A 57,671-nucleotide genomic window follows, 5' to 3' on the forward strand; every position below is an offset into this window, starting at 1 on the left:
CTGGCTGCAACTGCTCGTCCAGCACATACACGCGAGTGTTGGTGATCGGACCACCGATATGCAACGGGCCGCCCGGCTGCACGGCACCAGAGGTCGCCACCACAGTGGTTTCAGTCGGGCCGTAATTGTTGATCACGGCGAAGCCAGGGTCGCTGTCGAACTGGCGCAAGCGGTCGCCGCCGATCAGCAACGTGCGCAGCGTCGGGTGCTGGCGCGGGCGTCTGAAGGCCTGCTCGGCCACCGGGGTGGGCAGGAAACCGACCTGAAGTGGCTGTTCCAGCCACCAGTCGAGCAGTTCATCGACGTGCTCGTTGCCGACTTCGGCCGGTGGCAGATGCAGCACTGCACCGGCACACAGCGCCGGCCACACTTCCCAGGCCATGGCGTCGAAGCCGAAACCGGCCACGCTCGCCGTATGACTGCCAGCCTGCAGAGCGAACGCCTGACAGTGCCAGTGCACCAGATTGACCAGCGTGCAGTGCTCGACCATGACGCCCTTGGGCTGACCGGTGGAGCCGGAGGTGTAGATGACGTACGCCAGTTTTTGCGCATCAAGGTCCGCAACGCAGGGGTTATTGCCGGAAGAACCAGGCCAGTCAGCCTGCTCGATGTTCACCCGGGCAGTATCGCCGGCCAGATCATGAGTCAAGTTTTCAGTCAGAACCACGCGGGGCGCGCTGTCCTGCAGCAGGTAGGCAATACGCTCAGCCGGATAGACCGGGTCGACCGGCACGTAGGCCGCACCGGCCTTGAGCACCGCCAACATGGCAACCAGGCGTTCGGGACCACGGTGCAGGCACAGGGCAACGCGTTCATCGGTTTTGACGCCCAGACCCATCAGATGGTGGGCCAGGCGATTGGCGCGCTGGTTGAGCTGAGCGTAGGTCAGGACATGGCCGCCCTGAATCACCGCTGGGCTGTCTGGCTGGCTGGCAGCCTGCGCTTCGATCAACGCATTCACGGTGCAGTCCTGCGGGAACGGCTGCTCGCTGCCATTGAAATCGAGCAACAAATGGTTGCGCTCTGCCGCGTCGAGAATCGCTACATTCTCCAGCCGCAGCGGCAGCGCCTGTTCCAGGGTGTCCAGCAGATGCTCCAGCGTGTTGAGCACCCAGCCAACGATACGCTCGGCTCCCATACCCTGCTGCGCCAGCATATGCAGGTCGAAACCTTCGCCCAGATCGTCCACGCAGAGGGTCAGCGGGTAGTTGCTGCGTACATCGCCACCGAGCACCCGCACGCCTTGCCAGAGCCCTTCGCCGTCCTGCGGTTTTACCTCCCCGCTGTGGCGATAATTGAGCAAGGCACTGAACAGCGGGGAACCCGATGCCACCGCACTGCAGCCCTGGGCGAGTACCAGTGAAGCCTGCTCGTGAGCGATCAGCGCAGACAGCTTCGTGTGAACCGCTTTGACGGCTGAACGAGTGTCCTGCGCCGTATCCACGCGCAGCGGCAAGGTATTGATAAACACACCGAGTGCCCGATCAGCGCCCTCACCGCCCATGCGTCCCAGCAACACAGTGCCGAACACCACGTCGCGACGATTGGCGAGCACGCCCAGAACCCGCGCCCATACGACGTGCATCAGACTTGCAGCGCTCACCCCGAGCTGGCGTGCCTGTTCGCGCAGCCGCAGCGCCAGCTCAGGGTCGAGGGCCCGTCGCATCCTCCTCGATGCCACTGCCATCGGCGTGTACGTCCTGTATGCCAAAAGGCAGGGTTGGCTCATCGACGTCACCGAGCATTTCAGTGAAAAACGCTGTGTGGCTTGCCTCATCATTGGCCAGGCGTACTTGCGCGACGTAGTTGCGATACGGCACTGGCGTTTTCAAGTCATAGCGGTGGCCGAACAGCAACGCTTGCATCTCGCGGCTGACGATCTCCATCGCCGTGTTATCCAGCACCAAGTGGTGAAAGAGCAGAATGGCGACGGTTTCGCCGCTCGACGATTGCTGGGCATGCACCAGACGCATCAAGGGGGCCTGGGTCAGATCCAGTCGATGATGACGAGCGTCGAACTGGCATTGCAGACGGTCGATGACAGCCGTTTCGGGGTCTTCGGCCTCGAACTCGATGGCTTGTACCGTCAGCTCGGCATTGCGCCAGACCACCTGTTGCGGGCTTTCCAGGCCTTGCCATACCACTGAGGTGCGCAGGATATCGTGGCGGTCGATAACCTCCTGCAAGGCCGCGGCCCAACTGTACAGGCGCTCCGGCGTGTCGAACGCCAGGCGCCATTGCAGCAGATAGGTATCGCCGTGCTCTGCGATCAGGTGGTGATAGAGAATGCCTTCCTGCAGCGGTGCCAGCGGGTAGATATCCTGCACATTGGCAGCACCGCCCGGTACGCTGGCGACGATGCGGTCAATGGCTGACTGTTCGAGCGCCACCAGACTCAACATGCCCGGAGTGATCTGCTTGCAGCCTGCCGGAATAAGGTTTGCCGGCACTTTGAAGGTGTTGACGTCCGTCTGAGATGCCGCCAGAGCGGCCAGTGTCGGCTGGCTGAGCAGCACATGCACATCCGCCTTGAGTCCGGCCTTGCGCAGTTGCTCTACCAGACTGACGGCCAGCAGTGAATGGCCGCCCAGTTCGAAAAAGTTGTCGTGCCGCCCTACGCGCTCGATGCCCAGCACTTGTGCCCAGATGGCCGCCATGGCGATTTCCACTTCGCCCTGTGGTGCTTCATAAGCGTTGCCGAGCAGGTACGCCGGGTCGGGATCGGGCAGCGCACGACGGTCAAGTTTGCCGTTGGCCGTCAATGGCAGCGACGCCAGCCGGGTAAAGGCGCGCGGCACCATGTAGCCCGGCAGACGTACGCGCATTGCCGCTGACAGCGTGTCGGTGTCGACCGTGGCGGTTTCGGTGAACCAGGCAAGCAGATGGAGATCGCGAACCAGCACGACTGCGTCTTTCACACCGTCCAGACTGGCCAGCACCGACTCGATTTCGCCCAGCTCGATGCGCATGCCTCGAATCTTCACCTGGTCGTCGTTACGGCCCAGGTAATCCAGAGTCCCGTCGCCGTTCCAGCGTACAAGATCGCCACTACGGTACATGCGTGCCTGCGCGACATCGCTGAACGGGTCGGCAACAAAGCGCTCGTCGGTGAGTTGCGGCTGGTTCAGATAGCCCCGCGCAACACCCTCACCGCCAATGTAAAGCTCACCGGGTACTCCGACGGGCATCGCTTGCAAGTGCTTGTCGAGTACGTAAACACGGGTGTTGGCGATGGGGCCGCCAATGTGCAGCGCGCCATTGGCCTGCACCTGACCGGAGGTGGCGACAACGGTGGTTTCGGTCGGACCATAGTTGTTGACCACGGCATAACGGCGGTTGTGAGTGAACTGGCGCAGACGATCGCCGCCGATCAGCAGCGTACGCAAGGTCGGATGGTCCTGATTCTGGCTGAAGGCGTACTCGGCCACCGGGGTGGGAAGAAAGCTCACGTCCAGCGGTTGCGCGCGCCACCAGTCGAGCATGGCTTCAATGTCCTCACCACCGTCCTGGACCGGCGCCAGATGCAGGGTTGCACCAGCACACAGGGTCGGCCAGACCTCCCAGGCCATCGCGTCAAAACCGAAGCCGGCCAGGCAAGAAGTATGACTGCCCGCCTTCACATCGAAAGCCTGACAGTGCCAGTCAACCAGATTGGCCAGGGTTCGATGCTCTACCATCACGCCTTTGGGCTGGCCTGTGGAGCCGGATGTGTAAATGACGTAGATCAGATTGTCGCTGCCCAGCCCCGCTACCTGCGGATTATTCTCGGCACCCTGGCCGCCGGTGCAATGGTCCAGCTCAATCAGCGGCATTGCCAGCGGCGGCAGACGCTCGATCAGCGAAGACAGGGTCAGCACCACCACCGGCGCGCTGTCACTGAGCAGATAATGCAGGCGTTCACGCGGGTGCGACGGGTCGATGGGCACATAAGCCGCCCCCGCCTTGAGGATGGCCAAAAGCCCTACCAGGGTTTCCAGGCCACGGCGCGAAACGATTGCCACGCGATCGTCAGGGCGTACGCCCTGGTAGATCAGACGCTGAGCCAGGGCATTGGCCTGCCGGTTGAGTTGCGCGTAGGTCAGGTGTTACCCCTGGAATATCGCCGCCACGGCATAGGGGCGAGTACGGGCCTGCTGTTCGATGCGTCGATGAATCAGTTGCTCGTCGCCCACAGCCGTTTCAGTCTGATTCCAGGTCTGCAGTTGCAATTGCTCGGCAGGTGCAGACAGGTGGAAGTCCTGAATCTTCAGAGCCGGGTTTTCCAGCCCCTGTTCCAGAACGTGCAGCAAGCGTCCGGCAATCGCCGAGGCCTCGTCGTCATCGATCCAGGCACGGTGGTGAACCAGGTGCAGCGAGGCACCGTCGTTGCAACTGTTGCTGCGCAAGTGGATGGCCAGCGGCGTCGCCTCGTAACCATTGGACACTTTTACCGTCCGCGCCTGCGCATCGGTGTAGCAGTAACCGTGGTCCTCCAGCTCGTAGGACACCGAAACTTCGAACAGTTGCGCCCGTCCCTCACGCGACAATTCGAGGCTGCGATTGAGCTCGCTCAAGGGGAAGCGCTGATGACGGAAGTCACGTTTCAGTGCGTCACGCACCTCGACCACCAAGGCAGCGAAGTCCAGCCCGTCGTCGAAAGCCATGCGCACGGCACTGACCTGAGCGAAGTGACCCAGCGTCGCCTTGAAGCGCGCGCCGCTGCGGTTGAGCAGCGGCAGCCCGACAATCCACTCGTCGCGTTGCGCAGTGCGCGTGAAATAGACATGCAGAACCGCCAGCAGTACATGAAACGCAGAGGCGTTGTGGTGCTCGGCAAATTGTTTCATGCGCGCATGTAAGGTGCCGGGAAGCGGCTGCACCCAGGCATGGGACGGCGCCGGGTCAGTCGCCCGGCGGTTGTGATAGCGCGACACCAGCAACGGCTCCGGCAAATCGCGGTATTTCTCCAGCCAATAGGCCCTGTCCAGCGAATAGCGTTCTGATGCCTGATACCGGGCATCGTCTGCAATGAAGTCGCTGTACCCCGGTGCAACCAGTTCGAGGTCTTTACCTGCCATCAATGCGCTGTAAAGCTCGCCCAGGGACTTGAACAACTGTGCGAAACCCCAGCCATCGAGAATCAGGTGGTGGGCCTGGCCTGCCAGCCAGTGGCGATCATCCGCCAGACGGATGAGGCAAAAGTCGAGTAGCGGGCTGCCGTCGAGCACGTACGGGCGGCGCATGCTGTCGTTGATCAGTGCTCGCGCTGCCTGCTCCGGCTCGGGGTGGCTGCCGAGGTCGTAAAATGGCAGTGACACCGGCATGGAGGCCGCATAAGTCTGAAGCGGCACGCCATCCGCTCCGGCACCCGGCATCAGCACCGTGCGCAGCGCCTCATGTGCACCAACCAGTTGCTCCAGCGCCTTGTGCAGGGTTGTCGGGTCAACCGCTCCGGACAGTTGCAGATAGCCGCCAATGTTATAAAGCGGAGAGTCACCGCGGCTGATCTGATCAAGCCAGACGTCGCGCTGAGCAGCGGTCAATGGGAATGTTGCGGCGCTGGAGGCGAGCATGACTCAAGGTCCTTCTTGGCAGGTAGGCAGCGGATTAAGCACTGCCGTCCCAGCTGTGTATGGCCCCTTAAACCCGGACAGTGCCGTACGGCCAAATGCCAGCGCAGATACACTTTCGGCGGATTGCAATCCTGTCCCTGTTTTTTGTTACAGACGCAGGATGAAAGCTTAGGCTGAATACCCAAAGACCAAGTGCCATCATCAGGCTTATCAGTAAGTGCAATCAGTAGTTGCCGCGCAGCAGTCGACATGGTCCGTCTTTGCGCGGTCGGAATCAGGAAAGCTCAAGATGAACACGGCGCAACATTTCGAGTACAACGACGACCCACGCTTTTATCTGCAACTGGCCAAGCTGGTATCCAGTACAGGCGACGACACTTTTGCCGGGCACATGCTGCAATTGGTGGATTCGCTGGTGCCCATTCACGGGCTTGGCCTCAGTGAATGGACGCTGGACCTGCGCGAGAGCAGTATCAGTCGTATCAATCTGCTGGGCAGCGCGGGCCTGCAGCATGATCCTCCCCACAGCGAGGACACCGGCCATCCTCTGCTCTCGAGCATTCTGAACATGCAGGACCCGCTGCTTGTCCAGCTCAGGACCCCGCTGAGCGCGCAACACCCTCAGCACAACACCCACCAGTGCAATCTGGTGTCCAGCCACGGTGAACGTCGACTGATCATCTGCTTTTATCGGCTGACCGCGCTGCGGGCGTTTTCCCTGACTGAGCTGTCCTTGCTCAAGAGTCTCTCCGACACGCTGCTGCCACTGGTCGAGCATCACGCACAGAGTCTTGCTCAGTCCAGCAGCAACGCCGCGCGGCTCGAGCCGGAACCTGGTTCGCTGGATCAGGCCTTCAGTGGCAGGCTGGCACAGGACTCGGTCACACTTTCAGCACGCGAGCAGGAAGTCTGCCTGGGCTTGCTGACCGGCGGCACCGTGGCTGAAATGGCACAGCGCCTCAAGGTCAAGAACAGTTCGGTGGAGACCTACCTCAAGCGCGCTACCGCCAAACTGGGCGTCAGCGGACGACATGGTCTGGCACGCTGGATGGCGGGTGATTGAAGCTCGCATGTTCTGGTGCCTGACCGGCAGCGATACGCCCCACGAAAAAAGGGCCATTAGAGGCCCTTCTCGCGCATACGCCTCTGCCTTCAATCAATCCGAAAGGCAATCACGCTGTCGCCCAATGTCGTACCGAGCGATCCGTGACCGCCGGCAGCAATGACCACGTACTGCTTGCCGTCGTTGCCGGTATACGTCGAAGGAATGGATTGTCCGCCTGCGGGCAACTCATGCTCCCAGAGCACTTCGCCATTATTGACGTCATAGGCGCGGAAAAAGTTATCCGCCGTTGCACCGTGAAAGGCCAATCCGCCTGCTGTCACCATCGGACCGCCATGGGCGACCATGCCCATTGGAAAGCCAACCGGGAAACGCTCCTGCATGAAGCTGGTCTTGAGGTTTTTGGTCGTGCCGACCCGGCGCATCCATTGGGTCTTGCCGGTTGTGAGATCGACCCCGGCCATGGTTCCCCACGGTGGCGCTGTGCACGGGATGCCAAGGCTCGAGGCGAATCTGGAAATACGGATGGCATAGTCACCGTCGAAGTTCTCGTTCCAGTAGGGTTTGCCTTCCTGAGTGAACAGACGTTTTTCCTGGGCCTGCTCGGGGCGCTTGATTAGGTTGTAGACATACGCCAGACGCACCGGTGCGGCGATCAGCACTTGGCGGTCAGGATCGACGGCCACCGAGCCCCAGTTGAACACGCCTATGTTGCCGGGATGGATCAATGATCCCGACTCGGTGGCCGGTGTCCACGGATTGCCGTCATAACGAAGTGTGTTGTAGGCGATCCGGCAAGCCATCTGGTCAAAAGGCGTAACCCCCCACATGGACTTCTCGGTCAGTACGGGAGGAATGAAGTTAAGTCGCGAGACCGGCTGGGTGGGTGCAAAGCGCTCGCCGTCGACACCACCCTCGGTGCGCACACTGACCTGATCGACAGGCACGATCGGCTCGCCAGTCAGTCGGTCAAGCACGAAAATATTGCCGACTTTGGTCGGCAATACCACCGCGGGCTGGCGGTTGCCGTCCTTTCCCAGGTCCAGCAGTGAGGGCTGTGATGGGTTATCGCGATCCCAGAGGTCGTTGTTCGAAGTCTGGAATCTCCAGCGCAGCGCACCGGTTTTCAGGTCAAGAGCCACCAGCGCATCGCGAAACTGCTCGGTATTGCTGTCAGGGTTACGCCGAGTGCCGGTTTCGTCGGGCGAAGCGTTGCCGAACGGGACGTACACCAGACCGTTTTTGACATCGGCGCTCAGGGTTGCCCAGGCGACCGGCGTGTCCTGCGGATAGCTCTGGTCAGCCGCTATGGGTTGGGTGTTTTTCGGATTTTGCGGATCGAAATTCCACACCAGCCTGCCAGTGATGACGTCGTAGGCGCGAATCACCCCGGACGGGTTGCCGTCGTTATAACCGTTATCCATGATCGAACTGCCGATCACGATCAGTTCGCCCGCAATCAGTGGCGCGGAGGTCTGCATGAGCGCGTGCGGGCGGACGGTGCCCATGTTGACGCTCAAGTCGATCACACCGCCGCTGCCGAAGTCGCTGCACAGGTTGCCGGTGTCGGCATCAAGCGCTACCAGTCTGGCGTCTGCGGTGGCGGTAATGATGCGTTTGGCGCATTGAGCAGGCTGTTGTGGCTGGCCAATCGGGCTGGAGGCCGCAGAATAGTAGCTGACGCCGCGGCAGGTCTGGTGCTGCTGCAGGTACGAGCGTTTTTTCTCGGGGGTGTATTTCCAGGCCAGTTGCCCGGTCTGCGGGTTCAGTGCATGCACTTCGTTATGAGGCGTGCACACGTACACCCGATCGTTGATCTTGAGCGGCGTGGCTTCAAAGGTGTACTCACCGGCGTCCTTGTCCTCGTCACGCAGGTCGCCGGTGTGGTATTCCCAGGCCACCGACAGCTTGCCGACGTTGTCCGGGGTGATCTGATCGAGGCTGGAGAAACGCTGGCCCGCGTTGCTTCCGCCATACGCGGCCCAATCACTGCCTGCCGAGTCGGCGCTGCGGGTGGTCGCCACGTTGTCGATCCTCCCCTGCTGCGGGTACGGATCGTGAAACATCAGCGCAATCACGATCAGCAGCATTGCGCCAAGCGTTCCGCCAAGCAACGGGTGAAAACGACGGTTATCGGTACTTGAGCGCGCCTGATAGAGCGGCCGCACTACCCAAGGCATGGCCAGCCAAAGGCCGATCAGTGCAAACAGATCGCCGCGAGGAATCCACTGCCATTTGTCGAGGCCGACTTCGTAGATGATCCAGATCAGAATCCCCCACATCATCACGGCATACAGGGTAAGCGCCGATTTTCTTTTCAGGAATACCAGGGTTGCTGTGGCCAGCAAACCCAGGGCAATCACCGAGTAGGCCGGTGAACCGCCAGCAGCCACCAATTGCGCGCCCATGAACAGCAGAATGAGGCTGAGTATCTCGATCACGATACCGGTCACTTTGAGAATCATCTTCCTTGCCCTTTATTGTTATTCAATCTTGCGCCGCGACACTTTCGACCACGGATTTCGTCCGTAGTGTCAGTTTTTGCGTGTCGCGTCATCCAGGGCAAGGATGGTGTGGGCGTTGGTGACGGTGGTTGCCAGGGTGTTGATCACGCCTGAACGCAAGGCGCCCAGCGTGGCGGCGGCCTTGGTGTTTTCGCTGGCAATGGCCACTACATCGGGGATACGAAACAATTCCTGCACGGTAAGGCCGATTACCCTGCCCTGTATGGCATTGACCGCAGGCTGGCCGTGAATGTCGATGAAGTCATAGCCCATCATGTCGCCCACCGTGCCGGACAGCCTGGCCTGAGCGATTTCCTGCGGAGAGAACCAGCCCATGCGCACCATGTTGCTGTTTTCGCTCATGTCACCAATGCCGATCAGCGCCATGTCGGCACGCCGTGCACGGTCAAGCGTCGAGCGCACAGTGTCGTTGCTGATCAGAATACTGCGCAACTCAGGGTTGGCGACCAGCGCCGGAGCGTACAGGCTTTCGCTTTCGCCACCGAACCGCAGCGCCAGACGGCGGCAAATGTGGTCGGGGTTCATGTACTCGCCCGCCTTGAGCGAGCCGCCAATAGCACAGACAAATGTGCAGTTGCGCGTCACCGGCAGGAACACGTTGTCCGCGACCGCACCCACATTGCGGCCCATGCCCACAGCGACGATCATGCCGTCACCAAGGGTCTTGTTGAGGTAGTTGGCAACCAGACTGGCGACCGCCGAGCGCTGAGTATCCGGGTCACTGTGGTCGACTGCAATCAACGCCCTGTCCAGCTGAAACCGTTCGACCAGCGCCAGTTCCAGCTCATTGTTCATCGCCGGGTGCTGCAGCACCCGTACTTCGACAATCCCTTCATCGCGTGCGCGTTTGAGCAGTCGGCTGACTTTTGCGCGCGACAGGTCAAAGCGTTTGGCGATGGCTTCCTGAGTGATGTTCTCAAGGTAATAGAGCATCGCGACTTCAGTCATCAGATCGATGTCGCTGGCCATGCGCTGGGTACTGTCACTCATGTGGACGGGCTTCCGTTTCGGCGTCAAAGGCACATTCTCCCTACTCCCGCCCTGTCCCGTCCACTGACTATTGATGCCCGTCACGCTCTATCGCGTTGATGCGCTCGACCTTGGCGCCGGAGCGCGCGGCTTCGAACTCCGACTCCAGGAACGATTTGACGATGCTTTTCGCCAGTTCCGCGCCGATCACCCGTGCACCGATGGAAAGAATTTGCGCATCGTTGCTCTTGCGCGCCCGCTCAGCCGAATAGGTGTCGTGGGCCTGGGCCGCACGAATGCCGAAGACCTTGTTGGCGGAGATGGCCATGCCTATTCCGGTCCCGCAGACCAGCACGCCAAGCCGCTGCTGCCCGGCATTAATGGCTGTGGCCACGGCCAGGGCGATGTCCGGGTAAAGCACCGGTGCCGTGGAATGAGTACCGAAATCGGTCACCGGATAACCCAGCGACTCGATATGGCGCTTCAACAATTCCTTGAGTTCATAACCCGCTTCATCACATCCGATAGCCACCGGGAAAGGTGTGTTCATGGCATCAGGCTCCGCTGCCGAGGTCTTATTATCTGACCAAATGTTCAATCGGTGAAATTCTGATCAGTCATTTCTGAAACATTAGCCTGGTTCTGTCAAGCAAGTTTTCCAACGAATCCTGAACAAAAGCTCAGAACTGCCGCAGGATTACCTTTAAGCGGACACTTGAAAACTTTTACAGGAAACAGATTGACTGATCAGAATTTCATTTGGTACACATATGCTCACTGAGCAACGCATCAGCACCTAATAAGAATTCACAGCACGAGGACACGCCAATGGCCAAGCCATTACTGCTCCAGGCTGAACACGTCACCAAGGCTTACGCTGGCATCCCCGCCCTGCGTGACGGGCGTCTCTCATTGCGAGCCGGAAGCGTGCACGCCCTGTGCGGCGGCAATGGCGCGGGCAAGTCCACTTTTCTGAGCATTCTGATGGGCATCACCCAACGTGATGCCGGGATCATCCTGCTCAACGGCGAGCCAGTGCAGTTCAGTCGCCCCGGCGATGCCCTGGCAGCCGGGATTGCGATGATCACCCAAGAGCTGGAACCCATCCCCTTCATGACCGTCGCCGAGAACATCTGGCTGGGCCGCGAGCCGCGTCGGGCCGGGTGCATTGTCGACAGCAAGGAACTGAACCGACGCACCCGTGCACTGCTGGACGAACTGGAATTCGACGTCGACGCCACCAGCCCCATGCATTTGCTGAGTGTGGCGCAGATACAACTGGTGGAAATCGCCAAGGCCTTCAGCCATGACTGTTCGGTAATGATCATGGACGAGCCCACTTCGGCCATCGGCGAGCGTGAGGCGCAAACACTGTTCAAGGCCATCCGTCGGCTTGCCGCCCGGGGCGCGGGCATCATCTATGTTTCCCACCGCCTCAGCGAACTGGCACAGATTGCCGACGATTACAGCATCTTTCGCGACGGCGCCTTTGTCGAAAGTGGACGCATGGCCGATATCGACCGGGCACACCTGGTGCGCGGCATCGTCGGCCAGGAATTGCAGCGTATAGATCACAAGGTCGGCCGCGAATGCGCGGTCGAATGCTGCCTGAAGGTCGAGGGCCTGAGCCGCAACGGCGAGTTCGAAGACATCAGCCTGCAGGTGCGTCACGGCGAAATTCTCGGTATTTACGGGCTGATGGGCTCGGGTCGCAGCGAGTTCCTCAACTGCCTGTACGGCCTGACCACCCCTGACGCCGGCAGCGTCACCCTGCAAGGCAAGCCAATGCCGGTCGGACTGCCCAAGGCGACCATTCGCGCGGGCGTCTCACTGGTTACCGAAGACCGCAAGGACAGCGGCCTGGTACTCAGTGGCAGCATCCTGTCCAACATCGCGCTGTCGGCTTACCGGCAGCTGTCGAACTGGTCGCTGATCGATGCCCGCAAGGAACACAAGTTGGCCGAAGACATGGTCAAGCGCCTGCAGATCAAGACGACGTCGCTGGATCTGCCCGTCGCGTCGATGAGCGGCGGCAACCAACAGAAGGTCGTCCTCGCCAAATGCCTGTCGACCGAACCGGTGTGCCTGCTCTGCGACGAGCCGACCCGGGGCATCGACGAAGGTGCCAAGCAGGAAATCTATCACCTGCTGGATCAGTTCGTACGCGCTGGCGGAGCCGCCATCGTGGTCTCTTCGGAAGCGCCGGAACTGCTGCGCCTGAGTGACCGAATCGCCGTGTTAAAGGGTGGCAGGCTGGTGACTATCAGCAGCGATGCCGATCTTTCCCAGGAAGTCCTGTTGAGTCTTGCCTCATGAATGCCAAAACCATCATTGCCCCAGCCTCCACGTCTCCACGCAGCCGCCTGCGCCTGTCTCTCGACCGTTTCGGGCTGCCGCTGGTGTTCATTCTGTTGTGCCTGGTACTGGCGTTTGCCAGCGAATATTTCATGACCTGGCGCAACTGGATGGACATCCTGCGCCAGACCTCGATCAACGGCATTCTCGCGGTCGGCATGACCTACGTGATCCTGACCAAGGGCATCGACCTTTCGGTCGGTTCGATTCTGGCGTTCGCTGGATTGTGCAGCGCCTTGGTCGCCACCCAGGGCTATGGTTTGCTGGCAGCAGTCAGTGCAGGCATGTTCGCCGGCGCCATGCTCGGCGTGGTCAATGGCTTCATGGTTGCCAATCTTTCGATTCCACCGTTTGTAGCCACCCTGGGCATGCTCAGTATCGCCCGCGGCATGACCTTCATCCTCAACGACGGCAGCCCGGTGACCGACCTGCCCGAAGAATACCTGGCGCTGGGTATCGGCCGCGTCGGCCCGATTGGTGTGCCGATCATTATCTTCGCGGTGGTCGCGCTGATTTTCTGGATGGTACTGCGCTACACCACCTACGGCCGTTACGTGTACGCCGTCGGCGGCAACGAAAAGAGCGCACGCACCTCCGGTATCGGCGTACGCAAGGTGATGTTTTCGGTGTACGTGGTTTCCGGGCTGCTCGCCGGACTGGCAGGCGTAGTGCTGTCCGCCAGAACCACCTCCGCCCTGCCCCAGGCTGGCATGTCCTACGAGCTGGACGCCATCGCAGCAGTGGTCATCGGCGGCACCAGTCTGTCCGGAGGCACCGGCAGCATCGTCGGCACGCTGTTCGGCGCACTGCTGATCGGCGTAATCAACAACGGCCTGAACCTGCTCGGCGTGTCCTCCTATTACCAGCAGGTCGCCAAGGGCCTGATCATCGTGTTTGCAGTGTTGATTGATGTGTGGCGCAAGAAAAAACGCTAAACCGGCATGAACGACTGACTACAACAATAACGAGGTTCTCATCATGAAATTCGGTACATCCCTGGCCGCGGTCGCGGCGTTCTCCCTGCTTGCCAGCAGTATCTCCATGGCCGCCGATGGCAAGACCTACAAGATCGGCGCGGCGGTGTATGGCCTCAAGGGCCAGTTCATGCAGAACTGGGTGCGTGAGCTCAAGGAGCATCCGGCGGTCAAGGATGGCACCGTGAAAATCACCGTGTTCGACGGTAACTACGATGCGCTGACCCAGAACAATCAAATAGAGACCATGATCACCCAGCATTACGATGCGATCATTTTCGTGCCCATCGACACCAAAGCCGGCGTCGGCACTGTGGCCAGGGCAATGGAAAACGACATTCCGGTCATCGCGTCGAACACCCGGGTTGCCGGCAACAAGGTGCCTTATGTCGGCAACGACGATGTCGAGGGTGGTCGGCTGCAGGCGCAGGCCATGGTCGACAAGCTCAAGGGCAAAGGCAATGTGGTGATCATCCAGGGACCGATTGGCCAATCGGCGCAAATTGATCGGGAAAAAGGCGAACTGGAGGTCCTGAGCAAACACCCGGACATGAAGATCATCGAGAAGAAGACCGCCAACTGGTCCCGGGCCGAAGCCCAGACCCTGACTGAAGACTGGCTCAACGCGCATCAGAACGGCGGCATTTCCGGGATCATTTCGCAAAACGACGACATGGCTCTCGGCGCCCTGCAAGCGGTGAAATCCCGCAATCTGAAGCCTGCCGATGTGCCGATCACCTCCATTGACGGCATGCATGACGCCATCCAGGCGGCGAAGAAAAACGAAATCACGACCTTCCTGCAAGACGCCCAGGCCCAGTCCCAGGGTGCCCTCGATGTCGCGCTTCGCACCCTGGCCGGGAAGGATTACAAGCCGCAGTCAGTGATCTGGGAGCGCTATGCCAAGGACGTCAAATGGGGCGATGGCACCGACAAGAACTACATCCTGCCGTGGGTGCCAGTCACCGATGCCAACGCCGACGCGCTGTACAAGCAGGTCAGCGGCGGCAAGTAACCGCTCTGAGATTCCCGCTTCTGCCCGAAGGGCGTGGGAGCGAACCGGGCGACGCTTCGTTTGTTCGCGAAGACGGTATTTCAAACGACGCATTTTCGGCGGTCATACCGGCCTCTTCGCGAACAAGTTCGCTCCCACGGCCTTCGGACAGAATCAAAAGCTAACGTGTTTGAATCTTCAAAAAAACAGCGCTACAGGAGTCATCTTCATGTCTGAATTCTGGAACAAGGCGTTCGATCTCAATGGCCGTTGTGCGGTCATCACCGGCGGAGCAGCCGGGATTGGCCTTGCCTGTGCCAGCCTGCTGGTCGCACGCGGCGCACGGGTCGCACTGCTGGACCGTGACCCGGCAGTGGCCGAGGTTGCCGCCGGCCTGGGCAGCGGGCACCTCGGTATTGCCGTCGACCTGCGCCGGATCGATCAGGTCAACAGCACCATCGACAGCGTCTTCGAGCATTTCAAACGTATCGATTATCTGGTCAACAGTGCCGGGGTCGCCCTGCTGGACAAGGCTGTCGACGTCAGCGAAGAGGCCTGGGACACGACGCTGGACATCAACCTCAAGGCCAGTTTCTTCGTCGCCCAGGCCTGTGCGCGACACATGCTCGGCCAAGGCAGCGGACGCATCGTCAACCTTGCCTCGCAGGCCGCGGTCATTGGCCTGGATAGGCACGTCGCCTACTGCGCGAGCAAGGCCGCAGTGGTCGGCATGACCAAAGTCCTGGCCATGGAGTGGGCGCCGCACATCAACGTCAACGCCATCTCGCCCACCATCGTCGAGACCGCGCTGGGCAAAAAAGCCTGGGCGGGCGAAGTCGGAGAACGGGCCAAAACGCAGATCCCGGCAGGCCGCTTCGCCCAGCCGGAGGAAATAGCCGGGCTGGCCCTGTACCTGCTCAGCGACGCCGCCAGCATGATCACCGGCGAAAACGTAGTGATCGACGGCGGCTACAGCATCCAGTAATTCATTTTCTGTCGTGAGGTTCATCGTCATGTCCACCGCCACCGAACGCACTGCCGAACAACTTTCACCGGTCATCCCGAAAACCATGCAGGCCGTGGTCTGCCACGGTCCGGAAGACTACCGGTTGGAAACCGTGGATGTGCCGACTCCCGGCCCCGACGAAATCCTGACCAAGGTCGAGCTGTGTGGCATCTGCATGGGCGACATCAAGACCTATCGCGGCGCACCCTCGTTCTGGGGCGATGCCGAGCAGCCTCGCTACGTCAAACCACCGATGATTCCCGGCCATGAATTCGTCTGTCGCGTGGTGGCGCTCGGCCCTGGTGCCGAAAAGCGTGGCGTGCAGATTGGCGACCGGGTGATCTCCGAACAGATCGTGCCGTGCTGGGGCTGCCGCTTCTGTAACCACGGACAGTACTGGATGTGCCAGAAGCACGACCTTTACGGCTTTCAGAACAACGTGCAGGGTGCCATGGCCCAGTACATGATTTTTACCAGGGAAGGCATCATTCACAAGGTGCCCGACTCGATCGCCCCGGACGAAGCCATTCTCATCGAACCTCTGGCCTGCTCGTTGCACGCAGCCGAACGGGCCGATGTCGACTTCGACGACATTGTAGTCGTCGCCGGTGCCGGCACACTGGGCCTCGGGATCATTGGCGCAGTACGCATGCGCAACCCGAAAAAGCTCATCGTTCTCGACATGAAGCCCGAGCGCGCTGCCCTCGCCCTGCGCATGGGCGCCGATGAGGTGTGGAACCCGGCCGAGGTCGACGTGCAGGCGAAAATCCGCGAGATAACCGACGGCTACGGCTGCGACATCTATATAGAGGCCACCGGACACCACAAGGCCGTCAATCAGGGCCTGGCGATGCTGCGCAAACTCGGACGCTTTGTCGAGTTCAGCGTATTCAACGATGAAGCCACGGTGGACTGGTCGATCATCGGTGACCGCAAGGAACTGGACGTACTCGGCTCTCACCTCGGCCCCTACATGTACCCGCGCGCCATTGATTTTATCGGCAACCGCAAGATCGACATGCGCGACGTCGTCACGCACAAATTTCCCCTGGCGGAGTTCAAGGAGGCGTTTGCCGTCATGGAGCGCGGCGATAAATCATTGAAGGTGGTTCTGGAACCCTGATCCGCCCGATCCTTATAAAAAGAACACAGGAAATCGCGTTATGAACCGAGTGATAAACGATCCGGACCAGGTGGTCGAGGACATGCTGCGCGGCATTCTGGTAGCGCACCCCGAACTGTCGCAAAGTGACGGTAATCCACGGGTCATCAGCAAAACCCGGCCTTCGGAGCAAGGGCGCGTCGGTATCGTTACCGGCGGCGGCTCGGGTCATGAACCGGCCTTTCTCGGCTATGTCGGTCCAGGGCTGGTAGATGCGGTAGCGGTCGGCGAGATTTTTTCCTCGCCTACTGCCAAGAGCTTTTTCGACGCCTTTCGCGCGGCCGATCACGGTGCAGGCATCGCCTGCCTGTACGGCAACTACGCGGGCGACAATATGAACGTGAAGCTGGCGATGAAAATGGCCGCCAGCAAAGACCTGCAAGTGCGCACCGTGGTGGCCAACGACGATGTGGCCTCGGCGCCGAAAGCCGATATCGCCAAGCGACGCGGAGTGGCCGGGGAAATTTTCATGTGGAAGGTCGGCGGCGCTGCGGCCGCGCACGGTTACGATCTGGACGGTGTGATCCGTGTCGCGCAAAAGGCCGTGGATCAATGCCGATCCATCGGTATCGGCCTGACGCCCTGCACCATCGCGGCGGTCGGCAAACCCAACTTTCAGATCCCAGACGGCAAAATGGAGCTGGGCATCGGTCACCATGGCGAACCGGGTATCGAAGTCATCGACATCGAGTCTGCGGCGGCCATGGCAGAACGCATGCTCGCGCCGATTCTGGCCGACCGGGATTTCAGCGTGGACGACAGCGTAGTCGTGCTGGTTTCAGGCCTCGGAGCAACACCGGTAATGGAACTCTACGTGTTCTACGCCGAAGTGGAGCGTCTGCTCAAGGCTCGGGGCTTGAAAATCCATCGTTGCTACGTGGGCAATTACTTCACGTCGCTGGAGATGATGGGGGTAACCCTGACGCTGCTTGGCCTGGACGCCGAACTGAAAACCCTGATCGACCACCCTTGCCGTTCCATCGGCATGACCCAGGCGGAGTGAACCATGAGCGAGCAATTCTCTACCCAACATGGCACTGCCATCGTTGCCGACCTGGTGAGCGTGATCGTCGCCAACCGCGAATACCTCAGCGAAGTGGATGGCGCGATCGGTGACGGCGACCATGGCATCAATATGGCCAAGGGCTTCGCCCACTGCGGCCGTACCATCGAAGACCGCCAATTGAGCCTCGCCGAGGCGCTGGATGAGCTGACCCTGAGCCTGATGGAAGGCATCGGCGGATCCATGGGCCCGCTGTATGGCAGCCTGTTTATCGGCATGGCCGATCAGGTACGCGGCTGCGAGGAGATCGATGCCGCGGCCTTCGCCAAACTGCTGCGTGGCGGCCTCACTTCACTGCAGGACATCACCGAAGCCGGCGTCGGCGATAAATGCCTGATGGATACACTGATTCCGGCCGTCGAAGCCTTTGAGCAGGCCCACGCCCGGGGTGAATCATTCAGTGCAGCGCTCGATGCAATGAAAAGCGCAGCATCACAAGGGCGCGATTCCACCCGCGATCTGATCGCGAAGATAGGCCGGGCGAGTCGCCTCGGCGAACGCTCGCTCGGCGTGCTGGATGCAGGCGCGGTGTCGTGCTGCCTGATACTGACGCAACTGGCGGATTCAGTGCAGCCGAGGCTGGTATGAGCGGCTATATGACAGTCCAGTGTAAATAGGCACCTTCATTCATGAAGCAGGTTCATGAGCTTATGCTGATAAAACGGGGTCTATCCATTGCTGGATGCTGCACTCGATGGCTTCGGCCTGAGTTACATCCCGCATGACCTTGTCGCCCAGCATATCGAAGCCGGACGCCTGATTCAGGTGCTGGAAGACTGGTCACCGACCTTTGCCGGCTTCCACCTCTACTACCCGAGCAGACGCCAGGCATCACCCGCGTTTGCCCTTTTGCTGGAGGCATTGCGCTACCGGTGATTGATTGCGGCCGTCATTCTGTTAAATCTCATTAACGACCAAATGACCTGACGGCGCTTGGCTGGCAGGCTGATGCGGCGGCTCAGGCGAAGGCGAACGGTCCTTCAAATCGACCTATCGGCACCCAGTGGGTAATAAGATCGGTGTCGGCCTTCCAGTGGTGCAGCAACAGCGCGGGAGGCTCGACATAGGAAGCGTCGGCAGCATCCGGGCGCAGTTGCAAGGCAATGGCCGTCGTCGTGCTCGGGGCCGTGCACATCAGCGTGCCGCCAAAGCGCAGCTGCATGAAACGATGAATATGACCGCAGACGATTCGCTCGACAGCCGGGTATCTGGAGACCACCTCGGCCAGCCGCTCGCCCCTTTCACAGCGATAGGCGTCGATGCAGTGAATGCCACTTGAAAACGGCGGCTGATGCATCATGATCAACGTCGGTTTGTCAGGCTCCAGCGCCAGTGTACGATCCAGCCATTGGGTGGCGGTATCGGTCATGTCGCCGTGGTGCTGGTCGGGCACGCTGATATCCAGCCCGATGATGCGCATCGGCGCGGAACCCGAGTCGACGAAGCTGCAGTTTTCCTCATTGATGAAGTAATCGTGCTCCGGGAAGGCACTACGCAGGTTCTGCCGATGATCATGGTTGCCCGGTATCATCAAAAGCCTCTGGCGCAGCGGCTGCAGGAGCTCTCGGGCCATTGCGTACTCCTCGGGTCGCCCCTCGTCCACCAGATCACCGCTGAACAGGATCAGATCAGGCGCCGGATCCAGGGCGTTTATCGTTTCGACGGCAGCCGCCAGCATTGCATTCGAATCGACAACGCCTTGATAGAGTAGCCCTCTGGGTCGTACATGCGTGTCAGAAATGTGCGCTATCAGCATTCCATTACCTCAATCGTGACCAGGTCGCTTATCCACTAGTACAGCGAACCAGCAACGACCGGGCCAGACTTTGCCCCGGCCATTACTGAAGCGCGGCAGCGATTGAGAACACCGCAGTCTTTAAACCTCTGGAAACACTGGTTCTCCCAGATTGAGCATCAGCCGGTTCGCCCACGCGAATATCGAGATGGCGTGAATCAGGTCCAGCACCTGTGTATCGTCCAGCCCATGCTCGTACAGCGCCTGGATATGCCCGGCGTTGAGCGAGGCCGGTTCGAGTGTCAGGTCGATGGCGAACTGCACGATGGCTTTTTCACGCGCGGTCGTACCTGCCGTATGGGGGTCGGCAAATACCTGGGCGATAACATCATTGCGCTTGGCCAGTTGTTCGAAGCGTTGCGCGTGCACTGACGCGCAGTACACGCAGCGGTTGATCCGCGACACGACAGTGCTCGCCAGCTCCCGCTCGGCGCGCGACAGGCCACCCGGTGCATACATGATCGCGTTGAACGCCTGTGAGCGCTGACGAAGGATGTCAGGGTGATGTGCCAAGGTCAGATAGTAATCCGAGGTCTTGGCCTGCGGGTGGCTTTCTTCAAGCACCGCAACCTGCCCAGCGGTCGCGCTGTTCAGGTCCACGGTTGGCAGCCAGGCTTTCCAGCCTAGTACCTGATTGGTGAAACCTTCAATTTCAATCAGTTCGCTCATCAGGCTGCTCCGGCAGACTTTAACGCATCCAGCCCTGCGGCCAGACGCACTTGATAGGACAGGAATGCGATCAGTTGTGCCAGCACTACGATTTCAGCGGTGCTCAGGCCCTGATGTTGCAGCGCCTGCAGCGCGCTTTGATCGCCGTGTACCGGAGACTCGATCAAGGTCCGCGTGAAGCGCAGGATCGCCGCCAGACGTGGGTCTTCCAGCAGATCGATTCGGCTGGCGTCCACATCGGCCAGCACATTTGCCTCGGCGCCTGCCGTCTGCAACTGCGACAGGTAATACCCGCTCAGAGTCGGCTGCGCGCTCAGCAGCGTTGCGTAATACGCCACCCAAAGGCGTTCGCTCAGTGACAGGTTGTGTGCCAGTGCCGGGTCGAAAAACAAGTCCTGACTGCCCTGGGTTGCCAGGGCCACCTTGTCCCGCGCATGACGAACCGCGTGCAGCGGACTGCCGGGTGCAATGCCCAACAGGCTATCGAGGGTGTCCGGAGTCGTTGAATGTTCAGTGGTCGATGTCATGACAGGTCCTGCAATGCTGTGGTTGCATTCGCGCAGCCGCTGGCAAAAGCGGCGCGTTCATGAAAGAGAATCAAGGCTGCTCGGTGACCATGGTCGCTGCAGTGCGGTCGCTGACCAGCGGCTCGACCTTGAGGCCTTTGCGCGCTGCCCAGATGTTCTGGTAATGGAACAGCGGGATGATGCCGACGTCGTCACTGACAATCTGCACCGAGTCCTGGAGAATCTTGCGGCGCTTGGCCTCGTCGAACTCAGCGGTCGAATCAGCCAGGGCCTTGTCCACCAGCGGATTGCTGTAATGCCCCCAGTTGGAAGCGCCCTGCCCTTTGCTGCTGTCGACCGTGGTCAGAATATTGGTCAGGGCATACGCCGCCTCGCCGGTGCCATTGCCCCAGGCAATCACGCTGATCGCCAGTTCATTCTTGTTGGCCTTGCCCGCGTACACCGCCCACGGCAATACCTCCAGCTGGACCTTGACGCCGATCCGCGTCCAGAACTGCGCCACTGCCTGCATGACTTCCGGCGCTTGCGGGTAACGGTCGCCCGGTACGTGAACGGTCATTTGAAAGCCTTCGGGAAAGCCTGCCTGCGCCAACAGATCCTTGGCCTGTTTGACGTCATAGGGAATGTTCTTGATCTGCGGGTTGTAACCGAACGTATTGGCCGGCATCCATTGATTGGCTTCGGTAACGGTGCCCTGCATGATGCGTTCGTTGATGGCCGGGCGGTTGATGGCCAGGGACAGCGCCTTGCGCACCCGCACATCCAGCAGCGGGTTTTCGGCCAGCGGCTTGCCCGCGTTGTCGCGAATGAACTCGTTCGGGCCGGCGCGGAAACTCGGCTGAATGATCAGCGCACGCAGCCCCTGATAGGCGAAGACATTGACGTTCGGCGTTTTGCGCAGGCGCTCCACATCAGTAGGCGATACCTTGTCGATCACGTCGACATCGCCCGCCAGCAAGGCTGCAGTACGGTTGGCGGCGTTGGCGATGAAACGGAAATCAACCTTGTCCCAGGTCGGTTTGCCACCCCAGTAACTGTCATTGCGAGCGAATATCGTGCGATCACCCGGCACGAACGAGACAAACCGGTAAGGTCCGGTGCCAATCATCGCCTTGCCCGAGTTGTAATCGGCGCTGCTGGCTGCCGCACCGGCGTGGCGACTGACGATATAGATCGAATCGACGTCCGGCAGCAGATTGGCGTTGGGCGAACGGGTCTTGATGATCAGTGTGTGATCGTCCTTGGCCTTGACCGATTCCACGGTACGCATGGCCCCTGCGTAAGAGGCCACGCTGCCGGGTACGTTTCGCGCGCGCTCGAAGGAGAAGACCAGATCATCGGCGGTCAGCGGCGTGCCATCCTGCCATTTGACGTCATCACGCAGGGCGAACTCCCAGGTGGTGTCGTCCACGACCTTCCAGCTCTTGGCCAAGCCTGGCAGGGTCTTGTCATCACGGCGGCTGACCAGCGATTCGAAGGCATGCAACGCTACCGAACGGTCTCCGGCATAGTTATTGAGCTGTGGATCGAGGGACGAGACCGGGTCGGCATAGCCGATGCGCAAGTCCTGTGCCGTGACACTGCCGGCGGCCAGCAGCAGGGCCGACGCTAACAACGAACGAACGAGTGGTTTCATGGGTGATTCCTTGTACGCAATGGCAGAAGGTGACGGGTTTGAGGTGCCCGTTCAGCGTTGGTCATTCAGGTGACAGGCGCTCTGGTGATTCGGCGAAACCTCCCGCAGCGCTGGAACTTCCTCGCGACAGCGCGCCATGGCGTGCGGGCAGCGAGGGTGGAAATGACACCCGGCAGGCGGGTTAAGCGGGCTGGGGATTTCCCCTTGGATCGCGTCATAACGGGTACTGCGAATATCGAAGCGCGGGATCTGCGCCAGCAAAGCCTGGGTGTACGGGTGATTGGCCCGCGCGAACAGGTCATCGACCGATGCTGTCTCGACCACACGACCCAGGTACATCACGATGACGCGGTCGCAGAGGTGCTCGACGACGCCCAGGTCATGACTGATAAACAGATAGGTCAGGCCCAGTTCGTCACGCAGGTCCATGAACAGATTGAGGATCTGCGCCTGAATCGACACGTCCAGCGCTGCCACCGACTCGTCGCACACCAGCAGTTCCGGTTGCACCGCCAGCGCACGGGCAATCCCGATGCGCTGACGCTGGCCACCGCTGAACTGATGCGGATAGCGCTGACGCAATTGCGGGCTGAGCCCGGCACGCTGCAATTGCGCACTGACGTAATCATCTGCGCCCTTGCGGTCGGTCAGGCCGTGCAACAGCGCACCTTCGCCGACGATCCGGTCGACCCGCAGACGCGGGTTGAGGCTCGACGACGGGTCCTGAAAAATCATCTGCACTTTCAGGCGCAGCGCCTTGCGCTCACGTGTGGTCAGGCTGTCCAGCGGCCTGCCGTCCACCGACGTGGTGCCTGAAGAGACCGGCAGCAGCCCGGCAACCATGCGACCCAGGGTCGATTTGCCACAGCCTGACTCGCCCACCAGCCCGACCACTTCACCGCGCATGATGCGCAGATCGACACGATCCACCGCATGGGTCAGCGGTTTTGCACGGGTAAGGTGCAGCCGTTGCAGGAGCCCCTGAAGGGAGCGCTTATCCACGGCTTTGCCGAAGGTCTTGCTGACCTGATGCAGCTCGATGAGGGGAATCTGATCACTGGGCATCGGCCGCTCCTGGGTGAAAACAGCGAACCATCTGGCCCGGTCGTGCCTCGTGGGGTTGAGGCTCCTGCGCACAGACCTGCGAGGCTCCTGCGCACAGACCTGCGAGGCTCTGGGGCAACGCGCCGCGAAAGCACAACCGACCGGCATCGACAGCAGGTCGGGTGCCATGCCCGGGATCTGCCGCAGGCGCTGGCCGCGCTGGTTGCGACTTGGCAGGCTGTCGATCAGCCCTTGTGTGTAGGGGTGTTGCGGGCGATCCAGTACATCGGCGACCGAACCCTGCTCGACGATGCGTCCGGCGTACATCACCGCCACATCGTCAGCCAGCCCCGCGATCACGGAAAGATCATGGGTGATCCAGATCAGCGAGGTGCCCTGCTCGCGCACCAGCTTCTGCACTTCACTGAGAATCTGCGCCTGAATGGTCACATCCAGCGCCGTGGTCGGCTCATCGGCAATGATCAGGTCCGGTGCATGCAGCAGCGCGATGGCAATCGCCACCCGCTGGCGCATACCGCCAGACAACTGATGCGGATAGGCGCGCAGACGTTCTTCCGGGCTGGCGATGCCCATCAGCGCCAGCGTGCGGCTGGCATGTTCGCGGGCCTCGCGCTTGCTCAGCGGGCTGTGCGCACGTACGGCCTCGATCATTTGCGTGTCGACCCGCAGCACCGGATTGAGGGTCATCATCGGGTCCTGAAAGATCATCGCTACCCGGTTGCCCTGAATGTCACGCAGTTGCGAGGCAGACAGTCTGGTCAGATCGCGCCCCTTGAACAGCACCTGGCCGCCGCTGATGCGCCCAGGTTCATCGACAAGACCGAGGATCGAAAAGCCGGTGACCGACTTGCCCGAACCGGACTCACCCACCAGGCCCAGAATGCGTCCCGGCTGTACCCGCAGCGAAACGTTGCGCACCGCTGGCAGCACACCGGCGCGGGTATGAAACGAAGTGCACAGGTCGCGCACATCCAGGGTCGGCTGTTGGGCTGCGTCAGGTGCAGGCGACATTTCAGACACGCTCATCGCTGTAACCTCGGGTTCAGGACATCGCGCAAACGGTCACCGACCAGATTGATCGCAACGATAGTGATCAACAGCGCCAGGCCCGGAAACAGGCTGATCCAGTATTCATTGCTGAGCATGTATTGAAAGCCGTTGGCAATCAGCAGCCCCAGAGACGGCTCGGTGACCGGTACGCCCAGGCCGAGAAACGACAGGGTTGCTTCGAGCGTGATGGCGCGGGCGATCTGCAAGGCACCGATCACGATCAGCGGTGGCAGGCAATTGGGCAAAATGTGGCCAACCACAATACGCAGCGGCCCCACGCCCTGCCCGCGCGCCGCATCGACGTATTCACGGCGGCTTTCGGTCAGCGCCTGACCGCGTGCGGTGCGCGCGTAATAGGCCCATTCAAGCATTATCAGAGTCAGCATCACGTTGCCGACGCCCTTGCCCAGCCAGGCAAGAATCATCAGCGCCATGAGAATCACCGGGAACGACAGCAGCAGGTCGACCAGACGCATCAGCAAAGCATCGAGCCAACCGCCGACATATGCAGACACCAGCCCGAGCAGCGTACCGATCACTGCCGCAATCAACGCCGAGCCAATGCCGACCCACAGGCTGATGCGCAGGCCATAGATAATCGCCGAGACCAGATCGCGGCCCTGCCCGTCGGTACCCAGCCAATAAGTGTAACCGCTGTCCCCATTGAGGCTGCCAGGCGGCATGCGCGCGTCCATGACGTTAAGCTGCATCAGGTCGTAGGGGTTCTGCACCACAATCCACGGAGCCAGGGCTGCAACCAGCACAATGATCAGCAGCACCACCAGGCCCGTCACCGCCGTGGGCGAGCTGAAGAACTCGGTCAGCACTCGTCGCCAGGGTGACTGGGCCTGCAACAGCGTGCTGCCGATCGGGGCTTTTTCAATGACATTCATCGGGAGGCCTCGATGCGTACACGTGGGTCCAGCAAGTAATACAAGCCGTCGACGATCAGGTTGAGCACCACGAAAATCACCACGACCACCATCAGGTAAGCGACCACCACCGGGCGGTCAAGCATGTTGATGCTGTCGAGAATCAGCTTGCCGGCACCCGGCCAGGCGAAAATGCTTTCAGTCACCACGGCATAGGCGATGGTCGAGCCCAGTTCCATGGCCAGCACCGTCACCACCGGAATCATGGTGTTGCGCATGACGTGCATGCACATCACGCGCATCGGTGACAGGCCCTTGGCGCGGGCGAATTTGACGAATTCCTGGGGCAACACTTCGCGCACACCGGCTCGGGTCAGGCGCAGCACCAGGGAAATCTTGAACAACGCCAGGTTCAGCGCTGGCAACAGCAGGTGCTGCAAGCCGTCCAGCGTCAGCCATGACCATTGCACGCCCAGCCACTCACGGGTCTCGCCCCGACCGCTGGCCGGTAGCCAGCCCAAGGTGATGGAGAAGAGCATGATCATCATCAATGCGACCCAGAAAGCTGGTAGCGAGAAGCCGACAATGCTGGCGGCCATCATCAGCCGGGACAGCGGATGCTCGGGGTACATGCCGGCAAACATTCCCAGCGGCACACCGATGACCACTGCCAGAAACAAGGCACTGAACGCCAGTTCGAAGGTTGCAGGCAAACGCTGCAGAATCAGGCGCATGGCGTCCTCGTGATACACGAAGCTTTGCCCCAGATTGCCGTGAACCGCACCCTTGAGAAAAATCAGGTACTGCTGCCACAGCGGCTGGTCCAGCCCCAAATGCGCGATGGCCTGCAGACGCTCGGCCTGATTGAGGTCTTCACCCACCAGAATGTCCATCGGGTTGCCGATGGCATTGAGGCCGACGAACACCACCAGCGTCATCAACAGGATGACCAGCAATGATTGAGTCAGCCGACGCAGCGCCCAGCTGATCATTGGCGCAGCTCTGCAGCGCCTGGCTGGCTGGCGACCCACTCATCGCCCAGCAGCTCTGGCTCGGCGTAATCGAGCATGGTGTCGAAATGCAGGGCGATGTCCTCGTTGAACAACTGCCCGACCAGGGCATGGGCCAGACGTTTGGAGCCCTCGCTGATAGCAGGAATGTCCCCGGACACCGCGCCGTAGCTCAATGCTGCCGGATAACTGAAGCAGTGAATGTGGTTCAGCCCCGGGCAGGCGCCTGGGGTCTTCTCCTGAAATTCGAAGCAGTTGCCCAGATCCGGCAGCGCAGCCAGTTCGGCATCGGTTTCGCCGCTCGGTGCCTGGAAGCGATCCTGCCAGACGCGGATCTGCGCAGAGAATGGAGCAAATTCCGGGCGCTGCCGGAAGTCGGTGCGAAACCCGGTGGCAAATACCACGAAATCTGCTTCGATACGGGCCTTCGGCGTATTCAGCCAGACGCCTCCAGCAGCGCTCTCCTCGACGGAAAGCACCGGACTGTCGAGCATGAACCGCGCCTTGCCGGAAGCGGACACTCTGAGGGTACTGCCGCGCGGCGGTGGGACCTGCTGGGTATTGAGGTAGTGGCGAATGCGCCATTTCCAGACGTCGGGCAGGCGCCAGTAGCCATGGACCATACCGGGATTGCCGACACCCTTGCCTTTGTTGATGCGCGGCAGTTCGGCACGCCGGATCAGCAGATCGACCCGCGTTGCGCCAGCCTCCAGCGCCGTTGCAGCGCTGTCCATCGCCGAGGCGCCACCGCCGATGACCGCAATGCGTCTGCCGGCGAACCAGCTGTCCTGCAAACCCGCCGCCGAGTGTGTCCACAAGTGCTGCGGCAACTGCCGGGCAAAATCCGGCACCCAAGGACCGCCCAGACCGTCCCGACCCGTGGCGAGCACCACATGGCGGGCCAGCAGGAATTGCGTCTGCACCGGCGTGACGACATCCAGCTCAATCAGACCGTCCGTTCTGGGCGCTACCCGGCTTATGCGGTGCTCATTGCGTACGTCCAGGGCCAGCACCTTGCGATACCAGCGCAGGTACTCGGCCCATTGCAGACGTGGAATCTTGTCCAGCAACGCCCAGCCGTCGACGCCGAATTGCGCTTCGTACCAGGCGCGAAATGTCAGCGCTGGCAAGCCCAGCGCCGGCCCGGTCAACTGCTTTGGCGAGCGCAGGGTCTCCATCCGCGCGGTGGTGGCCCAGGGGCCTTCGAAACCTGCTGGTGACTGATCGAAAATGACCGCCGCTACGCCGAGGTTGCGCAGCTCTGCGGACAGCGCAAGACCGGCCATGCCTCCGCCGATGATCGCTACGTCGAGCACGGCCTGCCCTGCGCTGATCCTGGGCTTGACCCATGGCTTGGCGGGCAGATCCAGCCAGGCCAGATCCTGCTGCAAGCGAGCTTCCAGAGCGGCCAGGCCAGTGGGTGCGTTCACATCGGACATTGATCGGTACTCGAAAAAATGATCGGGCTACAAGCCCGAGCTTGATTCAAAGCACTTCAAGAATCATTCCAATATTGTTTTAAATGAATTCTTAAAGCCTTTGAATGCTTAATTCGAATAGTAAAAGCCGATTTTTATTCTCGCAACGCGCAAAAAAACATATTTATATTCCTAAATGGAATTTGAGCGAGCTTTGCGTGCCGAGAAACAAGGCGTTACGGAGGCTATTCATGGACGCGCTGCGTCCGGCTTTCAGTCTTGTGCGACGACAGGCGTTATTAGCAACCGGGCTTTAATGCCGTCTGCATGGCCCGCTCACTCGGCATAAATGCTCTGTAACAGGGCATCGTGCGCGCTGGCTTCGTGCATGATCATTTCCGGCAGCAGGATTTTTGCGCTGTCGGCAATTTCATCGATCAGCGCGCTCGCCACATCCGACAACGGGCTGGCGAAGGCTGAAATCAGCCCGAAGAAAAACGGAATGTTGCAGGCGATCGGTCTGACGACCAGGCCTTGTACCGGCACCCCCAGCGCTGTGAACGGATCGACCAGTGCAACGCCCAGCCCGACCCTGGCCATCTGCATGGCAATCAGCGACGTATTGGTGTCCAGCATGCGCGGCGGCTGACCACCCGCCTCCTGAAACGCCTTGTCGATGCGTCGACGAAAGCGATACGGGTTGGCCATGGTGATCAGCGTTTGCTGACGCAGCAGGTCCATCGACAGCACCTCATGAGCGGCCAGCGCCGAATCGGCTGGCAATACCGCCACACAAGGCGCCTCGCCGATCCAGTGGATTTCCAGACCACGATGCTCAAGCGGCAGGCTGACCGCGCCCAGGTCCATGGTTTTCGACAGGACAGCCTGAACCACGTTCTCCGGAGACATGCTCTGCAGCTGAATCTGTTGCGGACGCAGGTGCGCTGGCAGGCGCGACAATGCAGCAGGCAGCAGGCCAGCCGCCAGGGCCGAGATCGCCACCAGCTTGATCTGATGGTTCTCCTCCTGGGCAATGTGCTGCGCGCGCTGGCGGATGTTGCGCACCCCCAGCAGCGCACTCTCCACTTCGCCATACATCATGAATGCCTTGTGGGTAGGCGTGACCTTTGGCCCGCTGCGCTCGAACAACGCAAAGCCCAGTTCCTGCTCGAGCTCCTGAATGGCCCGGGTGACCGAGGGCTGAGATCGGCCGAGCATTTTCCCTGCCGCCGTGACACTGCCTGCCGACATGACTGCCGCGAAGGCTTCGAGCTGACGCAAATCCATAAGCATGCCTTGATCGATACACCGCCGATGAGGAAGCACGACGCTGTGCTCCCCGGTTCAAAGCGCGAAAGTCTACACGCTGGTAGCGCCTGACGTGAGCCAGCACCTCATCCGGCGATCATTACCCGGTTTCGGCCCTGCTGTTTGCCCATGTACAGCGACGTGTCGGCGCGATTGAGGGCCAACTGAAACGCCTCGCCCGTGGCGATGGTCGCCACAGCGACTGTGGCGCTGACGGCGATGATGCGCTCGTTGATCAGACCGGCCTCTTCGGCGATACGCCGCCAGATACGTTCTGCCGCGCGCAGTGCGTCTTCGGGCGTAGTGTCAGGCATGAGCACCAAAAATTCCTCGCCGCCCCAGCGCGCTGCCATATCACTGCTGCGCACGCTCGAACCGATGATCTCGGCGACCCGTTGCAGAACCACATCGCCGGTTTCATGCCCGTGGATATCATTGATCTGTTTGAAATGATCGATGTCGAGCAGGATCAACGAAGCCGACAGCCCCTGCCGTCGGGCTTCCAGCTCGCGTATGCGATGCAGCACTCGTCTGCGCGTATAAAGATTGGTCAGGCTGTCGCGGTTGGCGATATGAAACAGGCTCAGTTGCATCGACGAGGTGAAACGTACCGACAGTGCAGTGGCGTAAATCGACAGAGTGGTCGCAGAGAGTACGTTGACGATACCGAACGCATCGAGCACGTTCTGGCTGAGACCGGATCCCTGCCCCGTGTATCGGCGAAAGGCAAAGCAGCCCACCAGCGACAGCAGAATCGCCACGCTGTAGGCAATGCGTCTGATGACGTTCAGTTGAAACGTGAAGGCAATGACGGGAATCACGCAGAATATGTAGAAACTGAAGTTGCTTTCCCAGCCCAGCTGCCACGTCGCGAGCACGGCATGGCCGATGATCTCCAGGCACATCAGTTGTCCGGCTTGTCGATGCCGACGCCTGCGGATCAGGTAGATGCAGTTGACGTAAACCAGCGTGCTGACGATGTTCGCCATCCACATGATCTTCATGCCCAACCCCAGAAACACTGTCAGCCACACACAGTGAATGCCCAGAGCGACATAGACGATCGGGGTGATGTGTTTCCAGAACTGGATAGCCGTGTCCTTGAACAGCTGGGTGCGGTCTTCCGTCGGAAGGCTCATCATCACGTTATCTCGAAATGCAGGTGGAGTATGACCATCAGCGTAGGGGCGAGATCATGATGTATTGTCGGCCTGAACCGACGCCGCTTTATACAGCGACTGGATAATATATTTGTCTGCAGCGCCCGAACCCCGTGAATGCCGGAAGGACTCAAATGGACATCATTGAGACCGTGTAGTGCAATCCCGTGCCTGACTTTTTCATAGTCCGATGGCCGTCGGCAGCGTCCGGCAATATGCAGTGAGCTTGCACTCCGGGCAGCGTATGGCGGTTTTTCGTCGCTTTACGGTAGCGATCCTGATGCTCCGGAAATACTATCGGGAGCGGACCTTGTGTTGATCACGTATTGCTCATCAGCCCGCCAAGATGCAGGCAGCCCTGAATGATTCGGAAGGAAGCTTACCGATGGAACGTCTCACCGCAAAAGACTTTGCTCCTGAACTGCTTGAGCTTTATGACTACTACGCACACGGCAGGATCAATCGGCGCGAGTTTCTCGATCGTGCAGCGCTGTTCACCTTTGGCGGCCTGACCGCCAGTGCGCTGCTTGCCTCGCTGAGCCCCAACTATGCGCTGGCCGAACAGGTGGAATTCACCGACCCGGACATCATTGCCGAGTATGTCTCCTATCCTTCGCCCAAGGGGCATGGTCAGGTTCGCGGCTATCTGGTACGTCCGGCCAAAGCCGCCGGAAAAGTACCCGCAGTGGTTGTGGCACACGAGAATCGCGGCTTGAACCCTTACATCGAAGACGTGGCGCGCCGCGTTGCCAAAGCCGGTTTCATTGCGTTGGCACCTGACGGGCTGTCGTCGGTCGGCGGCTATCCGGGCAACGATGACAAGGGCCGTGAGCTGCAGCAGACGGTCAACCCGGAAAAGCTCATGAACGACTTCTTTGCCGCCATCGAGTGGCTGATGAAGCATGACGCGACCACCGGCAAGGTCGGCATCACCGGTTTCTGCTACGGCGGCGGTGTGGCCAATGCCGCGGCGGTTGCGTACCCGGAGCTGGGCGCTGCGGTGTCGTTCTACGGGCGTCAGCCCAATGCCGAAGACGTGGTGAAGATCAAGGCGCCGGTGATGATTCACTACGGCGAACTGGATACCCGCATCAACGAAGGCTGGCCGGCCTATGAAAAAGCCTTGAAAGCTGCGGGCAAGACGTACGAAACGTACATTTATCCGGGCGCCAATCATGGTTTTCATAACGACTCCACCCCACGTTACGACGAAGCCGCGGCCAAACTGGCCTGGGACCGCACATTGGGGTGGTTCAACAAGTACCTGGTCTAAGTTCTGGCCGAAGGGCGCGGCACAGATCTGTGACGCGCAGCATCACGCAAGGCATTCCCACGCAGGAGCGTGAGGAACGATAGTCCTGTAACTATCGTGCCCATGCTCCGCGTGGGCATGCCGTTCTGGACGCTCTGCGTCCTCTCTATAGTGCCCTCACCCGTTCCAGCAGTACCTGTAGTGGATGCTGCACCACTTTGCCATCCTGGCGCTTGACCTGGCTGCGGCATGAGTAGCCATCGGCGACCAGTCGACCTTCACCGCCATGCCGCGCCACCAGTGGCTGCCAGGACTGACGATAGATGATGTCGCTGGTTTTCGCGTTTCGGGTTTCATGCCCATAGGTGCCGGACATACCGCAGCAGCCGCTGGCCAGCACTTCCAGCTTGAGCCCGGCGCGGGCGAAGGCTTTCTGCCAGAGGCCGACACTGGCGGGTTCGTTGGTCTTTTCAGTGCAATGCGGCAGGAAGTAGTACGTCTCTTCCGATGCCCCATCACGCCCTTCCTCGACCGTGGACGCCAGCCATTCCTGCGGCAGCATGACCTCGGGTACATTCTCGCTGCCCAGCGTCTTGCTGTACTCCTGGCGGTAAACCAGGGTCATGGCCGGGTCCAGACCGATCAGCGGGATGCCGTACCCGGCCAGCTTGCCCAGCGACTGGCTGTTGAAACCGGCAGCCTTCTCGAACGCCTGCAGAAAACCCTGCACCTGCAGCGGCTTGCCATTGGGCGCAAACGGTGCGAGGTAGACCTGATAACCGAGACGCGAAATCAGCTCCAGCCAGTCTGCCGCCAACGGGGTTTCGAAGTATCGGGTGAATGCATCCTGAACCAGCACCACCGTGAGCTTGCGCTCCTCCTCGCTCAACGCGGCCAGGCGCTGCGGCGTAGCGATGCCGACATTCCAGCGAGCGCAGGCCGCACGGAAATCGGTCAGGCTCAATAACGGGCTGTCGACCATACCGGCTACATGCTCAAGCAGGTAACGCACCGGCCTTGCGCCCATGATCGCGTTATACAGCTTCGGAAAGCGCGCCAGGTGCGGAATGCTGAACTCCAGCGAGCCAATCAGGTAATCCTTGATCGGGCGCAGGTAGCGACTGTGGTACAGCTCGAGAAAGCGCGAACGGAACTCGGGCACGTTGACCTTCACCGGGCACTGTCCCGCGCAGGACTTGCAGGCCAGGCAACCGGCCATGGCGTCGTAGACTTCATGGGAGAAATCCTTCTGCCCCGCAACTCTGGCGACGCTGTTGACGGTTCGCTCGGCAAGGCTTTTCAGCACATTGGCACTGCGCGCCCTGGCGCTGGCGGTGAGGACATTGACGTCCTGCTCGCCTTGCAGACGCAGCCATTCCCTGACCAGCGAAGCGCGGCCCTTGGGTGAGTGAATACGATCACGGGTGGCTTTCCACGACGGGCACATGGCATCGTCGGTGTCATAGTTGTAACAGGCGCCGTTGCCATTGCAGTGCAGCGCGCTGTCGTAGCTTTGCCAGACGCGTTCATCGATCGTGCGATCCAGGTCACCGCGCAACGTCACTTCATCCACCAGCGTCAAGCGTGATTCCGGCACCGTCGCAGGCGTGGCGATCTTGCCGGGGTTCAGCTGGTTGAACGGGTCGCAGGCAGCCTTAAGGGCCTGCAATGCGGGATACAACTCGCCGAAATATTCAGGCACGTATTGCGAACGCAAGCCCTTGCCATGCTCGCCCCAGAGCAGCCCGCCATAGCGTTTTGTCAGCGCGGCGACGGCGTCGGAGATTGGCCGAATCAACGCCGCCTGCGCGGGGTCCTTCATGTCCAGAATCGGTCGCACGTGGAGCACGCCGGCGTCCACATGGCCAAACATGCCGTATTGCAGCCCGTAACTGTCCAGCAGCGCACGGAACTCCTGAATGTAGTCGGCGAGATTTTCCGGAGGCACGGCAGTGTCTTCGACGAACGGCTGCGGCCTCGCTTCACCCTTGACGTTGCCGAGCAGCCCCACCGAGCGCTTGCGCATGGTGTAGACGCGGTTCACTGCTGCACTGCCAGCCGCCAGCGTGTGGCCGAGGCGCACCACCGATGTGTCAGTCTGCAAGTGCGCAACGAACGCATGAACGCGCTGCTCAACCTCACTCAACTCATCGCCGCTGAATTCGATCAGGTTGATGCCCAGCGTCGGCGTCGCAGGGTCCTGGGGGAAATACTCGGCGACGCCATGCCAGACGATATCCTGCATGGCCAGCATCAGCACCTTGGAGTCCACGGTCTCGATGGACAGCGGCTTGTGCGCCATCAAGGCCTTGGCGTCCCGCAGGGCGTCCATGAAACCGGCATAACGAACGTTGACCAGAATCGAATGTTTGGGGATCGGCAGGACGTTGAGTCGGGCCTCGACGATAAACCCCAGTGAACCTTCGGAACCGCAGAGTACGCTGTTGAGGTTGAAGCGGCCGTCTTCCTCGCGCAGGTGCGCCAGATCGTAGCCGGTCAGGCAGCGGTTGAGCGGCGGAAAGACATCCTTGATCAGTTGTGCCTGCGTATCGGCGATCTGCTGCGCGCAACGATAAACGTCGCCCGCGCGGTCGACGCGTGCCTGCTCGCTGGCCAGTTGTTCGACATTCAGCGCATGGCTGTTGACGTACGAACCGCCCAGCAACACCGTGGACAGTTCAAGGACGTGGTCACGAGTCTTGCCGTAGGTGCAACTGCCCTGCCCGCTGGCATCGGTGTTGATCATGCCGCCAATCGTGGCGCGGTTGGAAGTCGACAGTTCCGGCGCGAAAAACAGCCCGTGCGGCTTGAGCGCGGCATTGAGCTGGTCCTTGACCACACCGGTCTGCACGCGCACCCAACGTTCCTCGACGTTGATCTCAAGAATAGCGTTCATGTGCCGCGACAGGTCGACCACCACGCCGTCGGTCAGCGACTGTCCGTTGGTCCCGGTGCCGCCGCCACGCGGGGTCAACACCACCTGTTTGTGCTCGGGCCGCGCCGCCAGCCGGGCGACGATTGCGACGTCATAGCTGTCCATCGGGAACACGGCAGCCTGCGGCAGGCGCTGGTAGATGGAGTTGTCAGTGGCCAGTACGGTGCGCGAACCGTGGTCACGGGCTATTTCGCCACGAAAGCCGCCCTCCGCCAGGGCATTGAGGAAACGGTCATAGTGACCGACCTGCTCAGAAGTCGGTTTCAACAGCGCAATCATGGGTGGTGTTCCTCGCTAGGCGTTTTATATGCAAAGCACGTATGCTTCGAAACGCTCGAATGCATGGCGTTATCAACGGTTAGCGTGATTCTCCGGCCTGTCATGCTTCAGTGCAAACGTAAAACCTGCCGTTTTTCCATGAGCTTTATGAATGAACACCCGAAGACTGACGCCCTCCATGTCGCTGCTGCTTGCCTTCGAGGCAGCCGCCCGGCATGGCAGCTTCACCAAGGCCGCAGATGAACTGGCCCTGACCCAGAGCGCCGTCAGCCGGCAGGTGCAGGCGCTGGAGGCACAACTGGAAGTCGAGTTGTTCAAGCGCGATGGCAGACGCATCGAGCTGACCACCGCAGGCGCGCTGTATCAGCATGAGCTGGCTGCCGCGCTGGGCCGCATCCGCAGTGCGACCCTGCAAACCATCGCGCACAAGGCCGAAGGCGGCACACTGCATCTGGCCGTGCTGCCCACCTTCGGCTCGAAGTGGCTGTTGCCACGCATGAATGACTTTTACACCCGGCATCCGGGCTATGTGGTGCACATCCATTCACGCATCGTGCATGCCGACCTGACGCCCGCGGCCAGCGAAATGAACGCGATCATCTGTGCCGGCAACGGCAACTGGCCCGGTTACATCGCTCATCCGCTGGTCAGTGAAAAACTGGTGGTCATTGCCAGCCCGGCAGCCCTTGCCGGCTACCAGTCGATGACTCCGGCGCAGGTGGCCCAGCATGCGTTGCTGAGCGTGGTGTCGCGGCCCAATGCCTGGTCGGACTGGTTCGACAGTAATCGGCTGGACCACCACATCATGCGCCCCGGCCCGAGTTTCGAACTGACCTCGCACCTGATCCAGGCCGTCGCGGCCGGCATTGGTATCGCACTGGTGCCGCGCATTCTGGTGCAGGACGAAATCCACAGCGGCGAACTGGTCACCCTGTTCGAGCCTCTGGACAGCGGACGCAATTACTATCTGGCCTACGCCACGCGCTTTCAGAACCTGCCCTCGCTGTGTGTGTTCAGGGACTGGCTGCTGGCGACGCCGTTTCCCGACCCTTTGTAAAACCTGCCCGCAACAGGAGCCACTGTGCGTATCGAGCCCCTTCCGCCGCTGCAGAACTTGATCGCTTTCGAAGCTGCCGTCCGGCATGGCAGCTTCACGCGTGCCGCCACCGAACTGAACCTGACTCAGAGCGCGATCAGCCGTCAGGTCGCGCAACTGGAGGAATTTCTCGGCCGCGCGCTGTTTCGTCGCGAGCACAAGCGCATTCATCTGACGGTCGCCGGGCAGATTTACGCCGAGCAGATCCAGCGCGTACTGACCCTGTGCGCCGAGGCCACCGCACAGGTGATCACTCACAGCGGTGATCAGCAACTGACCCTGGCCTGCTCCAGTGGCGTGGCGGCCTTGTGGCTGGGGCCTTTGCTGGGACGTTATCGCGATGCCTTTCCGGCCGTGGATATCCGACTGCGCGTGGTCGATGGGCTGGATTCGCTGATTCGCGCTGAATTCGATCTGGCGCTGTATTTCTGCGTGAAGTCTCACCGGCAGGTCTCGACAGCCGTCTGCTGTTCGCCGAATCGGTCAACGCCTATTGCTCGCCCGACTACCTCGGCGGGCGCCTGCTGGAGCCCGCGCAACTGCTGGATCATTGCCTGCTGATGCTCGAAGACGGCCAGCGTCAATGGCTGTCCTGGGGTGACTGGTTCGGCCGCCAGGGTGTCGATGCCTCGCTGATCCGCAAGCGCATGACCGTGAACCTGTATCCGGTGCTGGTCGATCTGGCGGTCGCCGGGCATGGCATCGTGCTCGGCTGGCAGCCGATGATCGACCGCCACGTACAGTCCGGCGCGCTGGTGCCCGCGTGCCGCAAAAGCGTCGGCGCAGTAGGCGGCTATTATCTGCTGACACCCAACGACAAGACGCCTCGGCGTGCCGCGCGTGCCTTCGAGAAATGGCTGGCAGACGAAATAGCCACACTGGCTCCACCGCTCTGAATCCTGCATGCGTTTCGCGCATGCAAATCTGCGTAATAAGCGTTTTGTTAAAATCGGCCCAGCGCCTACTCTCGACTGAAACGGGCAAAAAGACCTGACTCGGCCGCACTCACACACACCCTGCCCCTCAATCAATGCAACCGATGCAGGGGGTTTCCCTGCGTGTATCGCATGCAGGAGCCTATCCAGTGAGCACACCACTATCCTCTGCTTCACGCACCCATGAACAAAAGGCACGCCGCGCGGTGGTTGCCACGGTCATCGGCAATGGCCTTGAATGGTTTGACTTCACGGTCTACAGCTTCTTCTCGGTGATCATCGCCAAGGTGTTCTTCCCCACCGGCAGCGAACTGACCTCTTATCTGCTGGCGCTGGCGACCTTCGGGGTCGGCTTCTTCATGCGTCCGGTGGGTGGCATTGTGCTGGGCATCTACAGCGACAAGCGCGGGCGCAAGGCGGCATTGTCGCTGACCATCCTGCTGATGGCGCTGGGGACACTGATCATCGGGCTGACACCCGGCTTTGCGCAGATCGGCTATCTGGCACCCCTGCTGATTGTCCTGGCGCGTCTGCTGCAAGGCTTCTCTGCCGGTGGCGAGATGGGCAGCGCCACGGCTTTTCTCACCGAGCATGCGCCTGAGGGCAAAAAAGCCTTCTACTCCAGCTGGATTCAGGCCAGCATCGGCGTCGCGGTACTGCTGGGTTCCGCGCTGGGCGCGGTGCTGTCCAGTTACCTGACCCAGGCACAGCTCGAAAGCTGGGGTTGGCGGGTGCCGTTTCTGATCGGCACGCTGATCGGGCCGGTCGGCTTCTATATTCGCAGCCGGGTTGACGAGACACCTGCCTACAAGGCTGCAAAACCGGTCGAATCGCCGCTGCGCGAAGTGATCAAGACCTACCCGCGACAGACCCTGATCAGCTTTTCGCTGGTCGTGCTGTGGACCGTCTGCACCTATGCCATCCTGTTTTACATCCCCTCCTACGCCCAGCGCGTGCTCGGCCTGCCGTCATGGATAGGCTTCAGCGCCGGCATGATGGGCGGCGCGGTACTGATCGTCGCCACACCGATTGTCGGCGCCCTGGCCGACCGCAGCGGGCATCGCCCGTGGCTGCTGGGCTCGGCCATTGCCATCTTCCTCAGCGCCTACCCGATGTTTCTGTTCATCAACCAGATGCCGGGGCTGTTTTCACTATTGATCTTCGAGCTGGTGCTCGGCCTGCTGATTTCCGCTTACATCGGCTCGATCCTCGCAGCCTTCGGTGAATTGCTGCCAACCCACGTGCTGTCCACCGGGCTTTCGGTGGCCTACAACTTCGCCGTCACGATCTTCGGCGGGTTTGCCACCTTTACCATCACCTGGCTGATTGCCTCGACCGGCAGCAACCTGGCGCCGGCCTTTTACATCATGTTCGCCGCCATCGTCAGCGGTATTGGCGCACTGCTTTATCGCGACCGTGCGCCCGCGGCTCACCCCCCCTTGTCTGGAGCTTACCAATGAGTACCACTGAACCCACACGCCTGATCCTGCGCAACGGCCGCCTGCTGGACGTGCAACGCGGGCAATTGATTTCGGGCCAGGAGGTCGTGATCGAGGGTGAGCGCATTGTCGAAGTACGTGCCGAGGGTGAACCGGCCCCGGCTGGCGCTCAGGTCATCGATCTGGGTGGCAGAACACTGATGCCCGGCCTGATCGACTGCCATGTGCACGTGCTGGCTTCCAACGCCAACCTGGGCATGAACGCCCTGCAACCCAACGCAATCATCATGTACCGCGCCTTGCCGATTCTGGCGGCGATGCTCGACCGTGGTTTTACCACCGTGCGCGATGCCGGGGGCGCTGACTGGGCACTGGCCCGTTCGATTCAGATGGGGCTGATTCCCGGCCCGCGCATCTTCGCATCGGGCAAGGCACTGTCGCAGACCGGCGGCCATGGCGACATGCGCGCACGCGGCGAATTGCTGCTCAACGAGCCCTGCTCCTGTTGCTTCCGCGCCGGGGCCATCGCCCGCGTGGTGGATGGCGTCGACAACGTGCGCCTGGCGGTGCGCGAGGAGCTGCAGCAAGGCGCCAACCAGATCAAGATCATGGCCTCGGGCGGTGTGTCCTCGCCAACCGACCCGATTGCCAACACCCAATACAGCGAAGCTGAAATCCGCGCCATCATCGACGAGGCCGCCGCCGCGAACACCTACGTCATGGCGCATGCCTACACCGCTCGGGCGATTCGCCGTGCCATCGAGTGCGGTGTCAGAACCATCGAACATGGCAACCTGGTCGATGCCGACACCGCGCGGCTGATGGCCGAAAAAGGCGCGTTTGCGGTGCCCACCCAGGTCACTTACGAAATGCTCGCTGAATACGGCGAACGCTTCGGGCTGCCGGCTGACTCTGTCGCCAAAATCGAGGATGTGCGTCAGGCCGGGCGCAATGCCCTGCTGCTGTTCGCCGAAGCGGGTGTACCGATGGGCTATGGCTCGGATTTGCTGGGGGAAATGCATGAGTACCAGACTCATGAATTGAAGATTCGCGCCGAACTGCTGGGTAATCTGGCAGCGCTGCGCAGTGCCACAAGCGTGGCAGCGCAGATCCTTCAGCGCGAAGGCGAACTGGGCTGTATCGCCGCCGGCGCGATCGCCGATCTGCTGGTGGTGGATGGCGACCCGCTGAGCGATATCAGTTGCCTGGTCGGTCAGGGCGAACATCTGGCAATGATTGTCCAGGGCGGTCATGTGCGCAAGAACACCCTGGTCTGACGCCTGGTCAGTGCGCGTTGTGGTCCCAGATCCAGTTCCACACACCGGGCAAGCTGACAGGCTCGCCCGCCTCCTTGACCGTCCTGGCCAGTGCTGCGCGCTGCAACTGCGCACTGTCGTCGTAGAACGGCTTGTCGGCGAGCCTTACGCCAGTCTGCCCGGCACTGTCGACCAGAATCTGCAGGTACTCCCGCGCATGCCGCGCGGTGTAGCGGTTCAGGTCGTGGAAGGTCACCACCACCGGAATCACGCCATCCACCGCAGGCAGCTCTCCGGCGGCGATGCGTTCGCGCACCTGCGAGAGCTGGCTGACCATGTTGGAACGGCGGCGCAGGCTGAAGTTATACCCCCAGATCTTGCCGTCATTGGCACTCAGGTCAGTGAGCAGTACCTGCAGATGGTGGCGCTGATAGGCGCTGAACGTGCGTTTGTCGTAGTTCCAGAACGGCGGACGCAACAAGGTGGTCGGCACACCTGTGATAGAGGCGATGATCGCGCAGCCCTGGGTCAGGGATTGCTCCAGTTCCTCATCGCTCAGTGAACGGTGGTTAGTGTGGTGCGGCGTGGCGGTGTGAAAGCCCAGCAGGTGCCCTTCTTCATGCTGACGGCGCATGATCGCCCGGCCCTGATCACTGTTACCCGCACCGGTTGCGCCGGTCTGCACGAAGAACACCGCCTTGATGCCCGGCTGCAGCGGATTGTCGGCCAGGCTGTCGAGCACGGTGATGCTGGGGTTATAGAACGTCGAGGCGCTCGGGCCATCGTCGAAGGTCAGCAGAAAGCGCACCGGTGGCTGTTGCTGCAGCTGCGCGGCGGTTTTCGCGGTCAGCGGGATCGGCGCGCTGATGCAGGCCGACAGGCTTGCAGCGATGGCCAGTACGCAAAAAGCCTTGAGCACGAACTTAATCACGATGGGGAATCCTGTGGCCGGTCTGCTGAAGCGCCCGCATGATCATCCACAGGCGCGGCAAACACAATCACTGCCGCCCGAAGTTTATCGGCACCGAAACAACTCATGCGATTGAAGTCGGCATGGCTTACCGGCATATGTTGGCAGTCAATGGCTTGCCGATGCAGGCTGTGATCAATATCGGGATCGTGCAGGTAGACGAAATCGCTGTCGCAATCGGTGACCATCACCCAGTGCGGTGCCTTGGAACGGGTCAGGCGGTAACTGCTGATCAGCACCAGCGGTTTGCCGCCCTCGGCCAGCAAGCGCGGCAGGTTCAATGAGCGGTTGGGCAGCGTCTCTACACCGCAGGTTCGCAGCTCATGACAGAACTGCTCATGAACCAGGCGAATCACCTGTTTCTTGTTGTCGCTGCGCACGCCGCCCAGAAACAGCGGGCCCGAGACCGACACCAGCAACTTCACGGCAAAGCCCCGTCGCCGGGCAGCCAGCGCCAGCCCCTGAGGACTGCAGCCGCCGTGGCCGGAGGTCATAAACACGGTGGTCGCCTCGCGCCAGATCTGCAGCTCTTCGGCACGCCCCATCGAACGCGCAGGTTGCAGGGCTTTCATGGCCATCAACAGACAGGCCGGGCCGCAGGTGAACTCCAGAGTCTGCTGGTAGTAAGGCACTGAGCGACTGTCCAGCCGGGCGTGCTCAACGATACGTTTCTCGTAGCGCAAGGCCGGGGCATGGTCCTGGTAATAGTCGTCGACCTGAGCGAAACGCCGGTAACCATTGCGTTCGTACAGCCCAATAGCCGCGTGGTTATCAGGGCGCACCTCAAGGCGCAGGTAAGCGCAGTCGCGGCCCACGGCCTTCTGCTCGGCACGTTGCAACAACTGCTTGCCCAGCCCCTTGCCCCGCGCCGCATTGGCAATCGCCAGCGAATACAAACGCCCCAGCGAGGTGCCCCGATGAAACAGTACCAGCGCATAGCCGGTGAGCTGTCCGGCCTGCTCGGCGACGATCAGGCTGGCATTGGCGCGGCGAATCATCCAGTGAAAGCTGCGCTCGGTCAGACGGTCGCCGTCAAAACACTGGTTCTCCAGAAGCAGCAAATCATCGACATCGGTTTCAACTGCATCTCGAAATATAAAGTCCATCTCCACCGCCGTAAAAGTTGTGTAACGAAACGGGACATTTCAAAAAGCACATGCTTAATAGAAAGGACTTGTTTCCCATCGGATCGATTACACATGTCAGCGGCACAGGTGAAGATGAACGAAGTATCTGCGCAACTTGCGCTTTCAGCAACAACCCGACGAGCAGACCCCACAACACTCTTTGCAGCGCAGAGGCAACTGGTGATTATTGTCGAACGGCTCGAAGACTGGGCATCGTACTTCCCCAGCGAAGACTTGATCAGCGCCCAGGACTATCTGGAAAAACCGCTGAAATCCACCGCAGGCAAGCGTGTGCAAGTCATCAACCTGTGCCGCAGCTACAAATACCTGGGCCATGGTTATTACTGTTCCCTGCTGGCCGAAGCGCGCCAGCACAATGTCATTCCCTCGGTAAAGACCATCAGCGAATTGACCCGCAAGTCACTCTACGGCCTGGCACTCGATGACCTGGACAAGTTGCTGGAGACCGCACTTGAGGACCATCCCTATGACGACACCGAAGGGTTTACCCTGACACTGTACTTCGGTCAGACCACACTTGAGCCGTTGAAGGATCTCGCCCGTCAATTGTTTGAAGTCTTCCCCTGCCCGATCCTGATGGTGGAGTTTCGCAAGCGCGACAATTGGCACATTGCCGGTATCAAGGCCGGAGCTCTGCCGCGTCTGCGCGAGGATCAGCAGGATGAGTTCGCCACGGCGCTGGAGGGCTTCAGCCGCAACGTCTGGCGCCAGCCCAGTTCGCGGCGCATGGCCCGCTACGACCTGGCGATTCTGCATGATCCGCAGGAACAGCTGCCGCCTTCCAACCCTGAGGCGCTGGCCAATTTCATCCGCGTCGGTCAGCGTCTGGGCATCGATGTCGAGCTGATCGAAAAAAAAGACTACGCCCGATTGGCCGAGTACGACGCGCTGCTGATTCGTGAAACCACCAGCGTTGACAACCACACCTATCGCTTTGCCAAGAAAGCCGAAAGCGAGGGGCTGGTGGTCATGGATGACTCCACCTCGATACTGCGCTGCACCAACAAGGTGTACCTGACCGACCTGCTCAAAAGCCATGATCTGGGCATGCCGCGAACGGAAATCCTCTACAAGGACCGCCCGGAAGAACTGCAACACGTGGCCACACGCCTGAGTTTCCCGCTGGTATTGAAGATTCCCGATGGCTGTTTTTCCAGAGGCGTGATCAAGGTCAGCACACCCGAGGAAATGCACACGGCAACGACCCAGCTGTTCGAGCACTCGGTATTGCTGCTGGCTCAGGAGTTTTTCTACACCGAGTACGACTGGCGCATCGGTATTCTCAATCGCAAACCGATATTCGCCTGCCAGTACTTCATGTCCAAGGGGCATTGGCAGATCTACAACCACAAGGCGATCGGTGCCGAGGTGATTGGCGAATGCCGCACGCTGGCGGTGCACGAAGCGCCGCGCGCCGTGGTCGAACTGGCGCTCAAGACCGCCAATCTGATTGGTGACGGCTTGTATGGCGTGGACTTGAAACAGTCAGGCGATCACGTGGTGGTGATCGAGGTCAACGACAACCCGAACCTGGATGCCGGCATCGAAGACGCTTATCTGCAGGATGATCTTTACAGCCTGGTGCTGGAAGAGTTCGTCCGCCGTCTGGAGCTCAAGCGCCTCGGTCAGGCATGGTGAAACGATGATTCAGGGCCTGAAACTCGACAACAACCAGTTGCTGGCATGTGATCCGCAAAAGGCTCAGGTGCTGTGGTTCAGCAAACCGGATGCCGGGGAACGCAGATTATTGCTGGAGCGATTTCACCTTGATGAGCATGCCGTTGCCTCGGCACTCGACCCGGACGAAATTTCGCGCATCGAGTTTCACCCTGATGCGTTGTTCGTCATCTGGAAACGTCCCGAGAACTATTCGGGCAAGGACAGCTTCTCGTTCGACGTTTCGTCCTTTGGCGTGCTGTTGAGCCGGGACCAGCTGGTGCTGATCTGCGATGACGAGCAACCCTTGAGCGCGCTGGGGGCTCACCGCCCGTTGGACCAGCCGCTGGATATCCTTCTGGAGCTGCTGCTCAACAATATTCATCACTATCTGGGCCATTTGAAAGTCATCAAGATGGTCGCCCGGGAATTGCAGCAGAAATTCAACTCTTCCCTGGAAAACCGCCATTTGCTGCAGATGTTCAACCTCAGCGAAAGTCTGGTGTATTACATCAATGCCATCCACAGCAACGGTGCGGTCCTGACGCGTCTGCGCAACCATGCGCAAGGCCGGCAATACGCAGCCGACAGCCTGGCGCTGATCGACGACATGATCATCGAGAACGATCAGTGCTACAAACAGGCCGAGATCTATTCCACGGTGTTCGCCGGGTTGATGGATGCGCGAGGCAATCTGGTCAATAACAGCACCAACACCCTGCTGCGCAAACTGACCTTGATCAATGTGGTGTTTTTGCCGTTGAACCTGATTGCCGGGATCGGCGGCATGTCGGAATTCAGCATGATGACCGCCCCGCTGCACTGGTGGGTGGCTTACCCGGCACTGCTGCTGGCCATGCTCGGGCTGGGGGCGGTGATGGTCTGGGGGCTGCGCAAGATGGCTCGCGCGGCCTGAGCGGTTATTTTTCCCAGTCAGCCTTGGCAATCTGCAAGCCATGCAGACCGTTATACGCCGCACGTTCGGGAGACTGCCAACCCTCCAGCAACGCGGCGTCGAGGTCGTAGATTTCGACGCCCAGCGGCCGGCAAACGCTTAACGGGTCCTGCGCGTCAGGCCCCCACATCGGCAGTGACAGGTCGCTACGCAGCAACTAATGGCTGATACAAAAAACTCAAAATTTCTTGACTGTAGTCAAATTATTCTGACAAAAATTACAAATCGACAGACAAAGTAGTCAAATCATTGCCAAAGGGAACTGTGACATAAATTGTGCCATCTTCCATAAGCCAAGGACATATCTGGAAAGTCCACAAAATGCGTTCGGCATGCCGGCTAAGTGCAAAAACATTTGTAGTCGTGAACCGACCATCTGTGTCGTACAGACTCCGAAGCTCGCGCCCAAAAAGTTCTAGCCAAAGATTTAACTCAAAAACTTCTAAGTCGGCCAACAATTTCGACCCAGGAAGAAATTCAGACTCAGGCAGACCGTCTCTATGACCCAACCATTCAGCCGCATGAGTCAAAAAAAACGATAATTGAGGCAGTGCTGCATTCAGCAACATTTCGACATCATTACTTACTCGATACGCCATCCTTGCTGCATAAATTTCTTTCTTGGCAGAAACGTAACTATCTTTAACTAATACAGCATAGTCCTCACCAGCATTTGGATCAAAAAACGCACTTTTTCTTGCGCAAAAATAACTGCTCGGCGCAGCTGATACGCTGGAAAACAGCATTTTACTTAGCTCATCTATTTCTGCCCCACAATCAACTTCAAGAAGAGACTCATAGAAACTTGCATGCAACACCTCAGAAAGCTTAACTAGCAACAGATGAATTGAATATACCAAGTCCTCTTCTTTGTCAGAGAGTAAAAAATAAGCAATTGAAGCATCAAGAACCAAATGGACTTTTACTTCACCTTCACGGAGCACTCTTACAGACTTGGCAACCGGTCGCCCATAATTTCTTGACCGAGTTCTACTTACTAACCCGGCCCCTCGTTCAAGCTCTAAAATTGCCGAGGGGTAATCCAGCGAAAAAGTAATACCCTCAAGTGCAGGAATCGGAATATCCTGACCCAGCTCACGGATAATAGTTTGTAAAATGCTACCCACATCGCTAGCCATTCCAGCATCACCGAAATCCCTGAAAGTCAATGAGAAAGAACTTGAAACACCATTTGTCGTTTGTAGAAATTTGGAAAAGGGAGGAACATCGTGATTTCTCCCATGCTCGGTATGCCGAAAGCTAGAAACAGCCTCTTTAACAGCAGCATCAATTGTGCTGGCCGATCTTTGCCCTATATATTGGGAAAGCTCACTTCCATCTTCGTGTCGACGGGAAATAAAAAACTATCGCTACAAATTGCGCTCGCAATATTAATAGCCTTTATATCTATAGAATCAAAATTATCAGCCCGACCTATAAGCAACCTATTATGACTTATAGGAAAAACCACAAGATCAATATTTTTCGTGCCATTCAAAAGCAGAGGTGAAAGCTCCTTACCTGCTACGCGGGCAAGCGCTACACAATCAGGAAGTACAGCTCCGACTACCTCTTGAACACACCAAGACAACTTTGACAGCTCGTCCTCCCAAACAGTCTGCTTTGTTGCTTCCAGTATTTTGTTATGCGCATCTCGAATCTGTTCTCGTACAGGCAAAAAAAGATCTTTTAATACCTGAGTAATAGTTGAATTTTGTTCTTCAAAAAAATTTTCGAAATTTTCACGAACTCTAAACTCAAGCATGCGACGCAATAACGGCGCCGGCATGGGAAGCTCTTCAACATTCAATGTGCAAAGAGCCTCGTCAATCATTTTTTTTAGCTCTGCACTTCCACCTGAATCATCTAGATTAATATGCCTACGAATTACATCTGAATCAGTAATTATAGGCATAGCTGCATCAAAAGACTTCACTGCACCTTGCTCAAGCAGCGATCGCAAGTGAGCAGTCCTAAGCACTAAATGCACCGTAAGGCGAGCAGCCACCTTTGAGTCTACAGCTTCGCCTTCCCGAGTATTTTTAAAACTCGAGAACTCATGCAAAATATCCACCTCAATCTCAGTGATTATATCATCTAAAGTTTTCGCACCATCACCTTGAATCTTTGAATAGAAACTTTCACTTACTCCAATATCTTTAGTCGCCACTAGCAGAGCTGGCGTATTGCGTCGATGCAACCAAGTTCGCTTGGCCTTGTGATCGGGATCGTCTAAAAAGCCAGACTGCAAAAATCGTGGAATATAGTGCTGACGTTTTCCGGCCATAGCATTTAACCCCCTTCATGAGTAAATAACTCTATCATGACACTAAAGCGACAAAAATTACGAGATATTTTTGACAAATAAAAGTTAAACATCATAAACATAAAATGAGCTCATTTTTAACACTAAGCCACTCGCCAAGCATGGGGTACACGACTATCAGTGCATTACTAAGGTTTTTCCGCAAAGCATTCAAGTCTATATACCAACGCAAAGCATTGACATATGTTTAGCTGGACTTACATGTATAACAATAATCGCTGGAGAACGGGGCGGTGCTGTCTTGGGACTGCGCAAAATACGTCCATTCTGCCTGAGCCATTACTGCTCCCAATCGGCCTTGGCAATCTGCAGACCATGCAGGCCGTTGTAAGCTGCGCGCTCGGGGGACTGCCAGCCGTCCAGCAGCGACGCATCGAGGTCACAGATCTCGACGCCCAGCGGTCGGCAGACGCTCAGCGGGTCCTGCGCATCAGGCCCCCACATCGGTAATGACAGGTCGCCACCCGGACACGTCGACAAGGCGCATAGCAGGTCGATTTCCGCGAAAAACTCCAGATAGTCGCCCTTCTGCGCCGGGCAGGCTTTCATGAAATACAGGTCGTCATGGTTCAGGCCGGTGCACTGGAAGATGTTCAGCACATCGTGCACATCGAACTCGGTCAGCCCGTGCGGCAGCACTGCGCGGGTCAGGTTGGAATGGCAGTGATGATGAAAGTCTTCGCCGGTCAGCATCTTGTTGACGTAGGGATCGCAGCGCGTGCCGAGCAGGTCATGCAGGCGGCCGCCGTGCTCGTCGGTTCCGTAACTGGCCAGACTGTCATCGGTGATGGTTACCATTGGCCGCAAAAACGGCAGATTCGACCACAACCGGTCGTGGGTACTGACATGCGCGCCCTGCAACTGACGCGTGCGCGCCGCCCACAGGCGTTCCCGAGGGTCGTTGGCGTTCCAGACATTGAAATCACCCACCTGCGGGCCCACCGGTGTGGTGACCCGAAACACCTGACCGGCCTTGACCTTCCAGGCCCGCCCGGTACGAATCGGTACTTCGAACTGTTCGACGAGGGTGCGTTGCTGCGCATTCGTGCGGATGCGCTCATAAAAGGCAGTGTCCACTTGCAGCGCCGCGCCTTTACTGACCTGGTAAGCGGCTGGATAGTCTTTGTACATACAGGGCTTCTCGGTGGCAGGATGTACCGATTGCTACTGCAAATTACAGGCCCGATTACTGGAAGTCCCGACTGCGCACATCCAGTCCGGTCAACAGCGGCGTCAGGTCATACAGCCGCTGGGCGATCAGGTGCCGTACGCCGCTTTTTGATTCCAGGCGCCCGAACACCTGCAGCAATTGCGAGCCCACCAGCACCTTGCGCTGACGCTCGGCCAGGTCGCGCCAGACCACGACGTTGACCATGCCGAACTCGTCTTCCAGCGTCACGAAGGTCACGCCACTGGCGGTGCCCGGTCGTTGACGGCCAATGACCAGCCCCGCCACGCTGAGGGTCCGGTCGTTTTCCAGGTGTAACAAGTCTTGTGAGCTGCGAAAGCGCTTGGCAGCCAGTTGCCGGCGCAGCAAGGCCAGCGGGTGTGGGCCCAGGGTGGTGCCCAGCGTTGTGTAGTCGGCCACCAGGTCTTCGGCGACAGTCGGCAGTGGCAAGATCACCTGGGTTTCTTCGCTGGGCAGGTCGTCGAACAGCGGGCGCTGGGCCTCAACCCCGGCCACTTCCCAGCGCGCCCGGTGCCGATGGCCGATCAGGCCGCGCAAGGCACCGGAATCCGCCAGTGCTTCGGCGGCGCGCGAGTCCAGTTCGGCGCGCAACGTCAGGTCCGTGGCATCGACAAACGGGCGTTTCGCGCGCGCGACTTCGATGCGCAAGGCATCTTCCTCACGAAAGCCACGGACCATGCGCAGCCCGAGGCGAATCGCCAGATTGCGTGTGCGGTCGGGATGATCGAGCGGCTCCAGCGAACAATCCCAGTCGCTGTAGCGCACATCCACCGGGCGGATTTCAATGTGGTGGCGACGTGCGTCCTGCAGCAGTTGATCCGGGCTATAGAACCCCATCGGCCAACTGTTGATCAGTGCGCAGGTGAACGCTGCCGGTTCATGGCACTTAAGCCAGCAACTGGCGTAGGTCAGCAAGGCGAAACTGGCGGCATGGGATTCGGGAAAACCATAACTGCCAAAGCCCTTGATCTGTTCGAAGATCCGGTCGGCAAAGTCCGCTTCATAGCCGTTTTTCAGCATGCCCGTGCGCAGCCGTTCGCGATGCGGCTCGAGCCCGCCGTGACGTTTCCATGCGGCCATCGCGCGGCGCAACTCGTCCGCTTCGCCCGGGGTGTAGTCGGCGGCCAGAATGGCCACTTCCATGACCTGCTCCTGGAACAGCGGCACACCCAGGGTGCGCTTGAATACGGATTCAAGCTTGGGCGGATAGGTGACTGCCTCTTCGCCATTGCGCCGCCGCAGGTACGGGTGAACCATATCGCCCTGGATCGGCCCCGGCCGGACAATGGCGACTTCGATGACCAGATCGTAGAATTTTTCCGGCCTCAGGCGCGGCAGCATGGCCATCTGCGCACGCGACTCGATCTGAAACACGCCGATGGTGTCGGCGCGGCTGATCATTTCGTAGGTTTTCCGGTCGTCGCCCGGCAGACTTGCCAGGGCCCAGCGTTTGCCCCGGTGCAGATGCACCAGATCGAACGTGCGGCGCAAGGCGCTGAGCATGCCCAGTGCAAGGATGTCGACTTTCAGCAGGCCGACCAGGTCCAGATCGTCCTTGTCCCACTGGATGATGGTGCGGTCGGCCATCGCGGCGTTCTCCACCGGCACCAAGGTCTCCAGTGGGTGTTCGGAAATCACGAATCCACCCGGGTGTTGCGACAGGTGCCGGGGAAAACCGATCAGTTCGCCGGTCAGCGCCAGCACGCGCTTGAGGATCGGCGTGTCGGCATCGAAGCCGTATTCGCGCAAGCGTTCAGGCGACGGCAATGAATCGCTCCAGCGGCTGAAGGCTTCGGCCAGGGCATTGATCTGGTCTGGCGGCAAGCCCAGCACCTTGGCCACGTCACGCATCGCGCCGGAGCCGTGATAAGTGCTAGCGACAGCAGTCAGCGCCGCCCGGCCCCGGCCATAGCGCCGAAAGATGTACTGAATGACTTCTTCGCGGCGGTCATGCTCGAAATCCACGTCGATGTCCGGTGGCTCGTTGCGCTCTCTGGAGATGAAGCGCTCGAACAGCAGATTGCTCTTTTCCGGATTCAGCTCGGTGATCCCCAGCGCATAACACACTGCCGAGTTGGCCGCCGAGCCGCGTCCCTGACAAAGGATGTGCTGGCTGCGGGCAAACTCGACGATGTCATGCACGGTCAGAAAGTAGCTGTCGAACTTCTTTTCCGCGATCAGCGCCAGTTCCTTCTCGACCTGCGCACGGGTAGCTGGCGTCAGCCCCTTCGGCCAGCGTTTTCGGACACCGCGCTCGGTCAGTTCACGCAGCCACGACGTAGGTGTCTGGCCTTTGGGGACCAGCTCGTGCGGGTATTCATATTTCAATTGTTTGAGATCAAACGTGCAGCGCCGGGCAATACGCACCGATTCGGCCAGCAGCCAGTCCGGGTAATGCTCGGCAAGCGCATCCAGTGGCCGTAAATGGCGCTCGCCGTTGGCAAACAACAGGTGCCCTGCTTCGGCCACGGTCGTGTGATGGCGAATGGCAGTCATGGTGTCCTGCAGGGCACGCCGGCCGCGTGCGTGCATGTGCACATCACCACTGGCTACTGCCGGGATACCCAATGATTGAGCCAGCGCCAGCAAGTCGGCCAGACGCTGCTCGTCATCCGCGCCGCGATGTAACTCCACGCCGAGCCAGAGGCGCTCGGCAAAGCGCTCACGCAACCAGCGTCCGCCAGCCAGACAGGCTTGAGCGTCACCGTCGAGGTCCGGCAGCCAGAGGGCCAGCAACCCGTCCGGCGCAGGCTCGAAATCTTCACGCAACAACCGGTATTCACCTTTTCTGGCTCTGCGGCGTGCCACCGTGATCAATTTGCACAGCGCCTCATAGCCTGTCTGGCTTTCCACCAGCAGCACGGCTTTCGGCCCGTTCTCGATGTGCATTTCACTGCCGATGATCAATGGCAGGCCGGTGCTGATGGACGCCTGCCAGGCACGTACGATACCGGCCAGCGTGCACTCGTCAGTGATGGCCAGCGCCTGGTAGCCGTGGCGCAAGGCTCGTTCGAACAGCTCATGGGCGCTTGAGGCGCCGCGCTGAAAACTGAAGTTGGACAGGCAATGCAGCTCGGCGTATTCGCTTGTCATGCGAACCAGCCATGCAGCAGCAGTTCACCCTGCTCGCCCACGCTGCGATAGGCCCAGGCGCGCTGGCCGCTGGAGGTTTCGACCAGATAGTAGTCGCGACGTACATCGCCGCCGTCCCACCAGCCTGATTCGATTCGCTCGGGCCCCGCCACGATGCGCGTGGCATGAAGTGGCAGCGGCTGGGGTTCTCGCAGCAACCAGCCCGGGCGCGTACAACCCTTGCTCGGCAAGACCGGTTTGCTTGTGCTGTGCGGTTGCCAGGCGCATTCAGGGCGGTGATCGGCCTGAGCGCGTAAGCCATTGACCGACTCGTCGCCCAGACGCGCCCGCAGGCGCTCGCGCAGTTGCTCCCAGGGCAAGGTTTGCTGCACGCGCTCATCGAACAACTGACGGTGCGCCGGGACAAAATCCGGCAAGTCTCGCGCCAGCAGGCGCACGGCACGTACCGGCGACGCGACCAGCACCTGCTCCAGCCTGCCGCGGGCCAGTTCGAACAGCATCGACGCATCGCGCTCGGCACTCAGCAGTCCGACGGGCACCACAGTCTCCGGACCTTCAACATGCTCCAGATGCAGGGAAAATCGCTGCACACCGCTGTCGCGTCCGGCCAGGAACAAGGCCAGATCGGCGATCAGCCGCTTGAGCGGAAACAACAGGGCCTGATGGGATTCGACATCGAAATTCAGCTCGATGCGTACATCGAAAAAATCCGGCGGCGTGTAGCATTCCAGCGCCACGGGGCGCTCGCCGAGCAAGGTGTCGAAGTGCTGCAGCACGCTGGCCGGAAACCGCCGTGCCAGCGTATCGCGGGGCAGCGCCAGCACCTGCCGCACGCTACGCAGCCCCATGCGCGTCAGGGCAGTAGCGGTTTCGCGGCTCAGGCCGATGCGTTCCAAAGGCATCTGTTCCAGACGGCGGCGCAATTCATGCGGACAGTCGATGCTCAGCCCGTCATGCATGTTGGCCAGCATTCGCGCGGCTATCGGGTTGGGCGCGACCACGATGCGATGGCGGAAACCCTGCGTGGTCAGCTCTTCACGCAAACGCGCTTCGAACACTGGCCAAGGGCCGAACAGCTTGAGGCTGGATTCGATTTCCATCAGCAGTACCCGCGGGTACTTGAGACTGACATTGGAGCTGAAACCGTAGGCCCAGGCCGCGAGCAGTTGCTGCAAACGCTCGATATCGGCCGGGTCATGCTCGATCGTGGTGAAGTTCGGCACCAGCGCCTGTGCTGCGGTCAGCGACTGCCCGGCTTTCAGCCCCAACGCACGCGCAGCCGGATTGACGCTCTGCAACACGCGACGTTGAGCGCTGCCGCTGATCAGCGCCAGCGGTTCATCGGGGTTGCCGTGACGACGCATGACGCCGTCCAGCGCCAGTTGCGGCAGCAAGACACAGGCCCAGAGCATAAGAACCTCAAGCGTCGGTCGGGAACGGAATGGGGAAAGGCGGCGCAAGTCCGCCCCGGCATTTGAGTACTCGCAACTGTGCCGGGCGGGTATCTATAGCTATGCGCAGGGCTGCGGGTGAAGGGTTGGCGGCGGCCTGCTGCGGGCGACAGGCAAAAGCCAGGGTCTGCCCGGTTTCGGCAGCCACCTGCAAGCGTCGCAGCGCACGGTCATCGACCATGCCGGGCCAGCACACGACCGCGCCACAACTGCCGGAACGCAGGCATTGCTCGGCGGCCCACAAGGCATCACGGGGACTCGCCTCGATCACCACCAACTGGCGCAGATCGACACCGGCGGCCAGCCAGGCCTGTGGGTACGGAATATAAGGCGGTGCGACCAGCACAATGCGCTCAGCGATTGCGGAAAGCCGTGCCAGGCTTGGCCACAGCAGGCGCAGTTCGCCGCTGCCATTGGCCGGAATGAGGATTTCAGTCAGGGCCGCTGCAGGCCAGCCGCCGGTGGGCAATGCAGCATCCAGCAACACGTGGCCACTGGGCTGCGGGCTGACCGGTGGCGCGCTCTGCTGGCGCCCTTTCCAGACCCTGCGCTCATCCAGCAAGGCATCCAGGCTGACCACCGCGCCCATCATTCGCGGCGCACCAGCCCGCAGAACACACCTTCGATGGCGAAGTCCTGATCGGGCGTGACGATGATCGGCTCGTAGGCCGGGTTGCGCGGCAACAGGCGCACCTGCTCGGCGCGGCGTTGCAGGCGTTTGATGGTCACCTCGCCGTCCAGCCGGGCAACCACGATCTGCCCGTCACTGGCCTGCGGGTTACGGTGCACACCCACCAGATCGCCATCGAGAATACCGTCCTCGATCATCGAGTCACCCTGCACACGCAGCAGGTAGTCCGGCACACGGGTAAAGGTGCTGCGGTCCAGGTGCAGCGTGCTGTGTATATCGAGGTCAGGCCCGATAGGTGCGCCCGCCGCCACGCGCCCCAGTACCGGAATTTCCAGCAATTCGGGGCGTGGCTCACTGTTCAGCAGGCGAATGCCGCGGGCCTGATGCGCTACGACTTCGATCAGACCGGCTTCGGTGAGGGCCACAATGTGTTTGCGCGCCACGCTGCGCGAAGCAAAACCGAAAGCCTCGGAAATTTCCGCCAGGCTCGGTGATTGCCCCTGCTGCGCGATGCGATCGCGGATGAAGGTAAGGATGGCGCTGCGTCGAGGAGATAATGTGCTCACGGAGTACATTTGTACTCCATTCGACATTGCGTGACTAGCGCGCTTTGTCGGATTCGAGAGGCGCGGTGTTGCACGCCCAACGACAGGCGATGAACACCGCTATGGGCGACATTGTTTGGATTTCAACAACAGTGAAATAAGAAACACCCGGTTTATTGAGCCTGGCAAAGAGGCGAAACTCGACCGCTCTTTCAACGATCAGGAGCACTCATTGTGATCACGCGCCAATTGGGTCAACTCGGTCCGCACGTATCCGCCGTTGGGCTGGGCTGCATGGGAATGTCGGACTTCTACACCACCGGCATCGATGAAAAGGAATCCATCGCCACCTTGCACCGCGCACTGGAGCTGGGTGTCACCTTTTTCGATACAGCGGACATGTACGGCCCGCACACCAATGAAGCCTTGCTTGGCCGGGCCCTCGAAGGCAAGCGTGAAGGTATTTACCTGGCCAGCAAGTTCGGCATCGTGCGTGGCGACGATCCGCATGCACGTGGCGTCAATGGCAGCCCGGCGTACATTCGCCAGTCCATCGACGCCAGTCTGAAGCGGCTGAACACCGATTACCTTGATCTCTATTATCAGCACCGCGTCGACCCAAAGGTGCCCATCGAGGACACCGTTGGCGCCATGGCCGAACTGGTCAAGGCTGGCAAGGTTCGCCACATAGGCATCTGTGAAGCCAGTGCAGCGACCATCGAAAAGGCCCACGCGGTATATCCGTTGGCGGCTGTGCAGAGCGAGTACTCACTCTGGTCACGCGATCCGGAACAGAATGGCGTGCTTGCCACCTGCCGTCGCCTGGGCATTGCCTTCGTGGCTTACAGTCCGCTCGGCCGGGGGTTTCTGACCGGTGAATTGCGCACCCCGGACGATTTCGCGGCCGATGACTATCGTCGCTTCACCCCACGGTTTCAGGGCGAAAACTTCAATCGCAATCTGCAATTGGTCGAGAAGGTCAAGGCACTGGCTACGGCCAGAGGCATCAGCGCGTCGCAACTGGCGCTGGCCTGGGTGCTTGCCCAGGGAGAGGACATCATTCCGATCCCGGGAACCAAACAGCGCAAGTACCTGGAAAGCAACGTGGCCGCAGCTTCATTGACGCTGAGTACCGATGACCTTGCCCAGCTGGAAGCGATTTTTCCGGCTCAGGGGTCGGCATCCGGCGAGCGCTATAGCGCGGAGTCGATGAAGTTCCTCAATGGCTAACGCTTGCGATTCGAGATCAGGTCGCCTCAGGGCAGGTCTCGGTGCCGTTGTTGAGGCCCTGTTTTTGATTCTTGTAATCGAGCGTGGCCTTGCCATCGACCCATTTCAGGGTGACGACAATCACTGAGTCGAAATCATCGTTCGTCCAGTCATCCAGCAGGTTAGTGCTCTTGCCGGACGCTTCTTCAGCAACCTTGTTGATCAGCTCCGGCAAGTAGCCATGCGACCAGGCGGTGTAGATAACTGCGTTGTGGTACTTGTCCCGCATCAGCTCATCGGCCAGGTCTGCGGTGTCGTTGGCACCAAAGTCGAGGTTGACGGGCAACCCCAGTTTGATTGCGCTAGGCCCTACCGTCATCAGCGGACGCACGTAGCTGTAGGACTGATCGCCCTCACCCTCTTCCACATGTCGGCTCGGATTGGCAGCGAAAATGAAGTCAGCCTTGCCGAATTCCCTAGGCAGGACTTCCGACAGTTCTATCGCCCTGTTGAGCCCCTGACAGTTCAGTTGCCCCAACCCCATGGCCGGTTTTTCGGCATGCCGAAGGAATACCAGTGTCTGGGTGCCATTCTTGGGCTCTGCATGCACGCCTTTGCCCATGGTGAACAGGGCCAGGGCCGAAGCCACCAGCAAGGAGGGGAAGAAGCACCACGCAAGACGGCGCTGAAGTCGGGTGATGGAAGGCATTTTCGGCATATTCATTATTTTCTGAGTCCGGTGCGCATTTGAAAGGGGACAGCCATCTGGCTGGTGCGAATACGCAGGCTTGTGCAGCTCGCCCTGGAAATTTCTGCGGATCAGTCAAACAGGGTCACGCGCGAATCTTAGTGCGCACATGTTTCGAAATTAAGAATGTGGACGATTAAGAGTGTCAAAAAACGATTCTGTTGCAATACCGGCAAAAAAAATCGTCTGACAAGCAGAGAAAATGTCAAAAAATCGTCGAAAGACGGGTCATAAGACCGACTGTTTGCCTGGCAACAGCCATTCAACAGACCGCTGTCAGATCAACATCACGGACGTCGGAAAACCGCGTAAAGCCCCGGAATTCAAGCCCCTGCTGTTTGGCATAGAGCATGCAATATTCCTGTTCTGAATTTCACGCCCTGCGAACTGCCTGTTTTGGAATATACCAGCCGATCGCTGCGGCTCTAGTTTTCCTGACCTGGATGCCACTATGCCACAACCCTCTGTTTCCTTTCGGTTGCTGTCTCCCCGTGCGCTGATTCGCTGGATGGCCAGCACCTGCGTATTGGCGTTGAGCCTCAACGGCGCGGTGCAGGCCGCCGAGGCCGTACCTGCCGAAATCCGTCTGGACTATGCCTACTATTCGCCGGTCAGCCTGGCGCTCAAGCATTTTGGCTGGCTGGAGAAAGCCCTGCCGGAGGCGAAAGTCACCTGGGTGTTGAGCCAGGGCAGCAACCGCTCGCTGGAATACCTGAACAGCGGCAGCGTCGACTTTGCATCGTCGGCCAGCCTGTCTGCGGTGCTGGCCCGGGCCAATGGCAGCCCGATCAAATCGGTGTATGTCTACAGCCGGGCAGAATGGACGGCTCTGGTGGTGCGCAAGGACTCTCCCCTGCAATCGGTTGCCGAACTCAAAGGTAAGAAAATAGCCGCCACCAAAGGCACCGACCCTTATCTGTTCACCTTGCGCGCGCTGCAGAAGGCCGGGCTGAAAAAGGATGATGTCGAGTTGCTGCACCTGCAGCATCCCGATGGACGCACCGCCCTCGAAAAAGGCGACGTAGATGCCTGGGCAGGGCTTGACCCGCACATGGCGGCCAGTGAAATACAGTCCGGCTCGCGCCTGCTTTACCGCAACAAGGACTTCAACAGCTATGGCGTACTGAGCGTCACGGAAACCTACGCCAGGGAACATCCAGAGGCGATCAGAACAGTATTGAGCGCTTATGAGCAGGCTCGGGAATGGGCAGTGAAAAACCCTGACGAGCTGGCCAGGCTGCTGGCGACCGAGTCGGGTTTGCCGCTGGAAGTCGCCAGGCTGCAATTGACCCGCACAGACCTGAGCAACCCGCAACTGAGCGCGAAAGACGTGGAAGCGTCCAAGGCCGCGGCGCCGATTCTGGTTTCCGAGGATCTGGTGCGCAAAGGCGTCAATGTCGAGCAGGTCATCGATCAACTGATCACGCCTGAATTCTCCAAAGCCGTGATCGCCACTCCATGACCAGCCGGGACAAAGCGTTGTCTGCATCAGCGCAGGCAGCACCGGACAAGTCGCAACCAACGCTTTGGCAGCGCTACCGAACGCCACTCAAGGGCCTGGTGGTGCCGGCGATGATCATCGTGTTGCTGGAAGTAATCGTCCGTATCGGCTGGCTGCCTGCCTACCAGATGCCAGCGCCCAGCGAGATCGTGCTGACCCTGCGCGATCTGGCGGACGGTGCGTTGTGGAAGCACATCAGTGCCAGTCTGTTGCGTGTGCTCAGCGGCTTTGTGATCGGCGCGAGCCTGGCCCTGGTGTTTGCTGCGTGGGTGGGGCTCAGTCGTGAAGCAGAGGCGTATCTGGAGCCGACGTTCGCCGGGCTTCGCTCCATTCCAAGCCTGGCTTGGGTGCCGCTTCTGCTGTTGTGGCTGGGCATTGGCGAAACATCGAAAATCGTGCTGATTGCCATCGGCGCGTTCTTTCCGGTCTACCTCAACGGCGTGGCCGCGATTCGAGGCATTGACCGAAAGCTGGTGGAAGTCGGCCAGATGTATGGCTTGAGCCGCTATCGCCTGACCCGGCGCATTCTTCTGCCCGCCGCCCTACCCGGCCTGTTTACCGGTTTGCGCAGCGGCATGAGCCTGTCGTGGATGTTTCTGGTGGCCGCCGAGCTGATCGCGGCCACCAAAGGCCTGGGCTACCTGCTCAGTGACGGACGCGAAACCTCGCGCCCGGACATCGTGCTGGCGGCCATCATCGTTCTGGCCACACTGGGCAAACTCAGCGACGGTCTGCTGGCAAACCTGGAAAAACGCTTCCTGGCCTGGCGCGACACATTCAACGGGCAAAGCCGTGAGGGTTGATAGATGCCGGAATCACTGATGGACATACGCGTCGACCACAAGGCATTTGCGGGCAATACCGTACTGCACGGCATCGATCTG

The 57,671-nt window shown here is 59.9% G+C and carries 43 protein-coding genes and 5 pseudogenes (2 of these 48 running past the window's edge); 20 read left to right on the forward strand and 28 right to left on the reverse strand.

Annotation, left to right across the window (positions count from 1 at the left end; all coding sequences use genetic code 11):
* Together PCPL58_RS32690 and PCPL58_RS32695 are read right to left on the reverse strand one after the other, a co-directional pair.
* Nucleotides 1–1,666 carry the start of an amino acid adenylation domain-containing protein gene (locus PCPL58_RS32690; RefSeq protein ID WP_414860603.1) on the reverse strand. The gene continues 3,947 nt to the left of window position 1, outside the view, so the window shows 1,666 of its 5,613 coding nt (coding positions 1–1,666); it begins with the start codon at nucleotides 1,664–1,666; its stop codon lies beyond the left edge, outside the window.
* A 91-nt stretch (nucleotides 1,667–1,757) separates the two neighbouring features.
* A pseudogene (locus tag PCPL58_RS32695) lies at nucleotides 1,758–5,552 on the reverse strand (non-ribosomal peptide synthetase); the annotation flags it as partial.
* Nucleotides 5,553–5,841: 289 nt separating this feature from the next.
* Between PCPL58_RS32695 and PCPL58_RS15670 the strand changes: the two are divergent.
* Complete coding sequence (locus PCPL58_RS15670; protein WP_003369600.1) at nucleotides 5,842–6,615, forward strand: helix-turn-helix transcriptional regulator; 774 nt, start codon at nucleotides 5,842–5,844, stop codon at nucleotides 6,613–6,615.
* Nucleotides 6,616–6,704: 89 nt separating this feature from the next.
* Here the strand turns inward: PCPL58_RS15670 and PCPL58_RS15675 are convergent, their stop codons facing one another.
* From PCPL58_RS15675 to rpiB, 3 genes are all read right to left on the reverse strand, one after another.
* On the reverse strand, nucleotides 6,705–9,080 hold the full coding sequence (locus PCPL58_RS15675; RefSeq protein WP_065349851.1) for a glucose/quinate/shikimate family membrane-bound PQQ-dependent dehydrogenase: 2,376 nt from the start codon (nucleotides 9,078–9,080) through the stop codon (nucleotides 6,705–6,707).
* A 69-nt stretch (nucleotides 9,081–9,149) separates the two neighbouring features.
* Nucleotides 9,150–10,130, reverse strand: coding sequence for a sugar-binding transcriptional regulator (locus tag PCPL58_RS15680; RefSeq protein ID WP_065349852.1), 981 nt, complete (start codon nucleotides 10,128–10,130; stop codon nucleotides 9,150–9,152).
* A 67-nt stretch (nucleotides 10,131–10,197) separates the two neighbouring features.
* Complete coding sequence (gene rpiB, locus PCPL58_RS15685) at nucleotides 10,198–10,659, reverse strand: ribose 5-phosphate isomerase B (RefSeq protein ID WP_024659734.1); 462 nt, start codon at nucleotides 10,657–10,659, stop codon at nucleotides 10,198–10,200.
* Between the two features lie 278 nt (nucleotides 10,660–10,937).
* On the opposite strand from rpiB, the gene PCPL58_RS15690 reads away from it, so the two are divergent.
* The 8 genes and pseudogenes from PCPL58_RS15690 to PCPL58_RS15725 all read left to right on the forward strand — a co-directional run.
* Entirely contained in the window at nucleotides 10,938–12,425 is a 1,488-nt protein-coding gene (locus PCPL58_RS15690) for a sugar ABC transporter ATP-binding protein (protein ID WP_065349853.1), read from the forward strand.
* Nucleotides 12,422–13,399 (forward strand): ABC transporter permease, encoded by a 978-nt coding sequence (locus PCPL58_RS15695; protein WP_003369589.1) that lies wholly within the window; start codon nucleotides 12,422–12,424, stop codon nucleotides 13,397–13,399. Before PCPL58_RS15690 ends, PCPL58_RS15695 begins: the two co-directional genes overlap by 4 nt.
* Nucleotides 13,400–13,442: 43 nt before the next feature.
* Nucleotides 13,443–14,453 (forward strand): substrate-binding domain-containing protein, encoded by a 1,011-nt coding sequence (locus PCPL58_RS15700; protein ID WP_065349854.1) that lies wholly within the window; start codon nucleotides 13,443–13,445, stop codon nucleotides 14,451–14,453.
* A 208-nt stretch (nucleotides 14,454–14,661) separates the two neighbouring features.
* A complete protein-coding gene (locus tag PCPL58_RS15705) occupies nucleotides 14,662–15,417 on the forward strand; it encodes an SDR family oxidoreductase (protein WP_003434013.1) in 756 nt (251 codons plus the stop codon).
* Between the two features lie 28 nt (nucleotides 15,418–15,445).
* On the forward strand, nucleotides 15,446–16,561 hold the full coding sequence (locus tag PCPL58_RS15710) for an MDR/zinc-dependent alcohol dehydrogenase-like family protein (protein ID WP_065349855.1): 1,116 nt from the start codon (nucleotides 15,446–15,448) through the stop codon (nucleotides 16,559–16,561).
* Between the two features lie 40 nt (nucleotides 16,562–16,601).
* Nucleotides 16,602–17,603, forward strand: coding sequence for a dihydroxyacetone kinase subunit DhaK (locus tag PCPL58_RS15715; RefSeq protein ID WP_010202455.1), 1,002 nt, complete (start codon nucleotides 16,602–16,604; stop codon nucleotides 17,601–17,603).
* Between the two features lie 3 nt (nucleotides 17,604–17,606).
* Nucleotides 17,607–18,251, forward strand: coding sequence for a dihydroxyacetone kinase subunit DhaL (gene dhaL, locus PCPL58_RS15720; protein ID WP_003369578.1), 645 nt, complete (start codon nucleotides 17,607–17,609; stop codon nucleotides 18,249–18,251).
* 72 nt (nucleotides 18,252–18,323) lie between these two features.
* A pseudogene (locus PCPL58_RS15725) lies at nucleotides 18,324–18,539 on the forward strand (LysR substrate-binding domain-containing protein); the annotation flags it as partial.
* Between the two features lie 82 nt (nucleotides 18,540–18,621).
* On the opposite strand, the gene PCPL58_RS15730 reads toward PCPL58_RS15725, so the two are convergent.
* The 11 genes and pseudogenes from PCPL58_RS15730 to PCPL58_RS15780 all read right to left on the reverse strand — a co-directional run bounded on the left by PCPL58_RS15730 (nucleotide 18,622) and on the right by PCPL58_RS15780 (nucleotide 30,155).
* Nucleotides 18,622–19,419, reverse strand: coding sequence for a phosphodiesterase (locus PCPL58_RS15730; RefSeq protein WP_065349857.1), 798 nt, complete (start codon nucleotides 19,417–19,419; stop codon nucleotides 18,622–18,624).
* Between the two features lie 120 nt (nucleotides 19,420–19,539).
* Nucleotides 19,540–20,127, reverse strand: coding sequence for a peroxidase-related enzyme (locus PCPL58_RS15735; protein ID WP_065349858.1), 588 nt, complete (start codon nucleotides 20,125–20,127; stop codon nucleotides 19,540–19,542).
* The gene (locus PCPL58_RS15740) at nucleotides 20,127–20,654 is read right to left on the reverse strand and encodes a CMD domain-containing protein (protein ID WP_003369572.1); all 528 of its coding nucleotides are present in this window, start codon (nucleotides 20,652–20,654) and stop codon (nucleotides 20,127–20,129) included. Before PCPL58_RS15740 ends, PCPL58_RS15735 begins: the two co-directional genes overlap by 1 nt.
* Before the next feature lie 70 nt (nucleotides 20,655–20,724).
* Nucleotides 20,725–22,290 carry an ABC transporter substrate-binding protein gene (locus PCPL58_RS15745; protein WP_065349859.1) on the reverse strand — a complete coding sequence of 522 codons (1,566 nt, stop codon included), beginning with the start codon at nucleotides 22,288–22,290 and terminating at the stop codon, nucleotides 20,725–20,727.
* 51 nt (nucleotides 22,291–22,341) lie between these two features.
* On the reverse strand, nucleotides 22,342–23,355 hold the full coding sequence (locus PCPL58_RS15750) for an ABC transporter ATP-binding protein (RefSeq protein ID WP_060707739.1): 1,014 nt from the start codon (nucleotides 23,353–23,355) through the stop codon (nucleotides 22,342–22,344).
* Nucleotides 23,345–24,381: pseudogene (locus PCPL58_RS15755) on the reverse strand (ABC transporter ATP-binding protein). Before PCPL58_RS15755 ends, PCPL58_RS15750 begins: the two are co-directional and overlap by 11 nt.
* Entirely contained in the window at nucleotides 24,378–25,298 is a 921-nt protein-coding gene (locus tag PCPL58_RS15760; protein ID WP_065349860.1) for an ABC transporter permease, read from the reverse strand. The pseudogene PCPL58_RS15755 and the gene PCPL58_RS15760 overlap by 4 nt, the downstream one beginning before the upstream one ends.
* Complete coding sequence (locus PCPL58_RS15765; RefSeq protein WP_065349861.1) at nucleotides 25,295–26,269, reverse strand: ABC transporter permease; 975 nt, start codon at nucleotides 26,267–26,269, stop codon at nucleotides 25,295–25,297. Before PCPL58_RS15765 ends, PCPL58_RS15760 begins: the two co-directional genes overlap by 4 nt.
* Nucleotides 26,266–27,726, reverse strand: coding sequence for an NAD(P)-binding domain-containing protein (locus PCPL58_RS15770; RefSeq protein WP_065349862.1), 1,461 nt, complete (start codon nucleotides 27,724–27,726; stop codon nucleotides 26,266–26,268). The genes PCPL58_RS15765 and PCPL58_RS15770 overlap by 4 nt, the downstream gene beginning before the upstream one ends.
* A gap of 315 nt (nucleotides 27,727–28,041) precedes the next feature.
* Nucleotides 28,042–28,992, reverse strand: coding sequence for a LysR family transcriptional regulator (locus tag PCPL58_RS15775; protein WP_054081445.1), 951 nt, complete (start codon nucleotides 28,990–28,992; stop codon nucleotides 28,042–28,044).
* 107 nt (nucleotides 28,993–29,099) lie between these two features.
* Complete coding sequence (locus PCPL58_RS15780) at nucleotides 29,100–30,155, reverse strand: GGDEF domain-containing protein (RefSeq protein ID WP_065349863.1); 1,056 nt, start codon at nucleotides 30,153–30,155, stop codon at nucleotides 29,100–29,102.
* 403 nt (nucleotides 30,156–30,558) lie between these two features.
* On the opposite strand from PCPL58_RS15780, the gene yghX reads away from it, so the two are divergent.
* A complete protein-coding gene (gene yghX / locus PCPL58_RS15785) occupies nucleotides 30,559–31,446 on the forward strand; it encodes a YghX family hydrolase (RefSeq protein ID WP_003416575.1) in 888 nt (295 codons plus the stop codon).
* A gap of 145 nt (nucleotides 31,447–31,591) precedes the next feature.
* Here yghX and ydiJ read toward each other — a convergent pair whose 3' ends face one another.
* Entirely contained in the window at nucleotides 31,592–34,639 is a 3,048-nt protein-coding gene (gene ydiJ, locus PCPL58_RS15790) for a D-2-hydroxyglutarate dehydrogenase YdiJ (protein WP_065349864.1), read from the reverse strand.
* A gap of 151 nt (nucleotides 34,640–34,790) precedes the next feature.
* Between ydiJ and PCPL58_RS15795 the strand changes: the two genes are divergently transcribed.
* The 4 genes and pseudogenes from PCPL58_RS15795 to PCPL58_RS15810 all read left to right on the forward strand — a co-directional run bounded on the left by PCPL58_RS15795 (nucleotide 34,791) and on the right by PCPL58_RS15810 (nucleotide 39,386).
* On the forward strand, nucleotides 34,791–35,696 hold the full coding sequence (locus PCPL58_RS15795) for a LysR substrate-binding domain-containing protein (protein ID WP_003369550.1): 906 nt from the start codon (nucleotides 34,791–34,793) through the stop codon (nucleotides 35,694–35,696).
* Nucleotides 35,697–35,720: 24 nt separating this feature from the next.
* Nucleotides 35,721–36,631 (forward strand): annotated as a pseudogene (locus PCPL58_RS15800) (LysR substrate-binding domain-containing protein).
* A 188-nt stretch (nucleotides 36,632–36,819) separates the two neighbouring features.
* Entirely contained in the window at nucleotides 36,820–38,130 is a 1,311-nt protein-coding gene (locus tag PCPL58_RS15805) for an MFS transporter (RefSeq protein ID WP_065349865.1), read from the forward strand.
* Complete coding sequence (locus PCPL58_RS15810; RefSeq protein ID WP_065349866.1) at nucleotides 38,127–39,386, forward strand: metal-dependent hydrolase family protein; 1,260 nt, start codon at nucleotides 38,127–38,129, stop codon at nucleotides 39,384–39,386. Before PCPL58_RS15805 ends, PCPL58_RS15810 begins: the two co-directional genes overlap by 4 nt.
* Nucleotides 39,387–39,393: 7 nt before the next feature.
* Here the strand turns inward: PCPL58_RS15810 and PCPL58_RS15815 are convergent, their stop codons facing one another.
* Together PCPL58_RS15815 and PCPL58_RS15820 are read right to left on the reverse strand one after the other, a co-directional pair.
* Nucleotides 39,394–40,296: a polysaccharide deacetylase family protein gene (locus PCPL58_RS15815; RefSeq protein ID WP_003434061.1), complete on the reverse strand. Its 903-nt coding sequence runs from the start codon at nucleotides 40,294–40,296 to the stop codon at nucleotides 39,394–39,396.
* Nucleotides 40,293–41,441 (reverse strand): GNAT family N-acetyltransferase/peptidase C39 family protein, encoded by a 1,149-nt coding sequence (locus tag PCPL58_RS15820; protein WP_065349867.1) that lies wholly within the window; start codon nucleotides 41,439–41,441, stop codon nucleotides 40,293–40,295. Before PCPL58_RS15820 ends, PCPL58_RS15815 begins: the two co-directional genes overlap by 4 nt.
* Nucleotides 41,442–41,534: 93 nt before the next feature.
* Here PCPL58_RS15820 and PCPL58_RS15825 point away from each other — a divergent pair, with 93 nt between their 5' ends.
* Entirely contained in the window at nucleotides 41,535–43,121 is a 1,587-nt protein-coding gene (locus PCPL58_RS15825; protein ID WP_065349868.1) for a RimK family protein, read from the forward strand.
* A gap of 4 nt (nucleotides 43,122–43,125) precedes the next feature.
* Nucleotides 43,126–44,055, forward strand: coding sequence for a magnesium transporter CorA family protein (locus tag PCPL58_RS15830; RefSeq protein ID WP_065349869.1), 930 nt, complete (start codon nucleotides 43,126–43,128; stop codon nucleotides 44,053–44,055).
* Nucleotides 44,056–44,059: 4 nt separating this feature from the next.
* Here PCPL58_RS15830 and PCPL58_RS15835 read toward each other — a convergent pair.
* The 8 genes and pseudogenes from PCPL58_RS15835 to lexA form a co-directional block, all read right to left on the reverse strand.
* Nucleotides 44,060–44,239: pseudogene (locus PCPL58_RS15835) on the reverse strand (hypothetical protein); the annotation flags it as partial.
* Between the two features lie 73 nt (nucleotides 44,240–44,312).
* A complete protein-coding gene (locus PCPL58_RS30945; RefSeq protein ID WP_157893909.1) occupies nucleotides 44,313–45,233 on the reverse strand; it encodes a hypothetical protein in 921 nt (306 codons plus the stop codon).
* Between the two features lie 173 nt (nucleotides 45,234–45,406).
* A complete protein-coding gene (locus PCPL58_RS15845; RefSeq protein ID WP_065349872.1) occupies nucleotides 45,407–46,381 on the reverse strand; it encodes a hypothetical protein in 975 nt (324 codons plus the stop codon).
* A gap of 318 nt (nucleotides 46,382–46,699) precedes the next feature.
* Nucleotides 46,700–47,551, reverse strand: coding sequence for an urea carboxylase-associated family protein (locus PCPL58_RS15850; protein ID WP_065349873.1), 852 nt, complete (start codon nucleotides 47,549–47,551; stop codon nucleotides 46,700–46,702).
* Nucleotides 47,552–47,606: 55 nt separating this feature from the next.
* Nucleotides 47,607–50,702: an error-prone DNA polymerase gene (locus tag PCPL58_RS15855; RefSeq protein WP_065349874.1), complete on the reverse strand. Its 3,096-nt coding sequence runs from the start codon at nucleotides 50,700–50,702 to the stop codon at nucleotides 47,607–47,609.
* The gene (locus PCPL58_RS15860; protein ID WP_058417139.1) at nucleotides 50,699–52,114 is read right to left on the reverse strand and encodes a Y-family DNA polymerase; all 1,416 of its coding nucleotides are present in this window, start codon (nucleotides 52,112–52,114) and stop codon (nucleotides 50,699–50,701) included. Before PCPL58_RS15860 ends, PCPL58_RS15855 begins: the two co-directional genes overlap by 4 nt.
* A 7-nt stretch (nucleotides 52,115–52,121) precedes the next feature.
* Nucleotides 52,122–52,742: a translesion DNA synthesis-associated protein ImuA gene (imuA, locus tag PCPL58_RS15865; RefSeq protein WP_044308242.1), complete on the reverse strand. Its 621-nt coding sequence runs from the start codon at nucleotides 52,740–52,742 to the stop codon at nucleotides 52,122–52,124.
* Nucleotides 52,742–53,359, reverse strand: coding sequence for a transcriptional repressor LexA (lexA, locus tag PCPL58_RS15870; RefSeq protein ID WP_065349875.1), 618 nt, complete (start codon nucleotides 53,357–53,359; stop codon nucleotides 52,742–52,744). The genes imuA and lexA overlap by 1 nt, the downstream gene beginning before the upstream one ends.
* A 204-nt stretch (nucleotides 53,360–53,563) precedes the next feature.
* On the opposite strand from lexA, the gene PCPL58_RS15875 reads away from it, so the two are divergent.
* A complete protein-coding gene (locus tag PCPL58_RS15875; RefSeq protein ID WP_065349876.1) occupies nucleotides 53,564–54,559 on the forward strand; it encodes an aldo/keto reductase in 996 nt (331 codons plus the stop codon).
* A gap of 16 nt (nucleotides 54,560–54,575) precedes the next feature.
* Here the strand turns inward: PCPL58_RS15875 and PCPL58_RS15880 are convergent, their stop codons facing one another.
* Nucleotides 54,576–55,262 (reverse strand): hypothetical protein, encoded by a 687-nt coding sequence (locus tag PCPL58_RS15880; protein WP_032609586.1) that lies wholly within the window; start codon nucleotides 55,260–55,262, stop codon nucleotides 54,576–54,578.
* Nucleotides 55,263–55,737: 475 nt separating this feature from the next.
* Here PCPL58_RS15880 and PCPL58_RS15885 point away from each other — a divergent pair, with 475 nt between their 5' ends.
* The 3 genes in view from PCPL58_RS15885 to PCPL58_RS15895 are tightly spaced (at most 3 nt apart) and all read left to right on the forward strand, a layout consistent with a single transcriptional unit that may run on beyond the window.
* Nucleotides 55,738–56,748 carry an aliphatic sulfonate ABC transporter substrate-binding protein gene (locus PCPL58_RS15885; RefSeq protein WP_065349877.1) on the forward strand — a complete coding sequence of 337 codons (1,011 nt, stop codon included), beginning with the start codon at nucleotides 55,738–55,740 and terminating at the stop codon, nucleotides 56,746–56,748.
* Nucleotides 56,745–57,590: an ABC transporter permease gene (locus tag PCPL58_RS15890; RefSeq protein WP_065349878.1), complete on the forward strand. Its 846-nt coding sequence runs from the start codon at nucleotides 56,745–56,747 to the stop codon at nucleotides 57,588–57,590. Before PCPL58_RS15885 ends, PCPL58_RS15890 begins: the two co-directional genes overlap by 4 nt.
* A 3-nt stretch (nucleotides 57,591–57,593) precedes the next feature.
* Nucleotides 57,594–57,671, forward strand: the beginning of a protein-coding gene (locus PCPL58_RS15895; RefSeq protein ID WP_065349879.1) for an ABC transporter ATP-binding protein. The gene runs 636 nt beyond the window's last position; 78 of the gene's 714 nt are visible here — the first part of the coding sequence; its start codon is at nucleotides 57,594–57,596; its stop codon lies off the right edge, out of view.

Source organism: Pseudomonas cerasi (genome assembly GCF_900074915.1).
GTDB lineage: Bacteria > Pseudomonadota > Gammaproteobacteria > Pseudomonadales > Pseudomonadaceae > Aquipseudomonas > Aquipseudomonas cerasi.

Coding starts and splice junctions, on each gene's coding strand:
- PCPL58_RS15885 (WP_065349877.1), top strand. CDS start 55,738: ATGCCACAACCCTCTGTTTCCTTTCGGTTGCTGTCTCCCCGTGCGCTG.
- imuA (WP_044308242.1), bottom strand. CDS start 52,742: ATGGGCGCGGTGGTCAGCCTGGATGCCTTGCTGGATGAGCGCAGGGTC.
- PCPL58_RS15765 (WP_065349861.1), bottom strand. CDS start 26,269: ATGATCAGCTGGGCGCTGCGTCGGCTGACTCAATCATTGCTGGTCATC.
- PCPL58_RS15750 (WP_060707739.1), bottom strand. CDS start 23,355: ATGCCCAGTGATCAGATTCCCCTCATCGAGCTGCATCAGGTCAGCAAG.
- PCPL58_RS15670 (WP_003369600.1), top strand. CDS start 5,842: ATGAACACGGCGCAACATTTCGAGTACAACGACGACCCACGCTTTTAT.
- PCPL58_RS15735 (WP_065349858.1), bottom strand. CDS start 20,127: ATGAGCGAACTGATTGAAATTGAAGGTTTCACCAATCAGGTACTAGGC.
- PCPL58_RS15690 (WP_065349853.1), top strand. CDS start 10,938: ATGGCCAAGCCATTACTGCTCCAGGCTGAACACGTCACCAAGGCTTAC.
- PCPL58_RS15860 (WP_058417139.1), bottom strand. CDS start 52,114: ATGCTCTGGGCCTGTGTCTTGCTGCCGCAACTGGCGCTGGACGGCGTC.
- ydiJ (WP_065349864.1), bottom strand. CDS start 34,639: ATGATTGCGCTGTTGAAACCGACTTCTGAGCAGGTCGGTCACTATGAC.
- PCPL58_RS15730 (WP_065349857.1), bottom strand. CDS start 19,419: ATGCTGATAGCGCACATTTCTGACACGCATGTACGACCCAGAGGGCTA.
- PCPL58_RS15745 (WP_065349859.1), bottom strand. CDS start 22,290: ATGAAACCACTCGTTCGTTCGTTGTTAGCGTCGGCCCTGCTGCTGGCC.
- PCPL58_RS15780 (WP_065349863.1), bottom strand. CDS start 30,155: ATGATGAGCCTTCCGACGGAAGACCGCACCCAGCTGTTCAAGGACACG.
- PCPL58_RS15820 (WP_065349867.1), bottom strand. CDS start 41,441: ATGGACTTTATATTTCGAGATGCAGTTGAAACCGATGTCGATGATTTG.
- PCPL58_RS15880 (WP_032609586.1), bottom strand. CDS start 55,262: ATGAATATGCCGAAAATGCCTTCCATCACCCGACTTCAGCGCCGTCTT.
- PCPL58_RS15775 (WP_054081445.1), bottom strand. CDS start 28,992: ATGGATTTGCGTCAGCTCGAAGCCTTCGCGGCAGTCATGTCGGCAGGC.
- PCPL58_RS15700 (WP_065349854.1), top strand. CDS start 13,443: ATGAAATTCGGTACATCCCTGGCCGCGGTCGCGGCGTTCTCCCTGCTT.
- PCPL58_RS15680 (WP_065349852.1), bottom strand. CDS start 10,130: ATGAGTGACAGTACCCAGCGCATGGCCAGCGACATCGATCTGATGACT.
- PCPL58_RS15740 (WP_003369572.1), bottom strand. CDS start 20,654: ATGACATCGACCACTGAACATTCAACGACTCCGGACACCCTCGATAGC.
- PCPL58_RS15675 (WP_065349851.1), bottom strand. CDS start 9,080: ATGATTCTCAAAGTGACCGGTATCGTGATCGAGATACTCAGCCTCATT.
- PCPL58_RS15760 (WP_065349860.1), bottom strand. CDS start 25,298: ATGAATGTCATTGAAAAAGCCCCGATCGGCAGCACGCTGTTGCAGGCC.
- PCPL58_RS15810 (WP_065349866.1), top strand. CDS start 38,127: ATGAGTACCACTGAACCCACACGCCTGATCCTGCGCAACGGCCGCCTG.
- dhaL (WP_003369578.1), top strand. CDS start 17,607: ATGAGCGAGCAATTCTCTACCCAACATGGCACTGCCATCGTTGCCGAC.
- PCPL58_RS15825 (WP_065349868.1), top strand. CDS start 41,535: ATGTCAGCGGCACAGGTGAAGATGAACGAAGTATCTGCGCAACTTGCG.
- PCPL58_RS15710 (WP_065349855.1), top strand. CDS start 15,446: ATGTCCACCGCCACCGAACGCACTGCCGAACAACTTTCACCGGTCATC.
- PCPL58_RS15830 (WP_065349869.1), top strand. CDS start 43,126: ATGATTCAGGGCCTGAAACTCGACAACAACCAGTTGCTGGCATGTGAT.
- yghX (WP_003416575.1), top strand. CDS start 30,559: ATGGAACGTCTCACCGCAAAAGACTTTGCTCCTGAACTGCTTGAGCTT.
- lexA (WP_065349875.1), bottom strand. CDS start 53,359: ATGTACTCCGTGAGCACATTATCTCCTCGACGCAGCGCCATCCTTACC.
- PCPL58_RS15770 (WP_065349862.1), bottom strand. CDS start 27,726: ATGTCCGATGTGAACGCACCCACTGGCCTGGCCGCTCTGGAAGCTCGC.
- PCPL58_RS15890 (WP_065349878.1), top strand. CDS start 56,745: ATGACCAGCCGGGACAAAGCGTTGTCTGCATCAGCGCAGGCAGCACCG.
- PCPL58_RS15795 (WP_003369550.1), top strand. CDS start 34,791: ATGAACACCCGAAGACTGACGCCCTCCATGTCGCTGCTGCTTGCCTTC.
- PCPL58_RS30945 (WP_157893909.1), bottom strand. CDS start 45,233: ATGGCTAGCGATGTGGGTAGCATTTTACAAACTATTATCCGTGAGCTG.
- PCPL58_RS15715 (WP_010202455.1), top strand. CDS start 16,602: ATGAACCGAGTGATAAACGATCCGGACCAGGTGGTCGAGGACATGCTG.
- PCPL58_RS15850 (WP_065349873.1), bottom strand. CDS start 47,551: ATGTACAAAGACTATCCAGCCGCTTACCAGGTCAGTAAAGGCGCGGCG.
- rpiB (WP_024659734.1), bottom strand. CDS start 10,659: ATGAACACACCTTTCCCGGTGGCTATCGGATGTGATGAAGCGGGTTAT.
- PCPL58_RS15855 (WP_065349874.1), bottom strand. CDS start 50,702: ATGACAAGCGAATACGCCGAGCTGCATTGCCTGTCCAACTTCAGTTTT.
- PCPL58_RS15705 (WP_003434013.1), top strand. CDS start 14,662: ATGTCTGAATTCTGGAACAAGGCGTTCGATCTCAATGGCCGTTGTGCG.
- PCPL58_RS15695 (WP_003369589.1), top strand. CDS start 12,422: ATGAATGCCAAAACCATCATTGCCCCAGCCTCCACGTCTCCACGCAGC.
- PCPL58_RS15845 (WP_065349872.1), bottom strand. CDS start 46,381: ATGGCCGGAAAACGTCAGCACTATATTCCACGATTTTTGCAGTCTGGC.